Below are 57,671 nucleotides of genomic sequence, written 5' to 3' on the forward strand. Positions count from 1 at the left end.
AAGCTTCTCCTCTGCTTCTTTAAGCTGGGATTCCGCTTTCTTCAGTTTACCTTCGTTCTGCTCCACCGTATCAAGCAGGTCATTGATTTCGGCGAAACGACCCATAGCCACTTCCAACGCCGGCAGCAATTTGGATTCTTCGTAAGGCTTGGTGACATATGCCATAGCACCAGCACCGGTTGCCTGCTTTACCAAGTCGGATTGAGAGTATGCAGTCAGCATCACCACAGGCGCGATGTTCTCGTCACAAATGGTCCCTGCGGCAGTGATGCCATCCATGCGAGGCATCTTGACGTCCATGCACACCACATCAGGACGCTCTTTACGAGTCAGCTCAACGGCTTCCTCACCATTTGCCGCTTCGCCAACGACCTTGTAACCATTGTCTTCAAGCATGGCAACAAGATCCATACGATTGACGGATTCGTCTTCCGCCACGACGACAGTGCGCTGGCGCGGTTCAGCATCTTCAATCTTTTCTGCTTTTTCCCCGTTTGCGGTGGGCTCAACAAAATCGTTTGCCGCCGCTTTCAGCTCTTCATCGGTTAAAACCTGATCCATTGCCTCATCCATTATGCATTCACTTCCATATTGTTCGTCTTTGGGGCTTTTCAGTTTCTTGACAATTGTCGAGTATAGAGCACATTGATCGCATTATACGCAAGTTACAAAAGTGATAATCCACTAGAGTGCCCTTGGTGGGACTCGAACCCACACTGCACAGATTTTGAGGCTGTTTCCTCTACCAATTGGGATACAAGGGCTTGTATCTTGCCATGATTCCCTGAAATCAAGACCATATTAAGATATCACAATCAAGCGACGAAAGCATTCAGTTTCGTAATCAGCGTGTCTTTCCGATTTCAAGAAATCATCTTTCAGTTAGCGAAACAAGGGGCTGACCCCAGTGAAGTCATCACCGGAGTCAACCTCCCACTCTTATCCGATATTCATGTATTCACGAATTGCAGATACGCACAATCCGAAAATGCAACTTGGAAAATCAGTCAGCGTCGCAAGCACCCACGGTGTGGACGTAAATCGAATCCGTACGACCGGACTGCTGCTCACCCTGTGCGGAGCTAAGCACCACAATCTTGTCGCCGTCAACGACCTTGCCCGCATCGCGCAGAACCTTGTCAGTGAACTTCATAAGCTCGTGACGGTTCATGTTATGGTAATCCTCGGCGACGCAGAACGCCTCGGTGCCCCAGCTCAGAGCCAACCAATGATAGGTGTGCTCGTTGTTGGTGATGCCATAGATCGGAGCGGCAGGACGCTCGCGAGAAACACGATGTACCGTAGAACCGGTCTGGGTGAAAGCAACGATTGCCTTGGCATTGACCTTGTCAGCCAAGTCAACAGCCGCAGAAGAAACCGCGCCGGTACTCGACATATCCGGGTTCTTAAGAGTCGGGATACGATCGAATCCATGCTCTGTGGCATAACCAGAAATACGGGACATCGTGTTGACGGTCTGAGGTGCATACTTGCCGACAGCGGTCTCGTTCGACGTCATGGTTGCATCGGCACCATCGAGCACGGCGTTGGCGCAATCGGAGGCCTCAGCACGCGTCGGAATCGGCGAGCTGACCATCGAACCGAGCACCTCGGTAGCAACAATAACCGGCTTGGCGTATTCGCGGGCCAGTTCGATGCAACGCTTGGTGACCAGCGGCACCTCCTCGAACGGCATTTCGACTGCCATATCACCACGAGCGACCATGATGCCGTCAAATGCCTTCACGATGTCTTCGAGGTTCTCAACAGCTTGCGGCTTCTCGATTTTCGCGACGACTGGGATGCGGCGACCTTCTTCGTCCATAATCTCGTGCGCACGATCGATGTCAGAAGCGAAACGCACAAAGGACATGGCGACGATGTCCGCGCCGGTCTGGATGGCCCAACGCAAATCGCCCTCATCCTTTTCGGTCAGGGCAGGTAGGCTCACGGCAACGCCGGGAAGGTTGATGCCCTTGTGGCTGGAGACAGGACCTGCGACGATAACCTTGGTGTGAACGTTGTTACCCTCGACCTTGGTGACCTCAAGACGGACCTTGCCGTCATCTATGAGAATCGGGTCTCCGGGGTGGCAATCCCCAGGAAGTCCCTTGAAAGTGGTGGAAGTGATGTGCTCGTCACCTTCAATATCGTCGGTGGTGATAACGAATTCCTGGCCCTCTGTGAGCTGAACCTTGTCTTCACCCGCAGCATTCTTCTTGAACCAACCACAACGAATCTTCGGACCCTGCAAGTCAACCAAAGCGGCAACATTGCGGCCCGTGCTCTTGGAAGCCTCGCGTACGTTGTTGTAAACCTTCAGGTGATCTTCAGTGGTGCCGTGAGAACGATTGAGACGTGCGACATCCATACCGTTCTTGACCAGTTCGGTCAAATTTTCCAACGATTCACTGGCCGGTCCGATGGTGTCTACGATTTTTGCTTTCCTCATGAATACCTGTCCTAATCCATTTCTGACATATTGTTCGGCGGAGCCATGCCCGCTACATTTTCCAGTCTACTAGCATTTTCAAGTGTTCAAAACGGTTATGCTCAATTTTTTGTGAACGCTCACATAACCATCTCGAGTTTCACTTTGCTTTGGCTTTATCGAGCCTCATTTTGACCACGCTGGCGAGTGCCGCGACACCAATCGCAACGACGATTACACCCAGTGAAGCCCAAATTGGCACCTCCGGAATTTGCGTTACCGGATGCCCCCCATTGATGAACGGCAGCGAATTGCCATGCAGTGCCTCCATGATGAGCTTCACGCCGATGAAGCCTAGAACTACAGCCAATCCGTATGGCAAATACTCCAATTTATCAAGAAGTGCGCCAAGCAGGAAGTAAAGCTGCTGAAGACCCAAAAGGGCGAATACGTTCGAAGTAAAGACGATAAACGGATCTTTGGTCAACCCGAAGATCGCCGGTATGGAGTCAAACGCAAACATCACATCGGTGGTGCCGACGGTCAGGAAGACGAGGAGCATCGGGGTGAAGTACTTCTTCCCCCCATGGGTGGTGCGTAACTTTTCACCATCATATTCATCGGTAACGTTGACGACCTTGCGCAGTGCACGGATGATTGCGTTTTCATGGTATTCCTCATCCTCGTTGTCTCCAACAACGAGTTTCACTGCGGTGTAGACCAGGAAGATTCCGAAGATGAAAAACACCCAAGTGAAACGCTCGATCACGGCTGCGCCTACGAGGATGAAGAAACCACGCAAAATAAGTGCAATGGTGATGCCGACGCTCAACACATATTTCTGAAGTTGCTTAGGTACGGCAAAATTCGTCATAATGATCACGAAAACGAAAAGGTTGTCGATACTTAGCGAGTACTCGGTGAGCCAACCAGAATAGAACTCAAGCGCAGGTTGAGAACCTGAAACCCACCAGACCAATCCGCCGAAAATCAGTGCAGCCGCGACGAAGAAAACGATATGCTGCACACACTCCTTGGTGGAAGGCACATGCGGTTTTCTACCGATGACAAACAGATCGAAAACAAAGAAGACGGCCAGCACCACGAAAGTGACGACCATGAACGCTACAGGTGTTTCTGACATATTATCAGCCTACGAGATGCCGGTGACCTGCGTTATTTCTGAGCCTCGGTGATCTGACGCAACTCCTTTTTCAAATCGCGAATCTCGTCGCGCAGTCGCGCAGCAAGTTCGAACTGAAGCTGCTCTGCGGCTGTATGCATCTGCTCACTCATCTGACGAATAAGATCGGCCAAATCCTGCGCAGGAAGACCTGCGTTGACAATGTCGTTATGACGCTTCTGCAAATCCTTCTCGTCAAGACTGGTAAGAGCCACGCGTTTGTCACTACCCGCACGCTTCTCGTCACGGTATCCACCCGACAAAAGCGTTTCGGTATCGACATCTTCTTTTGCCAACATGTCGGTGACGTCGCTGATCTTCTTTATCAATGGCTTCGGGTCGATACCATGCTCTTCGTTGTATGCAATCTGTTTTTCACGACGACGATTGGTCTCATTGATGGCAGTTTCCATCGCATCGGTGATCTCGTCGGCATACATAATCACCGTACCTGATACATTACGAGCTGCACGACCGATGGTCTGAATAAGTGAACGATGCGAACGCAGGAAGCCTTCCTTGTCTGCATCAAGAATGGCGACCAGCGAAACTTCGGGCAAATCGAGCCCTTCTCGCAGCAGGTTGATGCCGACGATGACATCAATCTTGCCTTCGCGCAACTCGCGCAGTAATTCAACGCGGCGAAGCGTGTCGACATCCGAGTGCAGGTATTCGACCTTGATGTCACGTTCCAGCAGATAATCGGTAAGGTCTTCGGCCATCTTTTTGGTCAGCGTGGTCACCAAAACACGTTCTTGTCGAGCAATGCGCTCCTTGACTTCACCCAACAGGTCATCAATTTGCCCCTTAACAGGACGCACTTCAACCTTTGGATCCAACAGACCGGTTGGCCTGATGACCTGCTCCACCACCCCGTCAGAGAGCCCAAGCTCATAATCACCTGGAGTAGCCGAAAGATAGACCGTCTGACCTATCCTGTCTAGGAACTCCGGCCATTTGAGCGGCCGGTTATCCATTGCAGACGGCAAACGGAAACCGTTATCAACCAAAGTACGTTTGCGGCTTGCATCCCCTTCATACATTGCCCCGATCTGCGGAACCGTGACATGGGATTCATCGATGACCAAAAGGAAATCATCGGGGAAGAAGTCAAGCAATGTATGCGGGGCGCTGCCAGGCTCACGCTGATCAAAATGCCTGGAATAATTTTCAATGCCGGAGCAGAAACCAACCTGCTGGATCATCTCCAAATCGTAATTTGTACGCATTTCAAGACGTTGCGCTTCAAGTTCCTTTCCTTGTTTGCGCAGCTGCGTCGTACGTTCAATCAACTCGCCCTTGATGGTCTTTAACGCATGTTCGGTACGTTCAGGGCCAGCAATATAGTGCGAAGCAGGGAAAATATGGACCTGATCTTCATGAGCAATAACGTCACCGGTAAGCGGATGAAGCGTCGAAATGCGGTCGATCTCATCACCGAAGAACTCGATACGGATGGCCAGCTCCTCATAAACCGGAATGATTTCGACAGTATCGCCGCGCACCCTAAAAGTACCTCTGGTAAAGGCGACATCATTGCGCTTATACTGCATTGCAACGAATTGACGAAGCAACGAATCCCTGTCAACCTGCTCACCTTCATGCAGGAAAAGCATGCGACCCGCGTATTCCTCCGGAGTTCCGAGGCCGTAAATGCAGGAGACGGTGGCCACGACCACACAATCGTCCCTTGTCAACAGATTTGCGGTGGCCGCGTGACGAAGACGCTCCACATCATCATTGACGTTGGAGTCCTTTTCGATATACGTGTCGGTTTGCGGAATATAAGCCTCAGGCTGGTAATAGTCGTAATAAGAGACGAAATAGCTTACGGCATTGTCTGGCATCAGTTCGCGAAATTCGGCACATAACTGGGCGGCCAGCGTCTTGTTTGGCTCCAAAATCAGCGTGGGTCGCTGCAATCGCTCAATCAGCCACGCAGTTGTAGCAGTCTTTCCTGTACCTGTGGCACCCATCAGCACCACGTCGTTCTCGCCGTTTTCAACACGATGAGCAATTGCTTCGATGGCTTCCGGCTGATCTCCGGACGGCTTGTACGGTGCCTTCACCACGAACGGATGATGTGAACGCTCAATATTGAACCCCATGCCTGCCTCGATTCTCTGACCAATCCGGACTTCTCAACTCAACCTTGACGCGAAACGCATCATTCCATTGCTTCTCGACACCTAATTACGTTTAGCACTCAACCGACTCTCCGCCTTCACTGCATTTCGTATGCGGAAGTCTGAAAGCCATCGTGCGAATAGCATATCAAGACACTCGAACATTTGTTCGATTGGTTGAGTGGAATCAATGACCACATCCGCAATCGCCTCGCGCTGCTGGGAACTAGGCTGATGACGAATCCTGTCTTCCGCCTGTTCCCGACTCATCCCTCGTGTAGACATCATGCGTGCAATGCGAACCCTCTCGGGAGCCTCGATGGTGAGTATATGGTCAAATCGAAATGGAATCACCTCCATGACTTCAGCCAGCAACGGAACGTCATGAACGATAACACCACCAAGAGGAAAAGTGCCGCAGGGACCCCGATTGGGCGCTTGACCGATCTCATGTTCCATTTGGGTGGCACACCGAAAAATCAATGGATGCTCGATATCATCCAAGCGTTTTCGTGAATTCGGATCAGCTTCGAAGGAAAAAACATGTTCAGCCATCCACTGACGATTCAACGACCCATCAGACATCATTGCGTCGGGGCCAAATTCACGGACGATTGCTTGCATGCCTTCGCCATGGGGCTCGACCACTTCTCTGGCCAACTGATCGTAATCGATGAGATAAGCACCCATCTCCTTCAAGTGCTCGGCAACAGTGCTCTTGCCAGCCGCAATACCGCCGGTCAAACCAACTCTCATATTCTCTCCAACCTCAAACGATGTCGTTGGCAATCATCTCCGAAAACGATCAAAATACGACCTTTCCCACGAACAAACGGTCCATATCACCATAGCCACCAGTCCGCCAAAAACCGATCATCCGTATATTTCAGCCCAATAAGCCATGCAATATCAACAGCTCATGAGAGCTCAGCATGGACTACCTGTCAACGATCGCCTACAATCACAGTCACATCGTAGATACGCAAAGGTCCGAGGCAAGTCATCAACCTGCCCCGGACCCAAATGACACTCAGTCAGCTAAGAAACTCAGCTCACTTCTTTTCGTTGAGCAGCTGTTCACGGAGTGCAGCCAGCTTGTCGGAGTCAGCCAGCGTACCTTCGGAGTCATTCTCCGAGGAATACTTCGTGGATTCCTGCTGGGGAGCCTTTTCAGCCTGAGCCTCTTCGTTCTGACCGTCTTCGGCAGCAGATTCCTCTGCCTTGGCGAGTTCATTAACAACGAAGGTCTTATGCTGCTCCCACAGATCGTGAGCGGCCGCATACTGGCTCTCCCACTCCTCACGTTGCTTCTCGTAACCAGCAATCCATTCATTGGTCTGTGAGTCGAAGCCCTCAGGGTACTTGTAGTTGCCATCCTCGTCGTAATCGGCAGGCATGCCGTAGATTGCGGGATCGAAGTCCTCGCTGGCCGGATCGACGGAGTCGTTAGCCTGCTTGAGAGACAAGGAAATACGACGACGATCGAGATCGACATCGATGACCTTGACAAAGATCTCTTCGCCCTGCTTGACGACGGTCTCCGGGTTGTCGACATGACGATTGGCGAGCTCGGAGATGTGCACCAAGCCCTCGATGCCGTCTTCAACAGAAACGAACACACCGAACTGCACAATCTTGGTGACCTTGCCTTTGACAATCTGTCCGGGAACGTGAGTACGCGCGAAACGCTGCCACGGATCTTCTTGAGTCGCCTTGAGGGACAGCGAGATACGCTCGCGATCCAGATCGACATCGAGCACCTCGACAGTGACCTTGTCGCCAACCTTGACGACTTCGGACGGATGGTCGATGTGCTTCCAAGAAAGCTCGGAAACGTGAATGAGACCGTCCACGCCGCCCAGATCGACGAACGCGCCGAAGTTGACGATCGAGGAGACAGTGCCTTCGCGAATCTGGCCCTTCTTAAGCTGTGCCAAGAAGGTCTCGCGCACCTCGGACTGAGTCTCTTCGAGATACTGACGACGAGAAAGCACCACGTTGTTGCGGTTCTTGTCGAGCTCGAGAATCTTAGCCTTGATTTTCTGACCGATGTACGGCGAAAGATCGCGGACACGACGCATTTCGACGAGCGAAGCAGGCAGGAAGCCACGCAGACCGATGTCGACGATCAGGCCACCCTTGACAGCTTCGATGACGGTGCCTTCGACAATGCCGTCGTCGTTCTTGACCTTCTCGATATCGCCCCAAGCACGCTCGTACTGAGCACGCTTCTTGGAAAGAATCAGACGTCCTTCTTTGTCTTCCTTGGTGACGACAAGAGCCTCGACGGTATCGCCTACCTCAACGACCTCGTCAGGATTGACATCCTTCTTGATGGAAAGTTCGCGGGAGGGAATAACACCCTCGGTCTTGTAGCCGATGTCGAGCAACACTTCGTCATGATCGACCTTGACGACGGTGCCCTCTACCAGATCACCATCATCGAAGTTCTTGATAGTGGAATCGACTGCCTTGATGAAGTCTTCTTCAGTGCCGATATCGTTGATTGCGACCTTGCTGACTTCGTTATTGTTCTCTGCCATTAAACGTGGTTTCTTTGTTATTAGTGGATGGATATTATCGTTATTAAGTTATTTCGACGGTCTTTCAACCATGCGATTCAAAGATTACTAGTCGCCCTAGCCAAAGCATCACAGAAATTTCGGGCGTGTCGCAATCCGGTCAGAGCAGCAAACGCTCGGCCATTTCCACGACGTTGGCCAAAAGCATCGAACGGGTCATCGGCCCCACTCCCCCAGGATTCGGCGTACACGCGGAACTGCGCGGATAACATGACGGATCAACGTCACCGAGAACCCGGTACTTCCCGGCTTTGTCATCGTAGATTCGAGATACTCCGACATCAACCAACACCGCTCCAAGCTTCACATCCTCCGGTTGCACAAAGCCGGCACGTCCCACGGCGGCGATGATGACATCAGCCCGACGCAGGTGCTCAGCGATATCCGTCGTACCCGTATGGCACAACGTCACCGTCGCATTCACGTTCTTGGCGGTGAGCATAAGCCCCACGGTTCGCCCGACGGTAATCCCACGTCCGAGAACACACACGTCTTTACCGTTCAAATCAACGCCGTAATGCTCAAGCAGGGTGATGATGCCACGCGGCGTGCAAGGTTGCGGCGCCGGGTTCGCTCCATCAATGTGAGCGACGAGTTCGCCCAGATTGTCCGGATGCATACCGTCTGCGTCCTTGGTCGGATCTACGTGTGCAATGACCTTGTTGGCGCCTATCCCCTTTGGCAAAGGCAACTGAACGATATATCCGGTACATTTCGTATCCGCGTTGAGTCGCTCAACCTCATTGATAATCTCCTGTTCACTGGCATCCTCCGGCAATTCCACTGAAATTGAGCCAATACCGACTTCAGCGCAATCCCTGTGCTTGCCTGCGACATATTTGCGCGAACCGATGTCATCACCCACCAGGATGGTACCAAGTCCGGGCTGAACGCCCTTTTTCTTAAGGGCGTCGACACGACGTCGCAAATCCTCCTTAATTGCGGCAGCCGCGATCGTTCCGTCCAACCTGAGAGGCATCTGTTCCCCGTCTACCATATCCATTCCTTCGTATGCGTGCCTTATTCTTCACTTACCGATAACCGGATTGCGTACAACCGACTATCCTTACTCCATTGTACGGTTATACAAATAACGTGTCACCATGTAAGCACGGTTGTCGAGAAGGCACCTGACAGGCAGTTTGCAACACCGTCAAATACACTTCTTTATTCGATCAGGAATAAAACGATGGCTCACTGCAAGCCCAACTCGCTGATCACACTTCATTAAACATCCGCAACACGCAAAATCGGCAACCTATATACTGGGACAACAACCAGAACAACGAAGATAAATCAGAGGACAGCATGAAACCAATCAGAACAACCGCAAAAGCCTGCGCAGTGCTTGGCGCGCTGTGCATCACGTTCGCGTCGGCAGCATGCGGCGGCAGCAACTCACAATCCCAAGCCCACGATAACAGCAACACAGCCAACGGGCCGATCAATGTGGTCGCTTCCATCAACCAATGGGGAACGTTGGCCCAGCAAATTGGTGGAGACGATGTGAAAGTGACTTCTATAGTCAACACGGTTTCCGTGGATGCCCACGATTTCGAACCACAGGCAAGCGACATCGCTAAACTGCAAAGCGCACAGATTGTGCTGGTCAACGGCGCCGGATACGACAATTGGGCAAGCAAGTCGATTACGAAAGGCACCACTAGCGTCTCAGCCGCGGATGTGTCGGGGACCAAGACCGGCGACAACCCACATCTCTGGTTCTCCAAAGACGTGCGGAAGGCGACGGCAACCGCGCTTGAACAAGCTTTCGCCAAAGCAAAACCGTCGAAAGCCAAGCAATTCGAGAGCCGACTCAAAACATGGACAGACGACGAGTCCAAACTTGAAAGCTCAATGAACGAGTTTTCACAAAAGCATAAGAACGCCGCGTACGCAGCCACGGAACCGGTGGCCAAATATCTGATGAACGATCTTGGTTTCACCGACAAGACCCCTGAAGGTTATGCGAAGGCAATCGGTTCGGAGGGCGAACCAGCACCGAGTGATCTGCAGAAATTCGAGCTCCTGATTTCCAACCGTGAGATTTATCTGCTGATCAACAATACTCAAGAGGCCAGCAATACCACCAACCTTCTCACAGGAACGGCTGGACGAGCGCAAGTACCGATTGTGGACGTGAGCGAGCAGATGCCAGAGGACCAGAAAACGTTAACCGGTTGGATCACTACGCTCATGACCAGCATCGACAAGGCCGTGACGGATTTTGAAGCCAGCGCCGAAGAACATCAGAAGGTGGACACGCACAGCAACGCCGACAACCAATCCAAAGCGCAGCACAACCAACAATCACCTTCAACGACAGATCACGGATCGGTACCATCCAATGAAGGGCAGACAGACCCTGGAAAATAAGAACTCATCGGCAGGCAGCCATACAAGCGAGTGAAGCAAGGCGCTTGTTCTGGGATAGATTCGTGACGAATCGGTTTCAGGACAAGCGCCATGTCGTATCTGCTGCAACAACATTCGATGAATACCGCCATTCATCGACCAGAAGGGATATTACCAATCGGGAGACATGTACCAAGTGCAGTCTTCGACAAGCAAGCCCACTCTTGTCTGATCATATCAATTTCGCTTTGGGCATAATAAAACGTGAGTTGAAAATGATTCTCAATTTCATATATATGATGAGTACCAATGATTCTGCGGCGGCATGAGAACGTCTCCGACAAACAGAAAGCCAACCATGAACAGACAAACGGCACCCGCATCGCCACAGCGAGATGCAGCGGCACACAAGACACCGGCTTTGGCGTTCAGAAATGTAAGCATCAAACGAAGCGATCGCATCATCTGGCGACATGGCAACTTTACGATTCCATCGGGCTCCATCACTGCGATTGTGGGTGCAAACGGAGCCGGCAAGACCACCATGCTCAAGGCAGAGTTGGGGCTGATTCCCCTGAACAGCGGGAAAATAACTGTACTTGGCGGGTCTGCCGGTACCACTAATGGCCTTATCGGCTACGTTCCCCAGAATTACGCCGGAGACATCGAATCGAATCTCACCGCCGAGCAATCGGTGTTGCTCGGATTGACGGGCACAAAATTCGGCATTCACCCCACGACACGAGCGCAGCGTGCGCAAGCTCGAGAAGCGATGCGGTTCACCGGCGTCGACGACAAGCGCCATTACCGACTTTCCGAACTTTCCGGAGGATTGCGACAACGGGTCGCCATTGCTCAAGCGTTGGTGAGCGGGCCTCAGATCTTGATGCTTGACGAACCACTGGCCAATCTTGATTTGGCAGCACAACATGAAATAATCCACGTACTGGCCAAGCTCAACCATGAAATGGGCATGACCATCCAAGTGGTTTCCCATGATTTAAACATGCTTCTGCCCATCCTTGACGGAGCGGTGTACCTTTTAGACGGTCATCCCCATTATGCGCAGATGAACGAGGTCTTGGACGCCGACCTACTGACCCATCTCTACGGCACGAAAGTGCAGGTAATCACCACGCCGCAAGGCGAGATGTTCGTCACTCCGGGGCCAGAAGAGGCGGTGGACACCACACCCGATATCCACCGGACCACTGAACTGGCTCATTTGCATGACCATGACATCAGCGACCTGAACGCCAACTTTGAGCAGAACGAGACCACAGCGGAAAACGTGAGGTCAGGAAATCATGTCGACACGATTTCTCATATGGCTTCACAACCAAAACAGCAAGAGGAAGACAGCAAAACCGAAAATGGGCAGGAAGAGGCATGATCATGGGCAATGCACATTTTGGGTTCAATAGCGAGTGGATGACCATACTCTCCGCAGCGTTCATGCACAACGCGTTCATCGCAGGGGCATGCATCGCAATAGCAGCAGGCGTCATGGGATATTTCACCATCGCGCGCCACTCCACTTTCGCTGCACATGCCCTGGCCCACATTGGGCTGCCAGGCGCCACGGGAGCGGTGTTGCTGGGGTTGCCGGTATCGTTTGGCCTCGGTATCTTCGCGCTTGGAGGCGCACTTATCATCGGTGCACTGGGCAAGAAAGCCTCGCAACGCGAGATCGCCACAGGGACGGTTCTCGCCTTCGCGACAGGTCTCGGACTTTTCTTCTCCAGAATGTCAAGCTCGGCCTCGCAACAGATGCAGGCTATTCTTTTCGGTTCCATCCTTACCATTACAAGCGACCAAATATGGGGATTCGCGATTTTTGACGTGTTGCTGCTTGCAGTGGTAACCGTAGCCTATCGGCCACTATTGTTCAGTTCCTTAGATGAGCAAGTGGCACAGGCCAAGGGAGTACCGGTGGGCATAATGAACGTTCTATTCATGACCATAATGGCCGGTGTAATCACAGTCGCTGTACCAGCAGTGGGCACGTTACTTATATTCGCACTCGTGGTAACCCCTGCGGCGACTGCAAATATCCTCACCAGCACACCGTTGCGCTCCATGCTGCTCTCAAGCATCTTGTGTTTGGCCTCGATTTGGGGAGGACTCGTGATCTCTGCGATGTTTCCGGCTCCCCCGAGCTTCGTTATCGTTGCGATTTCGACGTTCTTCTGGCTTCTTGCAGAAGGCGTTGAAGCACTACGCCATCACTGAGACCAAATTTATAACCATATTTCTTGGGAAATAGCCAGATTTGCCGGATTCCGATTTCACATACGTGCGGAGAACTGCCGGAACCGACAGGAAAGCCTAAGCCTATAAAAGCGGGGCCCGTGCACCAATCGCACGGAAACCCCGATAGACATTCGCTTATTTCTAAGCCATCCGAATCCGGCAGCATAGACAGAAGCAAGGATTATCGCTTCTTCTTGCCTCCCTTTGATTCTTTGCTTTCAGCTTCAACCCTCGCCAAAGTCTGATCTGCCGGTTCTTCAGGAGCTTTGGAATGATGCTTGGCATCCTCAGCAGTCGGTTCGACATAACCCAGGTTGACATCCAGCAAATGCTGGGTCTCGTCTTCATCGATACCCTCAGAAAGCGCAATCTCAGAGGTGAGGATGCTGCGGGCCCGAGTAAGCATGCGCTTTTCCCCTGCGGAGAGTCCGTGCTCATCGACGTCGCGCTGAGCCAAATCACGCACAACTTCCGCGATCTTATTGACCTCTCCGGTGGCGATCTTCTCGACGTTGAGCTTGTAGCGACGCGACCAGTTCATTTTTTCGTCGTCAACAATCGGAGTACGCAGAATCTCGAAGACCTTGGAAACCTCCTTGCCATCGACGATGTTGCGAATACCGACCTTCTTGGCATTCTCGACAGGCACCTCGATGACCAGACCATCGCTGGAAAGCACGGAAAGCTGCAGATAATCGCGTGTCACACCCTTGACAGTACGCTCTTCAAAAGCCGTGACTTTCGCTGCACCATGGCGCGGGTAAACGACCACATCCCCAACTTTGTAATCCATGAAACCTCCGAGAACACTCACCTATAAAACTTGTCATAGTTTTTCATGCGCCAAGGACGTTTCATATCTGTCACAAAGGCCGGAACGAGGGCAAAACCGGCGAAAAATATAAATTGGGTGCGCCGGAACCTATAATGGGATGTTTGTAGTAGCTCTTTGAAAGACGGAGAATACATGCTCAGCACTTCGACACATCAGAAGACACCACACACCATCTTGGTGGTCGAGGATGAACCGGATCTCGCAACGGCCATCGCCCAACGCATCACAGCCAACGGATGGAGCGCACGAGTTGCCGGAGATGGGGCAAGCGCAGTACGAGCAGCCAGCCAGATCAAGCCCGATCTGGTGATTATGGACATCATGTTACCCGTTATGGATGGCATTGAGGCTGCCAAACGCATCATCGCCGAACGCCCGGTGCCGGTGCTCATGCTCACGGCACGCGATTCGGAAGCCGACAAGGTCATGGGTCTTTCCGCCGGTGCCGATGATTACATGACCAAGCCTTTCTCCCCCCGCGAGCTTATCGCCCGCTGTGAGGCACTGTTGCGTCGCGTCGAACGAGCGACCATGATTGCCAAGAACAACGAAAACGAGAAAGTGTTGAACTTCGGTTCACTCGTCGTTGATCCGCGACAGCGCATCGTTACTCAGGACGGCAAAGTGGTTCATCTAACACCCACCGAGTTTGATCTTCTTGCCACGCTCGCCCGCAAGCCGAAATCCGTCTTCAAGCGCGAAAAGCTTCTGGAAGAGGTATGGGACTGGCCCGATGCCTCCGGTACACGTACCGTCGATTCTCATGTCAAAGCACTGCGTCACAAGCTCGGTAGCGACCTGATCCGCACAGCACATGGCGTCGGCTATGCTTTCGAACCGCCGGAAGACGAAGGTATGAACGCATAAACACAAACCTGACAGGCCTTTATCACACCAGGACACCACCGGCATATACCTTGGAGAATCAACAGACGCACAGGAGAACACTGTGAGCGCACCGACCAAGAAGCAAACACGCAAGCAAGGAAAGAATCTGCTCGACAACGAGCGTCCGATAGGGTTATTTTCATCGCTTAAGGTCGAATTGAGCGTTATCATCGTCGTTGCAACGGCCATTGCCTTTGTAATGGCATGGTTCCTGATGAAAGTTAAACTAAGCGGTTGGATCGCCATGCCGCTGACGCTTGTTGTGGCATTGGGAATCACCTACTTTTTCTCGCGGGGACTAATCGCCCCTCTGCGCCAAATGCGAGATGCCGCCGAAGCCATGTCGGAAGGCGACTACACGGTACGCGTTAAAGTCGGCACGCAAAGCCACGACGAGGTGGGTCAGCTCGCCAGATCATTCAATGAAATGGTCGATGAGCTGCAACATGCGGACCAGATGCGACGTGACATGATAGCGAATGTTTCCCACGAACTTCGAACCCCCGTCTCCGCTTTGCAAGCGATGGTCGAGAACCTCGCCGACGGAGTGGTGGAACCCACTCCCGCCAACCTCGAAAGCATTCTGAGTCAAACACATCGACTTTCCGACCTCATCGCCTTCCTTCTGGATCTTTCACGCTTGGAAGCCGGAGCCGCAAGCCTGAACATTGAGCAGTTCAACTTTGCCGACTTCATCGACGAAACATTGGAACCTTTGGAAATTGCCGACGCAGGGCATGCGCACGACATCAACGTCCAAGTACCTGCATCCATCGAGCTTGAGGGCGACCAGGATCGACTTCGCCAGCTGTTCACGAACATCATCGCGAATGCCTTCAAGCATTCTCAGGACAATAGCACAGTGCTGATCGAAGCCCATGAAGACAACACCCATGGCACGATCGTCACCAACGTCGTTAATTTCGGGTCGCAGATTCCGCGTGAAGACCGCGCCAATATCTTCCGTAGATTTGTCAAAGGCGCGTCCGGTCACGGTACCGAATCCGGCGGAACCGGTCTCGGCCTGTCGATTGCCCGTTGGGCCGCGCAATTGCATGGCGGCAACATCAAAGTCGTCGACGACAACCGGGGTGCCGACTTCGAAATCACCTTGCCAAAGTTCCATATCGTAGCCGACGGACCACGAAACACCACAAACTTGTAAGGTTTTCATCATTAGAACATTCGTTCTATCATATTGCTGTCTACACTTTTCAGCATAATATATTCGAACAGTTGTTCGAATGATAGGATGGCAGATGATTACTTCGCAGACACTCGCAAACATGTCCGGCACCCGCAGACGAGATTGCAGAGCCACTACAGTTTTCCGTTCTGCACTTGCCCCCAGACCAATCCCTATAGCCATGGAGTCGGTTCATGCGGGCTTTCCATCTGTGGCCCAAGATTATTTCGCCGGAGATTTCAGCTTTGATGAACAAATCATTCGCAACCCCGACACCACTTTCATCATCACCGTAGCCGGGGATTCCATGGAAGGAGCCGGCATCTGGGATGGCGATCTACTGGTGGTGGACCGTTCGCTTGAACCACAGGCAGACGATGTCGTGGTAGCCGTTCTGGACGAAGAACTGACTGTCAAACGTCTGGTTATGCAAGGGTCAAGACCCATCCTCCATCCGGAAAATCCCCGATATCCTGATTTTTCGCCACAAAACGCACAAGACCTCGTGATATGGGGCGTGGTCGTTGGCAATTTCCATTCCCAGGCCCGTTCAACTCGATTCGGTTCGCCTCTGCCGGGAGTCACTCGTCCCGGCATGAGCAGACCGCAGACCTATCACCACAACGAAGCCAACAGTGTCATCGACGAAGCACAAAACAGCAGAAATTCTTCTGGAAGGGCTGCCATCTATCCCTTCCCCGATGCTGCCGACAGCAAAGGACTTCGATGACACAACCTCTTGTTGCACTAGCTGACGCTAACAGTTTCTTCGCATCTTGCGAACGCGTTTTCGACCCTTTGCTGGCAGATAAGCCGGTAGTGGTACTTTCCAACAATGACGGTTGTGTCGTGGCTCGAAGTGCCGAAGCAAAACGCCTTGGCATACGGGAAGGCGCACCTTGGTTCACCATTCGTGAAAAAGCATTGCGACAAGGCGTGACAGCGCGTAGCTCGAACTACGAGTTATACGCCAGTCTATCGGCACGGATGATGTCGGTAATGAACCGGTTCATGCCCGGGCAGGAAATCTATTCGATCGACGAGTGCTTCCTATCCCCCACAACGGACGTCCAAGAGACGATAGATACCGCAACAACCATGCGCAACGCTGTTCTTACCGGTGTCGGCATACCCGTAAGCGTGGGCATAGCACCAACCAAAACTTTGGCCAAAGTAGCTAACCATTGGGCTAAAAACCATCCTTCAAGCGGCGGAGTGAGCCTATGGAGCGACATCGAAGCAAAATATGGGGATACAGCTTTGGCGCAGATTCCGGTCGGCGACATCTGGGGTGTCGGTCGACGCCTAACCAAAAAATTACAGGCGATGGGCATCGTAACCGCCCTCGACTTGCAACACCAGAATCCAGCGTTGATGAGACATCGATTCTCCGTCACTTTGGAACGGACGATTTTGGAACTCAACGGCGTACCCTGCATAAAGGGAGATGCAAGCGCCAATGACGGCAAACGGAAAACAGAAATACTGTGCTCACGAATGTTTTCAACACCTATCACAGACCAGTTTGAGATGGAGCAGGCTCTAAGCGTTTACGCACAAAAAGCGTGTCGGAGGTTGCGCCGTCAGTCCAGCTTATGTTCACATGTTTCCGTGTTCTGCGCCACCAGCCCGTTCGGACCGGAAAACAGCTATGACTCGTTTCATGCAACCACAACACTGCGCGACCCAAGTGACGACCCCTTGGTCATCACGAAAGCGGCATGCAACGCCATACGCGGCAACCTTGACCCCCATGCCCGCTACGTCAGAGCGGGCGTGCTATTACTCGATCTGCAGGATACAAAGAATTTCAGCCCGTTGCCGGGCTTCGAAGCCACCCGCGACATTCATAACCTCGGAGAAGTGATCGACAAGGCCAACAGCAGGTTCGGCACCTCACATGTCGGTATCGGTTATGGCGGTATACGAGGACGAGGCCGCAACAATGAGGACAGCGGGGCTTCATGGATGATGCGTCGTGAGATGCTGTCCAACCGCTGCACCACACGATGGGACGAGATGGCCGTAGCCCACGCTGATTAATCCGTCTTCACATATGTCTGACGTCTCCCCTATCAGCCTCTGATTCAACACATGCAAGCGCAACCCCTATAACATGAACAGCACCGGCCTGATGTAACGAGGTTGCGCAGTGACCCATCGTCGTACCGGTCGTCACAATATCATCAACAATGATGAACAACGAGTCGTCATCGATGAAGGTCTCATCTACTCGCACATGTCCTGCGATTCGTTCTGAGCGTCCCGAAGCACCCGTCCTTTGAACAGATTTGCCCTTCACTCCCTCCAGATGCAAAACCGGCTTGACCTCGACCTGTAATCCATATCCACGCAAATCATGCTGCATCGCTTTGACCAAAGGCAACGTCTGCCAACGACCCCGACTGTGCATCGAAGAAACCGATGATGGTGCCGGAACCAATACGAGAGAAGATGCCGCAGTATCACGTGGCCGTGTAGCGCCAAGCACTGTCAGCACCAAACCGGCCAGGAATGAGGCAAAAACAGAATCACATTCCTCATCAGAATGATCCTTCCACGCCAATATCGCATGACGTACGAATCCCCGATACAACGAGCAGGCATAACAGCGATCAGCATGACTATCCGGCAATACACGGATGCACGGTTGGGAAAAGAGTGTACGACATGCCGGACAAAGCACCTCATCCGGAGCATCACAGCCAGCACAACCTCTTGGAAATAACAAGTCACGAACCGCGGCAAACCATGCGAAAAGCGTTCTCCAAATAAACAAAATCAAAGATTCCATGCCGGAATAGTAGCGCCGCCGTGCCGTCAGTCAGGCAAAAACGGTCAACTGTGGTCGAACGCTAAACGCAACACGAGTCATTTTGCACACCGACAATCGTCTTGCCTACGATAGAGACCTGATTACCTGATGAACGCCCATAAATCTCGACAATACCTCACGAAAGACCATATGGTCGACCATCCTCCCTAGCCCTGCCGCATTTCAGATCCATACACACCATACTTAATCATGTGACAGAGTAATGCCGATGACGCGAATCAGGACAATGCCGAGATAAGACGGTCACAAACCTCGAGCGTGTCCTGCGGACCGGCAACATGAATCGGGTGCGTGCCGATGATCGCCGCAGGATAATCGTTACCATCAGGATCCATACGGTCACCCACGAAAACGACCTGATCAACCCTACAATTGATGATGTTGCACAATTGGCGCACCGCATGGGCTTTATCGACCCCACGAGCAGAAATGTCAATACTTGTGGAACCGCCTGAACGAACCACCAGATCCGGCAAATCAGCGGCTACAGCCTCGGTCAGCCGATTCTTCTTCTCATTCGTCGGGTCCCAACGCTCCTTGTCTTCGACCGGAGCCTCCTGCCCCAATGCCGAAAAGGTGATTTGGCTTCCACGGTCTTCTATACGAGGGCCCCAGGTCGTATCGAACCAAATGCCCTGTTCACGGGCATGACGCTCAATGGAAGCAATTGCACTACTGCGGGAGACCTCGTCCAAATCATTGGAATAGATGCAACGCCAGCGCCCATCGCGCCAACGAAAATAACGAGTGCCGCTGGTCGGCATGATATGAATGCCTTCTCGTCGGGCATCCGACGTCAGAACGTCAAGTATTTGGCTTTCGACCAGCTCGAAACGACCACCGGTAATTACCGCGACATCAATCAAGGAAGACAGCCGTGAGAAAAGCACTGCCATATCTTCATGCATAGGTCGTTTGGATCGAGCCAAGGTATTGTCCAGATCGAAGGCAATCACTTTCGCCTTATGCGCAACATCGAAAAGGTCGCAGTCCCGCCACATCGGTATCACCAAATTCGTCTGTGCGCTCATCAATACCTCCATTCAAGCTCTCGTATGAGAATCAACCGCACGCTTTGTCTTCATGGTACGACGAACTTTGCCGAATATTCAACACGAATATACCTTTATGATATGCATTCAACACAAATATCCAATCTACGAATATAGTGCAGATGTGGAATCATCCAAATCATGTCATACACAATAATGCCCACGCCCAGCCTTACCATGAAGATATGTTGCGATCACCTTGGCAATCCCATACCTATCGTAATCGCCACGGCCGTGGCTCAAGAACGCCGATGTTCGGCACACGACTGCCTCGCTATCGTACCCGAAGCGGCATGTTCGACGATATGGTTTCATCTCAGATCCGTCGCCTTCTGGCAGCTTGGCCCGAACTAATACGACCAGTCCAGTTCGCGGTTGAAGACGTTCCTCCATCCACTCCTGCGCCGTGGGAATCCAGACCCAACGTGACCTCGCAATGCTATACGACAAGCCACGGTGTACCGGCCCGCATTGTACTCTATCGCTTGCCGATGCAAATGCACCATTCAACCAAGCAGGAGTTGGAATGGGCGATTCGCGATGCTTTAGTGGCACGAATCGCAGAGTTGTACGGCCGTCGACCCGAGGAAATCGACCCGGATTGGTCCGGCACTGAATCGTAACGCCTCATTAAAATTCCTTCTACGTACGATCCCCTCACTTAATGTACGATACCTGCATCCTGCTGAACCCACACCTTTCTGCTCTGCGGTTCAAGGCCCGAAGCGGACAGGTACGCAGTCGCAACAGAAGATAATTCATCGTCACCGGATTGAAGCTTAAGACGCATTCCCATGACGATACGCTTATCCCCCTTGAGGGTGTACATCACTGCGTCAGCACCAACATCCTTAGCATCTATGTTGAGTCCAGCATTGGCGGGGACATCGATGTCTTTGTCTCCGACTGGATTGCCAGACGCGTCGTATCCTCGCAACGCAGCCTTGGCGGACTCACTAGAGGTATTGAGCAAAGAAAGTGTCCCATCGGTGTGATCAGGCTGCACGATCGCCGACTCAGCAAAGGCGCCCGCGGAGTCCACGTAGGTGAAATCAGTATCTGATTGCGAGCTTCTGACAACCTTCGCCGCAACGTCAACGGATTCATCTGCCTCGGTCCGCAAGCCACTGACATTTTGAGGGGCCTTGCCCAACTCCACAATGCTCACTTTACCGGCATCAAGATGCTCGGTTTTCGCCCGAGCGTCTCCCTGGTCATCCACCCAGGAAAGAGTGAGATCCGTGGAACGTGCACTGCGAGCCATCAATTTCACTTCGTCATCAGCAGATATACCCGGAAGATATTGCCGTTTCGCTGACGGCATCAGAGGAGCTACATAATCGGAACCTTTTGCAGACAACCCGTCAAGTTCTATATTGCGCACAACAGCGGCGATCGGGGTCTCCTTGCTTTTGACTGTGACGAACAAAGCCTCGTTTCCAGGCGCTGCCGCAGACAGCTCTTGTGTGGCCTCCGCATGAGCGCCGACATTGAGCACATTACCTGTTGAAAGCTGCAATGGAGAGCCATGCTTAGTACTCCATATACGAATTTCCAATGATGTGGGTTTGCCGGAGAAATTGGCCACGGACAACTGTTGTGTGGATCCCGTGGTGGTGGGACCAAGCAGAAAGTCCTGTTCCAGGGACGGTGTCACACAAGTCGAAGCAGACAATCCCTTCAAATCGCCTACACTAGCCCAAGAGGCCACCGAAGCGGCCGCACCGGTACCGGATTTCGCCTTTAACAGACGCGCTTCGAAAGCGTTTGACCCTTTGTCTACAGAACCGGAATAAGTCTTGACACCAGCGCCGTTAACCGAATCATCCCCGGTCAACGTCTTGCTGTCGGCTTCGCTGCCAGCACCGACCGTACCCACCGTTGCCTGATAAACCGAACCAAATGCCGCAAACCTTGCCGACGAAGCAATATCACCCTCGCTTTGCTGGAAAGCACTGTCGCCATATTTTTCACTATCCGAAAGAGCCATTCGGGAGGGACAGTAATACGTCAAATCCGTCTGGCTGACCTGCCTTGAGGCAACGCCCAAACCTCCATTGGCAGGATCGGCCAGCCAACTTGGTATCGGGAGCAATAAGACCACCGCCATCAGGACAAGAAGCAGTATGGTAATCATGCCCAAAGCAGCACGAATCGCTAAACCAGGGTGGACGTTGGGTTCATCCAATGATTGCGAACCATCGACATTGTGTAATGCGTGTTTCCCTTGCTCTTTTACTACCTTGACAGAATTTCTTCCATTATCCACATCGGAAGGAACCGTTCGCCTCGCAGCTTCAGGATTCGGTGGAAGCGCAGGTCCGTTGTTGTTGCTTCCGATACCATCGTTCATAGTGTTTTGCATATCTTTCATGCCTGTTCCTGACTATACTTCCGTGTCCTAGGTATCGCCACCAACATATAAATCACGACAACAACGAACAAAGAGAACAGCCATGCCTTTCTCCAACCGCCGTTGCGGGCTTCTTCCTCTGCCTGACTCGAGACGCCCTGCTCGGATTCATCGATCTTCGTCAAACGGTAATAAGTGCCAGATGAGTTGGTAACCAGTGACTGGACACCGTCACTGGCATTGATGTTGCTGATCAGACGCAATGTGGAGTCCTTGTCCGCCATAGAAGAGTCGGTCGAGACGTAGATGCCACCAAACCCCAGCTTGGCTATAGAGTCTATGGCGTCGTCGCCACCGTTGGCCAACAACTCTGTACTTGCCTTTGCCAGCAAATCGGTTGCCACATCGTTGTTTCCCGAAACCTGCCGCGCTTTCCAAGACGGCGATGCATCGACCAGATCACCTCGGCGCGAACGCATCACCGAATACTCGATACTGTTCGGCGAGATGGCTTCAAGAGCAAGCACCCGACGATCGCCTTTGTTTTGCAGATAGTCCGTAGTCACCATCGGCAATCCACCTTCGCTGACACCGAGATTGTTGTCTCGATGTCTAATGCCAAAAGCACCCGCAACAACCGTAATGAGAGCCAAAAGCACAACCAAGGCCGCTCGGCCGGTTTTCACCGCTGCGCCGCGCATTTTGGAACCATTTTTGGTCTCATCTTCCGAAAGTTCTTCGTCACTTGCCGAGACACGCAAAGGAACGAAACGTTTTACAGCGCCACCTGCCACGATACAAGAGCAAGCAAGCAACGCCATAAAAGCCAAAGCAATGCCGGGAAGCACCGACCCTGCATAGGTCGTCGTGCCCTGGACGGCGACACCGATGCGGCAAGCAGCCAAAGCGGACACGAAGCCGACAAGAGCGACGACCCACATAATCCTTGACGCCCGAAGCGCGAAGGGCAGCAGCAAGGAGACTACTGCAAACACCGCCAATGTGCCAAACACAATCAGCACCGCTATAAGCTCAGGACCCCACTGCCCGAAGGACTGCATCGCCATATCCGATTCTTTCGGAAGACCAAAAGCTCGAAGCATCACTTGCAAGAACGAAAGCGAAGATACAGTCGAAGACGATTGCGGAACAAGCACGTCCGCGAATAGTTGCCGCCACACCCCTTGCGTGCCGCAACGAACCGCATCGACGATTGTCGGGGCAAGGACAGCGAGACTGGGCAGCGGAATAAGCAAGAGCATCGTACGATGAGAACGCACCACAAACAGGAAAAATATCAGGCAGACCATCAAGGCAAGCAGCAACTGCGGTTCGCAAGCCGTGACGATGGCGAAGCACAGAGCGGCACATGCAACCGCCTGAACAGAAGAATGCGGCCGAACCAAATCCTCCGTGTTGTACAACCCCAAAGCCCTGAACGTGAAGGCGAACGCCGCTGGGAGGAATACCATAACCATCAGCATGGGAAGATTGGCATCACCGAACACACCAAACGCCAATCCCACGGCCACCCACAACAGACCGACGACAACACGAACGGGATCGGAACGGGTGAATACGCCCGCCAATGCCCAGAATGCTAAAGCCATTGCGGGTGCAGCCAAGAAAAACATCATGGACAAGGCAACCACAGGGTGTCCTAGAGTAAGCACCGATGCCGCCAACCAGACCATCAACCACGGCGCCGGTGGGGCGGCCACACCGACACCGATACCAAAAGCCCAGGGAGTGGTAGCCGACGAGAGCAGCGTTGTAAAATCTACTGCGCTCGGTAGCAGCAGCGATGAATAAATGCTTGCCCCTCCCCACACCTTACCGAACGCTCGCCAATTAAGAGCCACAACCACAGCGAAAGCAACCACCGCCATAAGCGCTGCTGCTCCAAAACGACGAACGGCACGCGAGCGCAGATGGCTTTTCGCCAGGGGCCCAAGCAAAACAGTGTTTCTTTGGCTTTCGAAAGCATTGCACCGCTTATGCCATTGAGCAATCTGTGCACGATCAGCGACAATCGTATTCCATGCCGCGCCTCGCCGTGAATGCTGCCGGGAACGGGCACGAACCATTTGAGGAAAATCGGAAAGTGCCCGCCAGGGCAGACACAGTGCGCACCAGGCACGCCATGGATCCTTGGATATCAGGGCACCAACGGCATCCCATAGTGCACGAAACAGACTGGCCAACCAAATCAGAGGCCAGAAGGGCACTCTCGTATCCGTGTAATAGTATTTCTGCCCCGCATCGAGGACCGGAGCGACGACATCCATGGGGGTTTCTTCATCCACCGGCTCACCGCCTCTTGTCCTCACACCCTCAAAACGAGCTCTACGGTGTGCGATACGTGCCTGCGGCACTACGATGACGCGTCCGCCGGACTGCGAGATGCGCCGCGAAAAATCTGCCCCTTCAGAAAACGTGCCAAACCACTTATTAACGTTGCCGATTTCCTTAATGGTTTGCAATGGGAGCAACGCACCGGCCAGCGAAACCGCAAAGACATCCCCGCGACCGTCATACTGCTCCTGATCGGGCTCGCCGTCGACGACAAGGGTTTCCAAACGATGCCTGCCGGCATAAGCGCCCACACTATGCAAGGCGGAACCGGACCAATCCAGTTGCTTGGCGCCTATAAGAGAAACAGTAGGAGTGTTGCGCCATGCTTCGACCAGTGTTTCCAAGCAGTTGCTCCCCACGGGGCGCGAATCATCATGCAACAGCCACAGCGCACGCACTGACGCTGGAAGGCTGGCATATTCCAGAGCTTTATCCACGGCATCAGAAAAAGAAGCCGCCCCAGAGGCACGGACCAACTGGACATCAACGCGTTCGGACGCTTCCTGCGTGACACGACCAACCTCAACCGTCACCGACTCAGAGGAACGAGAAACAGGAAAACCGGTACGCATAGGTTGAGAGGTGCCGCCAGTACAATCCGCGATCACGATCGTGCCGGGCAACAGTTTCTGCGCCAGCAAAGAACGAAGAGTAGCGGAAAAGAAACGGACGTCCTTTTCCACACTGATGATTGCGGCTATGGTTCGATCTATGGTTTGCTGGGCCTGACGGGGTCTTCTACTTACCTCACCGGCCACGATACGCTGAATATCGACACTCGCGTTGGAACTCATGTTCACCAGTGTAGACGAAGGTCTCGCTAGCCGGACTATAGACGTACTTTCCTGACTTGGCATAAAGCGAAAGGTCAAAACCCGTCTGCTATCTTCGACACAGGAATAATTCAGCCATAGGGCATACAATGCCTCTTAGAAAACTGATGGCAATCTTGCGGCAATCCGACTCGTCGCTCAGATAAGCAGAAAGGCTGGATATGGCTTCTCACCGTATCAAGGACCGCCCTATACCCAATTTCGGTGGGCTGAATGCTCCCAGACCCTTGCACGGCAGTGCCTTTACTGCGAGCCATAAGCTTCGCAGCGCCATCGTCATGATTATAATCGGCATTTTCACTTTCGTTTCTACGGCTGTCGGTGCAGGCACGTACGCATTAATACAAGCTCCCAAAATCATCGATGTCATTACTCAGCCCGGCGGCGAAAAAGAGAAGATTGTCGACCCCAACGAAGGCAAGCCTATTCAGTTTTTGGTTCTGGGACAAGACACCCGCGACGGCAAAAGCAACGCCGCCCTCGGCGGGACTTCCGACAAGGGAGAGCACAACGCCGACACCACCATGGTGGTGCAGATCAGCGCTGACCGTTCCTACATCAATATAGTCTCCATCCCACGAGATTCTTTGGTGGATGCGCCCAGTTGCCAAACCACCAAAGGAACCGTGCCTGCACGTCACAATGTGATGTTCAACTCCATCTTTGCCACAGGCTGGAATGTCGGTGGTGATCTCTCAAGCGCGGCAAGCTGCACCATGAACGCCGTCAATGCCTTGACCGGGCTTAAGCTCGAGCATTTCATCGTGGTCGATTTCCAAGGGCTTCAAGGCATGATCAACGCCATTGGTGGCGTCAATGTATGCCTGCCGACCGATGTGAAGGATGGATACACTGGCCTTGACCTCAAACAGGGCCTCCAGCATCTCGATGGCACCCAGGCCACCGAATACGCACGTATGCGTCATGGCATCGGCACCGACGGCAGCGATATGATGAGGGCTGCGCGTCAACAGTATCTGGTCAAGCAAATAATGACCGAGACGTTGTCGAAAAATCTTCTGACCGACAGCCCTAAGCTGTATCGATTGGCCGATGCAGCGCTCAAATCACTCAACATTTCCTCCGGCCTTGCAAGCGCAACCACTCTGGTGGGACTTGCCGTAAGTCTGCACGGCATCAAGAGCGACCATATGTATGCACGCACCATTTCAGTCGTTCCCGCACCGAGCGATCCTCAGAACCGTGTGGTATGGGACAGCAGCGCTCATGAAACGTGGGATACATTGCGCGAGTACAGGCCTCTGACCCAGGAAGACATGTCTGAGCAGAACAACTCCAGCGAAAAGCAAGGCTCGAATTCGAACAGCCAGAATCCGAACAGCCAGAATTCGAACAGCCAGAATCCGACGCAGAGCCAAGGTACCGGCGAGAACAACAGCCAGCAAGGCACACCCGATCCGAACACCGGTCTTATCACTACTGCAAACGGCACTCTGATCGATCCAGTGAGCGGCGGAACCGTTGATAAGAAGAACGGAATGATCCGCGATCCCAAGACAGGGCAGTATACGGGTGTGGCCAACCAGTACCTCAATGCCACAGTATGTGCGGTTCCTGCGCAGAAGTAGGGTGAGCGTCCCTCTGGAGTGCAATCTCACGTGTAAAACGTACTAGAGAATCGAGCGAGCAGGGGGAATACATGGCCAAGCAGTCGGAAGAATACGACACCCAAGGCAATCCGCCAAGCTTCGTGCCCTCCGGGGAACGCAAACGTCCGGACACCGGAGTTATGCCCACCGCCAAAAGGTCACAGCAACAAATACCACCGACATTCCCAACAAGCCGTACTCGCGTGCGTACAACAACAGGACAACCACAACCGATTCAATCGGCTGTACCTGCAAATCAAATGCGCACGCCTCGTCAGTCCGGTGGCTCATCACGAATTGCCTCACCTGCACAAGCGCCTTCCTCATCACGCACGCAAGCGAACCACATCGCGAAACCTGTGGTTAGCGCCTCTGGACGTGGCGACAATTCCCGGTCCGGCAATTCAAGCAGCAAAACGCACCCCAAACGTCATTGGGCTCGCACCGTCTTAATGGCTATTCTCATGGTTATCATCCTGACACTGTTCGGATGCTGGAACTGGGCCAATTCACAGTTGGATAAAGCTGACTGGTTGACCGACAAAACCTCCACCGACGGTACATCGTGGCTGATTCTAGGTTCGGATGAACGTGACGATTCCGGCATAGGGGGCACCACTCAGGACACCCCTGGGGCCCGCACAGACACAATCCTGGTCCTGACCAAACCAGCCCACGGCAGTTCTTCCCTCATCTCGATTCCACGAGATTCACTCATTAAGATGGGCAACGTAAATATGAAAATTAACGCAGTGGCTCAGATGCAAGGGAAAAAAGCTCTCACTCGCGAGGTAGAGGGAATAACCGGTAAAAAAATCAATCACGTTGCCGAAATCAAGTTCAATGGTCTGACCAAAGTGGTCGATGCCCTTGGCGGAGTCAATCTTTGCTACGATAACAATGTGAACGACTGGCGATCGGGCCTCAACTGGCAGTCTGGCTGCCATACCGTTGACGGAGACACTGCACTCGCATTCTCACGCATGCGCTACTCAGACCCCAAGGGCGATTTTGGCCGCGCTGAACGCCAACGCCAGGTCATCGGAGCTATCATGAGCAAAGCGGGTTCAGCAGATACACTCAAAAAACCGAGCTCTGTTCAAAAAGTTGCCAAAGCTGCCCTTTCCTCGATTGAAGTCGACAATAAAACAAATCCGGCGACATTGCTTTCCATGGCAACTGCATTCAAAAATGCCACCGGAAAGCAGGGCATCTCCGGATCAGTCTATTGGAGCGACCCCAACCACCTTGTTCGCGGAGTCGGGTCCACTGTGCTTCTGGACGACTCGAAGAACCTCGAATTGTTTAACCAACTGGCTGCAGGCACACATAAACCCGGATCGGTCGGCACACTTTCGGAATCTGTTTCGCAATAGTTCCATTCAACCAGACTCTACAGAATATGTATCAAGCCAAAATAACCAGCATCAATCGACAATAAGCAAAACTGTGTATCGAAGACAAAGATTTTTCTGTTTTTCTGCTAAAAGGCTTGAAAAAAGAACTATTTCGTGGTTATCTAGGGATGGGAATTTAGTGCTAACAACAGGAAGGTCGTTTGCTTCTATGAGTAATGCTTTTGATTGGCGAGCCAAGGCAGCCTGCCGTGACAAGGATCCGGAACTTTTCTTCCCCGTGGGGAATACTGGTGCCGCTTACCAACAAATTGAGGAAGCCAAAGCCATCTGCCGGACATGCCAAGCCATCGATGCCTGCCTGAAATGTGCTCTTGACACCAATCAGGACTATGGGGTGTGGGGCGGACTGAGCGAGGATGAGCGCCGTGCTCTTAAGCGTCGCGCCATGCGTGCACGCCGCTCTCAAAACATGCAGATGCAAGTCTGAAGAAACTGCGCTTTGAGGAATCGAATAACCGTTCCTCATCATGAAATTACTTATTGACGACGAATGCCCTTTCCGGATTTGACAGTCGGGAAGGGCATTCGCTTTTCCATCAGTAAGCATCTGGTCCCAGAACGAATCGGATGCCTAATTAACTTGCACTTTCTATGCCGCACGCAGATTGATGTCGAGAATGACCTTGGTGCCTCCCCCGCGACGATCTTTCCAACGTACGGTTCCGTTGAAGTCATTGGTAACGAACGTATTGATAATCTGGGTGCCCAAACCAGAACCCGATGAACGCGCCATGCCGTTGTCCTCTTCATCGGCAAGTCCTGAACCGTCATCCTCAACCACCACGTTCAAACGAGTACCACTACGACCGACGGAAATAGTGATGTTGCCTTCCTTGCACCCCGTGAAACCATGCTCGACAGCATTGGTAATCAGCTCCGTCAACACCAAGGAAAGCGGAGTGGCATCCTGTGCCGGCATCATACCGAACTTACCGATATAACGAATATTGATATGCTGGTCTTCCAAAGTCGCCAAATCCACGCTCATTTTGAGCAGGCTGGAAATAACGGCGTCAAAGTCAACAATTTCATCGACGGTCTGGCTCAGTCCTTCATGAACAGTGGCGATGGTCTGAATACGACGCTGTGCCTCTTTAAGCTCGGTCTTGACCTCCTGCGATTTGGTCTTACGTGTCTGCAAACGAAGCAATGCCGATACCGTTTGCAAATTGTTCTTCACCCTGTGATGGATTTCGGAAATCGTGGCATCCTTGGTCTGCAATTCCTGCTCACGACGACGCAATTCAGTCACATCACGGCACAGCACGATAGCGCCGATCCGACTCGTCTCGTCATATAGAGGCAATGCACGCATGGAAATCATGGAATTATTGGCATCGAGCTCGCAGTCGGCCGCTGCCTTGCCACTGAGCACCAAGGGCAAGCCATCGGCAACCGGATCCTTAGGATGGAGCAGCTGAGTCCCTATCTCGCTGAGATAATGCCCTTCCATCACCGTTATGGCGCCCAACCTACGGAAACAACTAATCGCATTGGGAGCTGCATACTGCACGATGCCATCGGCGCCTAGATTGATGAAGCCGTCGGAGACCCTGGCGTTGTGCCGCTGGCTCATAATCACCTCATCATACGGAAACTGGCCACGGGGAATCATTTCAAAGAGCTTCTTACCTGCATTGATGCTTTCGGATTCATAGCGACCATTCGATTCCCTGGTGGTCATATTGGTCTCGCGCACCACCACACCAAGCGTTTTGTTACCACAACGTACCGGCGCATAGACATTGCACACATTCAATTTACCAATTTTATGTAACCTTGTTGTATGCAGCACTCCTTCGGAGTGCATAGCGGCATCAATCTCATCAACCAGGTTTTCAGGCATTTCATCGCCAACCGCATCATCGCTGCGCATCGTCATTACCGTCGAGGGACGGCATTGTTCGGCAACGATATATTTGCCATCATCGCGACGAAGCACCAACAGAAGGTCCGCAAAACTCAAATCTGCAATGACCTGCCAGTCCGCCACCAGTAAATGCAACCATTCACGGTCGCATGCATCGAAATCGGATTGCGCCTCAAGAATACCATCAAAATCAGCCATGCCCCAATGATACTATGAGTCATTCCAGAGGAGTGTCGAGCTGTAATCCCAGCGTGTGAGACAAGCCACAAAGGCTCTTAAACCCGTGAGACACCGTTCCTTGACGTTGAGTCGCATCTGCAGGACAACGAATAACATAAGAGAGTGAACCCTGCAAATGTTAGCACTTCGAACAATCACCCTCGCAATCGTTGCCCGAGCCACGTTGACTTTCGTGTTCTTCTACCGCAAAAAATGGGCCCGAATCCTGCAAATACCTGGATTCAGACCCTTTTAACATCCATAAGCTAAAGACAACCGCTGAATGACCTATTGCAACGGCTCGGCTGCTTTGATCTTCACGGTAATCTCAGCACCACTGGGAACCGTGTAGGAGACTTCATCTCCGCTCTTGGCTCCCATGATGGCCGCGCCAATGGGCGATTCCGGGCTGATAACGTCATAATCGGTCGCAACGGCGATGTCACGCGAGCCAAGCACATACTGGACTTCCTCGCCGTCAAGCTCCACAGTTACCAAGGAACCGTTACCTACGGTTCCCGCTGCAGGAGCCTTCAAAATCTTCGCATTGCGCAGCTTAACTGTGAGCTCGTTGATGCGACCCTCATTTTTGCCTTGCTCTTCACGGGCAGCCTGATATCCGCCATTCTCGGAAAGGTCGCCTTCAGCACGTGCAGTCGCAATACGCTGGATAATCTCTTCACGGTAGCTTCCTTGTCGATATTCCAGCTCGCTCTGGAGTTTGTCGTACGCTTCCTGCGTCAGCAGAACAGCCTTCTCTTCCTCTGCCATAGTTGTCTCCTTATTCTTGCATGATTGCCCTTGACTTCAGCAACCATGCATAACTAGCAAACCGACGCAAAGCCGGCTGCATGATCTGATATCCGAACCTCAATGTGTCGAAATGATGTCAACCACAAACACAAGGGTATCATCGCCACCGATACCGGCTTGCGGCATTCCACCACGACCATATCCGTATTCCGGAGGGATGGAAATCACCAGACGCGATCCAACATTATGACCCGGAACCGTTCGATCCCAACCTTTAATGACTTGTCCAACACCAATACCGAAACTGGCAGGCTGATGACGATCGAAACTGGAATCGAACGGCTCATCCTTACCCCATATCACGCCATGATAATTAACCGTGACGGTATCGCCTGCGCGAACCATAGGACCGTCGCCCTCAATCAATTCGACCGCTTTAAGTCCGGATGGAGCTGGGGTATCAGGGAATTCAATAACAGGTTTTGCCCCAAATTCAACATTTACCTCGGGCATATTCGTAGTCATGCGTACGCCTCCTTGTTTTTGCAACTTCTCTAGGATATCACCGATACAGCCTGAACGGCTAGGGATAATCGGAGCAAACGAAATCCACGTCGAAAATCGATTTCAACATAAAATCCCGCAACTCTTTAGATTTTCATCTTCAGGATGAGTCGTCAGCATTCCACGACGTTAACCGCCAGGCCACCTTCGGAAGTCTCTTTGTACTTCGACATCATGTCAGCGCCCGTCTCTTTCATAGTCTTGATGACCTGATCGAGACTGACCATGTGCTGACCATTGCCGAGCAAGGCCATGCGAACCGCATTGACCGCAGTGTTGGCGGCCATCGCATTGCGTTCGATACAAGGAATCTGTACAAGCCCTGCCACCGGGTCGCAGGTCAAGCCTAGGTGATGTTCCATCGCCACTTCCGCCGCGTTCTCTACCTGTCGTGGACTACCTTGCATAACCTCACACAGACCTGCTGCCGCCATGGAAGCCGCAGAGCCAACTTCTCCCTGACAGCCTACCTCAGCACCGGATATAGACGCATTTCGCTTGATCAGATAACCGACAGCGCCAGCAGCTAAAAGGAATCGGACAATTCCGTCCTCGTCAGCTGAACCAGCAAAATGCCAATAATATTCAAGCACCGCGGGGATAACACCGGCAGAACCGTTGGTTGGAGCAGTCACGATGCGTCCTCCCCCGGCATTTTCCTCATTCACTGCAAGCGCAAAGAGATCAACCCAAGTGCACTCCGAAGACTCGAGGATGGATGCAGGACGACGCGTGTCGCGTGAAAAAATGTCGGAGTTGCCCGAAAGCTCGCGATAGATTTTCGGTGCACGCCGTGGCACTTCCAGTCCGCCAGGCAACGTGGTCTGAGTACTTGTGCAGCCGTTCTTCACACATTCATCCATGCGACGCCAGGTCTCGAGAAGCCTCTCCCTAACCTCCTGAGGTGAGCGTATGGCGGTTTCATTCGCCCATGCTATCTCGTAAATGCTCTTACCTTCACGTTCGCATATTTCCAGCAATTCGCTACCGCTAGAAAATGGATACGGTGCCTCTGGCGGAAAATCGTCGCCGTCGTCAGTCTTGGTCTCTCCGGCAAACGTACTGACTTCGGGCGCCTTTTCATGAATGCCGATCATCAGATCTTCAGAATGCCCTTGGCGAACAAACCCGCCACCTACGGAATACCAGACTTGCTCGTCTATTTCCTCGTCATTGTCATCGAATACTTCAAAGCGCATGCCGTTAGGATGTGCCGCAAGCATCTTCCACTGGTCAAAGATTACATCTCGGCCGTAGTCAAACTGAATCGTGTGTTTGCCTCCGAGACTCAAGGTCCCCCTGTTCTCACATTCCTGCTTGATGTTGGACAGGTAATCGGTATTGACCGTTGCGGGGTTGTTGCCTTCCAATCCCGCAACCGTGGCACGATCGGTACCATGCCCCAAACCGGTCATCGACAGAGAACCATACAAGGTGCTCTTCACTCGTGATACTCGGTCTAAAAGCCCACGTTCATCCAAGGAAGTAACGAAATTGGACGCCGCTACCATCGGTCCCACCGTATGCGAGGAACTGGGCCCCACACCGACCTTGAACATATCGAGAATGCTGAACATGTCTCTATTCTATCCGGTTTGATGAAACACATTTCATGGTGCGAGAACATCCGCGAGCACACTACAAACCGGCACCTCAAGCAACGACGGTTCTCACACTCATTTGTTGACTTCCAGCAAAGATCATAGAACGTAACATGGCTCGGACCCGGAAACAACACCGTCTACAATAAGGTTGTGGCCAGGTGACGCACTAACGTCCCGGGCCACAACCTATCCTTAACCGATTATGAAGGCCGCGATGCCTCCGTCACACTACTTCGTGGCAGCCTGAGACTTCGGCTTGACAAAGAGAACGACCACAGCACACAACAACGTCATCAAAGCAAGGAACATGAAGGCGCTGGTGAAAGAACCGCCGGAGGCCTTGACCATGTTTCCGAGAATGGTGGGAGCAAGGAAGCCGCCGATGGTGCCGCCGGTGTTGATGACCGCAATGGAAGAACCGATAATCTTTGGGTTCATGATCTTGTGCGGCCAGGTGAAGATTCCGGTGAAAGCAAACATGGCGACAAGGCTCATCAACGCCAGCAAAATCATGGAGAGCACGAGACTGTTCTTGCCGAACAGGGTGAAAGCCACAATAATCACAGAGGTAAGCAACGAAGCGCCAATAATGGCTATACGCTCACGACCCAGGAACAGCTTAGAGAGCAAAGAACCGGAGAAGATGGTAGAAAGCATGGTGAAGATGGAATTGAATGCCAAAAGCAAGCCGGTCTGCGAAGTAGACAGTTGGAACGTGTTCTTGATATAGGTCGGCATCCAAGACATCTGACCGTAAAGCATGATGTTGATGAACACCATTGCGATGAACAAAACAACGACATTGCGGTTCTTCAGGACATCCTTGAAGCCTACCTTGGGAGCGTCCGCTGCGGCCGCAAGGTCTCCGGCAGCAGCCCCAGCCTCTACCTTCTGCTGCGATTGGGCGTTTCCACCATGAGAGGGAACGAAGAACCAGATGAGAATGACCGCAACCAGATACAGAGATCCCAACACTGCGTAGGCCATACGCCAGTTCATGTCGATCAGTGCACCACCAAGAGTAAAAGCGAGGATACCGCCGATACCTGAAGTGGAAAGAATCAGGGATTGAACGAAGGTACGCTTCTTTTGCGGGAAATTCTCAGCAATCGACTTGGTGACGCTTGGCGGATAGCCGCCGTGCCCAAAACCCATAAAGAATCGCATAGCGATGAACAGGACAAGGCCCCCCATCGCGCCGAAGAAAAAAGCAAAAACGGCGATAAAGGCAAGAGAACCAACCAGTACTTTCTTGGCGCCGATTTTATCGGCCAGCCAGCCGCAAGGAATCTGCATGAGCGCATATCCCAGGAAGAAGAACGACATAATCAAACCGGTTTGAACTGTGTTGAAGCCAAACTGTTTACCGATGGGCATGATAGCCAGCGAAATCATGCTCTTGTCCATGTAAACGATAGAGTAGCCGGCCATCAGGGAAACAACAATCATCGCACCACCGCGAGTCGTCGCTCCCCGCACCGGTTTGGGTTGGGGTTTTTCAGCCATTCGTATACCGCCTTTGCATTGGGATGAATCAGCACCATTGTACTGAAAGAGTGCAACTTTCTTACTACAATCACCAAGTTTTGAACTGATTCAGGCTTATTCACGACAATCTCCATCGATTGCACAACAGCACGGCAGCCATGCTAAACGCAGAAAACCAATGATCAGTATGACCTTACCCCAATGCCAATAAGGTTTGTAAAATTGCAGAAAGTACCCCCGGTGGGACTCGAACCCACAAGCCAATGGCGGCTGATTTTAAGTCAGCTGCGTCTACCAATTCCGCCACAGGGGCATATCGGCAAATACCGACAGCCGATATTATGTCACACCGGCTCTACTTGATGACCTGATGAGAGGTGACCGAGACCGTGCCGGCACAGCATTCACGGTTGCAGCAACCTCTTGCCGTAATCAAGAACAATACCATCCAAAAGGCCGTGGTCACTGGAAACGTACGAGTCGATAATCTGACCGTGGTCTTCTTGCACCTCGTGGGAAATACGTGCGAGGACGCGGTTCCAGATAAGCGCCCCTCCGCCGACCACATCGACACGGCCAGGATGAATGATTTTGTACGCGGTCCGTTCGGCACGGGTCATGTTGAGGAAACGATCGTCAACCTCGAAAACATCATGATATGCGACACGCACACCGTCAACCGAACGATGATCGTATTCCTTAAGGCCTAGAACCAGTGCGGTCATTGTTGTGACACTTCCTGACACACCGATGATCGTGCGGGCACGTCCAACGCGAACGTGTTCCAACGCTTCGTCTAGATAACGATCAATATCTTTGCTGGCTTCGGCGATTTCGTCTAGGGTCGGCGGATCGTGACGCAAATGGCGTTCCGTCATGCGCACCGAGCCGATATCCATCGAGTATGCCGCCTGCACTGCGGTTATGGGTGCAGATTCCCCGTCTCCGCCCAGTACGAGTTCAGTCGAACCTCCACCCAAATCAATTACGATATACGGCGCCTCAAGTCCTGCACGGGAGACGCTGCCGGTGGCGCCCAAAAAGCTCAAAGCGGCTTCTTCGGTACCTGCGATAACCTCGGGGCGTACTGAAAGTATCGATTCAATGTTGTCTTCGAATTCCTTACGATTTTCGGCATCCCTGGTAGCCGAAGTCGCAACGAAACGTATGCCGTCAACCGGATGTTCCTTCAGTATCTTCGCGAAATCGTGCGCTGCCGCATACGCACGTTCAAGCGCCTCATCAGCGAAACGATGGGTCTTGTCAACGTCCTGGCCAAGTCTGATGACACGCAGCATGCGCGGTACGACATCTTCAACGGTACCGTCGGCACGAACTTTGGAGATCTTTAGCCGGATGGAATTGGTGCCGCAGTCGATTCCGGCAATCGTCACTTCGTTCTTGTTTGCCTCACTCATAACAACACCATCCAGCATCCATTCATTGTGTTCCAGCTCTGGGATTATTCCATTTCAGTGGTACAACGACAGACCAACGGATCAAACTCTTTTGAGATGCGATCCATCACCATGTCGCCTATCGGGTTCACTCCTTCGCCCATCACCAACGTTTGCGCGATAAGGGCGTGCAAACATTTGACGCGCACAGGCATGCCGCCGGCACTGGTGCCCTCTATGTGTTCTTCACTATCACCCAGTCGAGTAGCCAGTTCATGACGAAACGCGAGATAGAGCTGATGCGCATAGTTGTATCGTTCATGAATCGGCTCATCATGCTCGACCAAATCTGTATAGTCTTTCATCGAACCGTCCGCTTCCACCCGAGAAGCGGCTTTGACAGCCTCTGGGCTGGTGAGATAACAGGTCGTCGGGAATGGGGTGCCGTCGGGCAGCAGGGGGCGAGTCACCACGGCCAGCGGCCTGCCGCACACACATCTCGCGCCGACAGCGACCATACCGCGAGGGAACCGCCCAAGCTGCCGGGTCACCATCAACTCATCATCATCGTGTAATTTGTCTGCCAAAACTCGATCGACCAGTTGCTTGGCCCCAGCCGTAAGATCAGCATCTATGCCCTGCGGCACCTTCCTCAAGTATTCACCACTGCCGACGCATAGCCGTTGTTGTTCCAAAGAAAGCCCGTTCAGGGATTTCAACGATTGCTCTTGGTCCACATTCATTCCTTGTCACTGGTCATGTCGATTACCCATCGTTGTTGTTCACAGCTTCATTGACAGCATCAGCGCCGATTCTCATTGCCTCGCAACACAGGCATACTAGCGTTTGGCTTCATTCATACCAAATTGGAACCACTGGGGACGATATTGCCGCCAGTCGAACTCCGTGTGGTTTCACCATCTGACGTATTTTGATTGGTTTTTACCGAATCTCTCTGCCTACCATCGCCCGACTGCACACCCAAAGCACTGGGTGTGACAACCGTTGCCCCTGCATCCTTGGGTTGTCTAACCGGTTTATCGGCTTTCTTGAATCCATATGCAAGTTCGCTGTACCACGGAAGAGTTTTTTTGTCGGAATTTGCCTTGTTTCGCTTGCCCTGATCCGAATCGGGCTTGACCCCCGTGACGGCCTCCGGATGTTCGACATGGATGGCCTGTTCACCAGGAAAAACGAAGCCCAACCGTTCACGGGCCTGTGCCGTGACATAAGCGTCGTCATTCCACCGGGAAATGTCGTTTTCAAGATTTTGCTTCTTGGCGATGAGTGCGGCTTCCTGCCTTTTGAGCCCGTTGAGCTGAGCGAGATTGAGGGCATAGCTGTGAAAGGTCGCCACCAATTGAATCGTACCAAGCGCAACAATGAAAAGAGCAAGAAAGAACGCAACCGGTCCTGAACCACGTCGCTTGGTCTTGTTTTTACTTGTGGTTTTGCTCTCGGTTTTCGCTGTGCCCATAAAGACGAAAATACCCGTCACATTCGACTTCACAGAATGAACGCGACGGGTAGAGCTTATAGCGAAATACGCTTAAAAGACTATGAGAAGACTACTTCGTGTACTTCTTGCATGCCTTGAAAGCGGAATAGCCGGCGTACTGAGCGGTAGAGCCAAGCTCCTCCTCGATCTCGAGCAAGCGATTGTACTTCGCGATACGCTCGCCGCGGGCAGGAGCACCAGTCTTGATCTGGCGGGTATTCTTAGCAACCGCGAGATCAGAGATGGTGGTGTCCGGGGTCTCGCCGGAGCGATGGGAAACCATGGAGGTGAAGCCATTCGCAGTAGCGAGCTCGATGGCGTCGAGCGTCTCAGTAACGGTACCGATCTGGTTGAGCTTGACCAGGAGGCTGTTGGCAGCATGAAGGTCGATGCCCTTCTGCAGACGCTTCGGGTTGGTCACAAGCAGATCGTCGCCGACGAACTGAAGCTGATCGCCCAATTCAGCAGTGATCTTCTGCCATGCAGGCCAATCCTCTTCGGAGAACGGATCTTCAATAGAGACCAGCGGATACTTGGAGATGAGCTCCTTGTAGTAATTCAGCATGTAATCGGCATCGCGGTCCTCACCATCGAAGTGATAGGTGTTGGTGTCCTTGTTGTAGAACTCGGAAGACGCGACATCAAGGCACAGACCAATCTGACGGCCAGGCTCATAACCTGCAGCCTCGATGGCCTTCACGATGTACTTAAGGGAATCCTCGTTGTCCTTCATCTTCGGAGCGAAACCGCCCTCGTCGCCAAGGCCGGTGTCATGACCGTCCTTCTTCAAGATGCCCTTAAGGGTGTGATAGACCTCTGTGCCTGCACGCAGCGCTTCGTTGTAAGTATCGAAGCCATAAGGAGAAATCATATATTCCTGAATGTCAGTGGCGAAATCAGCGTGCGCGCCACCGTTCATGATGTTCATGTTCGGGACCGGCAGAATGTGGCCATTGGTGCCGCCGATGTAACGGTAGAGCGGCAATTCCGCGGACTCTGCAGCGGCGTACATGGCGGCGAGAGAAACACCGAGGATGGCGTTTGCACCAAGCTTGCCCTTGTTGGCGGTGCCGTCAAGCTCGATCATGGTCTCATCGAGGGCACGCTGATCGGTGGCATCCATGCCGATGACCTTAGGGGCGATGATCTCGTTAACAGCCTTGACTGCCTCAAGAACACCCTTGCCCATGTAACGGGACTTGTCGCCATCACGACGCTCCCAAGCCTCGGCCTCACCGGTCGAAGCGCCGGAGGGAACTAAGCCGATGCCTTCGGCACCATCGACCGTGTCGAGTACTACCTTGACGGTCGGGTTTCCGCGGGAATCGAGAATTTCACTGGCATATACGCTTTCAATTACTGCCACAATTACTCCTTAAAGCTGGACTTATCACTAACAGTCCTAAGATTAGTGCCTTTGATGGACGTAGCAAGAGGGAACCCGACGATAATTGTTAGCGTGCACATACCTCGTTTTTCAAACAAAATAGCCCATCGCGGCACTCTTTGCACCCTTCGACCACCAAATCCTTGCAAACTACGAACGAAACACCACGACTGGACCGACGCCTCAATGAAACTCAACCTTATCGGGGTTGATTGCGCCATGCCAAATCTTCGAGCAGTTGATCAGTCCAGCTCATGACCTCGGTGCTACTCATCGACTTTCCACCGAAGGAGCCACCGAAAGGTGCAGGAATCAAGAGGGTATGCGTCACTAAACGGTACTGCGCGCCGCGATAAATCCGAGAAATACGCATTTGCAGCGACTCCGGAAGATCGATTTTCGCGATGCGAACACGATTGCCTTGCGTAACAATTTCGGAAATCCCCAGCGCACGGGCCCTGCCCCGCAGACGGGCAACATCAAACAGCGTACCGAACTCTTCCGGCAACGGACCATAACGATCGGTAAGCTCCTCACGCAAATCGGTGAGGTCCTGCTCACTGCGAGCGGCTGACAACTTGCGATAGACATCCAAACGCAATTTGTCCGAATCGATGTAATCGACCGGAATCGAGGCTTCTACGGGCAGATCTATGGTGACCGAAACCGATTCCTTTCGTTCGGGCTGCTTGTATTGCTCAACAGCCTGAGAGACCATGCGCACATACAGATCGAAACCCACGCCTTCGATATGACCGCTCTGTTCTCCTCCAAGCAGATTGCCAGTGCCTCGCAGTTCCAAATCCTTCATGGCGACGTCGAAACCTGAACCGAGCGCCGTGCTCTGGGCTATGGTGGCCAACCGATCATGCGACTGCTGGGTCATAGGCTTGGCAGGATCATAAAGGAAGTAGGCATAAGCACGTTCACGGCCGCGGCCGACTCGACCTCGCAACTGATGGAGCTGGCTCAGGCCGAAGCGCTCAGCCCGATCGACGATCAGCGTATTGGCATTGCTGATATCAAGACCTGTTTCGATAATCGTGGTGCACACGAGTACATCGATATCACGACGCCAAAAGTCCTGGATGATGTTGTCGAGCTGCTTCTCCCCCATCTTGCCGTGAGCTACGCCGATTCTCGCCTCTGGCACCAATTCTTTAATTTGCGAGGAAACCTTATCGATATCGTCGACACGGTTGTGCACGTAAAAGACCTGTCCGCCACGCAGCAGCTCGCGGCGAATTGCAGCTGTCACCTGCGCGTTTTCATATGCACCCGCATAAGTGAGCACTGGCAGGCGATCCTCGGGAGGGGTGGCGAGAGTTGACATCTCACGGATACCGGTGACAGCCATCTCAAGGGTACGAGGAATGGGAGTGGCCGAAAGCGAAAGCACATCGATATTGGTACGTAAGGCCTTCAACGTTTCCTTGTGTTCAACACCGAAACGTTGTTCCTCATCAATGATCAGCAGACCAAGGTCCTTGAATTTGATTTTCGGGTTCAACAGTTTGTGCGTACCAATAACCACATCGACTTTGCCGGACTCAAGCCCTTGATGGGTCTCGTCGATTTCTTTCTTTGTCTGGAAACGACTTACTGCAGCCACATCGACAGGGAACCCTTGGTAACGTTCGGTAAATGTCTCGTAGTGCTGTTGAACCAACAGCGTGGTGGGCGCAAGGACGGCAACTTGTTTACCGTCCTGCACGGCCTTGAACGCCGCACGCACCGCGATTTCGGTTTTACCAAAACCGACGTCGCCGCAAATCAGACGATCCATCGGCACGGGCTTTTCCATGTCATCTTTCACCTCATCGATGGCAGTGAGCTGATCGGTAGTTTCCTGATACGGGAACGCATCCTCCAATTCCTTCTGCCACGGGGTATCGGGACTGAAGGCAAAGCCCTTGGCCTGCTGGCGAGCGGAATACAGTTTTACCAGATCGTCGGCGATTTCATGGACATGTTTGCGTGCTTTGGCCTTAGTTTGAGCCCAATCCGAACCACCGAGTTTGTTGAGCTTCGGCTTGTCGGCTCCGATGTATTTCGAAACTTGATCGAGTTGATCGGTCGGAATGAAAAGTCTGTCCGGCGATGCGTTGCGTTTGGACGGGGCATACTCGATAACCAGATATTCACGCGTGGCACGATTGGCACCAACACCGGTGGTGCGCTGACGCATCTCCACGAATTGGCCGATGCCATGCTGCTCATGAACGATGTAATCGCCGGTCTTCAGTTCCATGAGATCGATGGCTTTATGGCGGCGCCGCGCACGCTTCCGCGTACTCGCAGCACTGGTCCTGCCGGTCAGATCACGTTCGGTAAGCAATGCGAATTTGGCGTATGCATCAACAAAACCATTCATGGCTTGGGATTGCAGAGTGTCAAAACGAGTCACGCCCGTCTGAGCCAACGCACGCCTTAATCGAGTGAGCGTGCTTTCCGAAGCAGCGGTAACAGTAACTTCAAAGCCATCATCGATAAGTCCTTCAAGGCCACTCGTCGCACGCTGTTCATCACCGCGATATTCCTCCGGTGCCTTCGCATGAAGTTGGACGTTTCCGGGAGCATTCGTATCCACACCAAAGCTGGAAAGCCGCCAGACCTCATGATTTGAGAATTCCAGAGAACGAATGGTCTCATCGAAGTCAAGAAAGCTTGCCTGATCGAAACTAATGGGGGCCCCTGCCCCATGACCACTTGCGGCCACATGCCAGCTCGCGGCCAGAAACTCGTTGGCGGTTTTGGCAAGGTCCGCAGCGGAACGACGCAGCTTTTCCGGATCGGAAAGCATGATAACGGCATCTTTGGGGATCATCGAAGCCACGGGCCGCATATTGTCGACCAACGCGGGAATCAAGGATTCCATGCCTTCCACAGGAATGGAATCGGCTATGGATTGCAGCATGTCATCGGCATTGGGAATTTGCCCGACAAGTGTTTTGGCGCGGTCGCGAACCTCTGCAGTCAATTGAAGCTCACGGCACGGCGTGGCCCAAACAGTGTCGATGACATCACCGTAGGTACGCTGATCGGAAGCATGGAACTGCTTGATTGTTTCAATTTCGTCGCCGAAGAATTCAACACGTACCGGATGAGGCAGAGTAGGTGGAAACACATCGACGATACCGCCTCGCACCGCGAACTCGCCGCGGTTTACCACAAGATCGACACGAGTGTACGCGCTCTCAACCAGACGTGTGGAGATCTCGTCCAGCGTGATCTCACTGCCAACCTCGAACATTAACGGTTCAACTTCACCTAAACCATCCACAACGGGCTGGATAAGCGACCGAACCGGCATGACCAAGATGCGAATGGGACCAAACATCGCACTGCCCTCTTGAGGGTGACACAGCCTGCGAAAAACAGCCATGCGTCCCGCAACGGTATCTGCACGCGGCGAAAGGCGCTCATGCGGAAGGGTCTCCCAAGCTTCAAGCTGGCACACCTCATTGGAACCCGCACCATACCAGGAACGGATGGAATTGACGGTCTCCTCGGCCTCCCTGCTCGAGGGAACGATCACAACCACAGACGAATACTTCGCACGTGCAGCGGCTAATGCCGGACGAATCCCATCGGGGGCGCCAATGTTCAATGCCCGATCGCTAGGACCTTCCGGTGGTTCAATTTCTCCCGCAAGCAAATCACGAAACGTTTCATCGTCATCAAGACGTGCCAAAAACCCGGAAAGCGAACCGGACATGTCCTGTACTTCATCGGCCATTAAACCGCTCCTGCGCCGCACTAAGACCATCGAACATTACCGCCTCCACCACATCGGCGCCATCGGCAAGAAAATCAGCCAACTCCTTGCGCTGCTGGCCTGAGAAACCGCCAAGCACCCAATTGATCGTATTCTCGTGGGCACGCGGTCCTCGTTCTGCATGACCGACACCCATCCTTACCCGCGAATATTTGTTGGTGCCGAGCGATTTGTCGATTGAACGAATACCGTTATGCCCGCCTGCAGAGCCTCCGGCCTTGGCCTTGATACGCCCGAAATCAAGATCCATATCGTCATGGATGACGATGATATGGGCGGGATCAATGTCGTAGTAGGCAGCGATGGACGAAACCGCACTACCGGAATCATTCATAAACGTCAACGGTTTAGCAAGGAAAAACTTAAGTGTTTTGCCGCCCAGATTCATCGAACCTTTACCCAACTGAGCTAGCCCCTTATGGTCACCCAAACTCACGGACCAGCGTTCCTGCAACACGTCTGTCACCATGAATCCCATGTTGTGTCGCGTTCCCTCATACTTTTTTCCCGGGTTGCCCAGTCCTACGATCAACCAGAATTGTGATGACATCCTTTGCCCTTCCACTTCTCCGTTCACTCGGCAAGCTGCCGTTTTCATACGTGCCTTGTCTTCAAAGTGCCGACATTCGGGCATGCCGAAATATACCGAACTGCGGCTACCTGCTTGTCCATCATATAGAAGTCAACAGACGCAAGACCGACCTACCAATATCAAGTTTTGCAAGAGTCTTACCTGTTGACTTCCATCACAAATCGAGGTACCAGTATGAAACATCTGAAAAATTTCGTCCATCCCAGCAAGCCTGCGGAAAGACACCATAACACGTAAAGCCGAAATGATTCACCAAAGCTACGGAACCGGAGTTCTTGGCAAAAATCACTGCGACGACCTTACGATTGCCAAGTTTTCTGGCTTTCGCAATTAGCGATGAAACCATTTCGGTTCCGCGCCCACGGTGCCTCTCGGAGGTGGTGATGTAATAGCTCAGTTCCACCACACCGTCATAACCGGCACGAGAATGAAAACGAGAAAGAGAACCAAAACCAATTACTTTCCCATTTTCGTTTTCCATAACAACCACAGGGAAATCATGGCGCGGCTCATGCGCCTCGACCCATTTTCGACGTTGCTCAAGAGTGCACGCAGTCAGATCGGCGGTCGACCCACCCGCGATCACAGCCTCGTTATAAATGTCAGTAATCGCCTGCAAATCAGCATCCAGCGCCACTCTGATCATCACTACCCCACCATCTTAAGAACGCTTTTACTGGACCCATTAAACGTGTTGCATAAAACGCAATGGCGTCATATGAGAGACACACAAATACCTCCGACACATGACGCCATTATCTTGCCATAACTTACTTTTGCTACCCCTCAAGCTGCAAGGCACGATTCAGCTGATCGTTAAGCTCCTGTTGCGCCTTACCGTAAGCGGACCAATCACCATTCTTCATGGCGGTATCAGAGTCCTTCATCGCCTGACTGGCCTTGTTCAATGCATCCTTCAAATCAGCGCCGCCGAGGCCATTTGCAGATTGACCGGCAGCCCCCTGCTTGTTGTTGTCCTTAGCTGAATCATTTGAGACCAAACCGTTGGAAGCGGCACCGTCCTTGTTTTCGGCATCACCGGCAGACGCACCAGAATCACCGCCGAAAACTTGATCAAGCGCCTCATCCAAAGTATCCGCAAAGCCTACCTGATCCCCAAAAGCAACGAGCACCTTCTTCAACAGTGGGAAACTGGTGGCTCCACTGGATTTGACGTAGACCGGCTCAATATAGACTAAGCCGCCACCGAGCGGTAGCGTAAGCAAGTTTCCGCGCACCACCTTTGTTGAACCAGATTCAAGCAGATTGAGCTCTTTGGAGACATCAGCGTTGGAATTGAAATTGTTCTGCGCCTGGCCTGGTCCAGGAACATTGGCATCCTTGGGCAATTCCTGCAATCGCAACGTTCCATAGTTGGGGCCTATCTTGCCCTTGGTACTGCCGGCATCGGAATCCACGGACAGGAATCCGGTGAGGATCTCACGCGTTGACTTCGAATTTCCAGCCGGAATGAAAGTCGAAGTCAACGAGAAGAGCGGCCGATCGGAACCTCCCGTTTTTAGCGTTAGGTAGTAGGGCGGTTGCAAAACATCTTTGTTTTGCGCGTCTGGGGACTCGGTCGGATCGACCGGCGTTTGCCAGAAGTCCTCGCCTGAGAAGAACTGACCTGCCCTGGTGACGTGATACTTGGTGAGCAACTGACGCTGTACTTTGAACAGGCTTTCCGGGTAACGCATGTGACTCATCAGCTGACCGGAAATATCCGAAATCGGATGATATTGCCCCGGGAAGATCTCCTGCCATGCTTTGATAATCGGATCGCCGGTGTCCCAAGTATAGAGATCCACCGAACCGTCGTAGGCATCGACCGTAGCCTTGACTGAATTACGAATGTAATTAGCCGGTTGAGAATTAAGTCCTTGAATGGTGTTCGAGGAGACAGTTGTCGAATCCTGAGTAGCCATGCCAAGATCAGTGGTTTGCGAATAAGGATACGCGGCGGAAGTCGTATAGCCGTCAACAATCCATTTCACACGTCCGTCGACCACCGCCGGATAAACTCGCCCATCAAGCGTAAGATACGGGGCAACCTTGGCGACGCGTTCACGGGGACTGCGATCATAGAGAATCTGCGAATCGGACGTAACACGATCGGAGAAGAAGATCTGGTCGCTGCCGAAGCGAATCGCGTAAAGGAGACGGGTGAGCATATTGCCGATCTTGGGCCCGCCGTCGCCACTAAAGGTATTCGACGCCCCTGTGGAACCTTGAGGATAATCGAACTCCCAAGGCGAGGTGCCTTTCGGAGAGCCTACAATCGAATATTCCGGGGAGTTGGGCGAGAAATAGATGCGGGGCTCATAATGCTGGGTATCGGTGAGCTTACCTTGCGTCGGGATGCCGGATTCAAAGAATTCCGGATTGCCATCGTTGGTCACCTTGTTGCCGTATGCAGCGACAACACCGTAACCATGTGTATAGACCGTATGGTCGTTGACCCAATTTCGGTTGTCGTTGCCTTCCAGATTGAGCTCACGCGCCGCAATCACAGTATCCTGGCTTTGACCGTTGATTTCATACTTGTCTACGGCCAGAGAATCCGCGAAAGTGTAATACTGCTTGGATTGCTGCAGTTGCTTGAACGTTGGCGAGGTAATCAGTGGATCCAACAGACGAATCTGCGCAGTCGTCTCCGGATCATTGGCCAGAGCACCAGATTTACCTTCGGTTGTGGCGTTGTATTCGCCAGTCTTGACCTTATCAAGCCCATAAGCTTCCTGAGTGGCCTTGATGTTGCGGGAGATATAGTCCGATTCCATCTCCTGCTCGTTAGGGCTGACTTTGAACCGCTGCAACAGAATGGGCCATAACCCCCCAAGAACGATGGCCACCACAATCACGGCAGCAGTCGAAACCATCGGCACACGCCACGCCCTGACTGCGGCGACCACACGAACACCTGGGGTTGCAGGGCCGTCAAAGGAGTGCGAGTTCATAAGCCAAATACCCAACAGAAGACCCAGAAGTGCGGTCAGTGCAGCAAGGATGATGGTCACAGGAACCTGAGCATGCACTGTTGTGTAGTCCGCTCCGGTGAAACGTCCGTTTCCCTCGGTCAGCGTGTTGAACACACCCATGATCTGTCGGGAGGACCATGCAAGCATGTTGAGGATAAACCAAACGCTGATCTGACGACGTGCATATTTGGTCATGGTCATAATGCCACGGCCACGAACGGGCATGGTAATCCGGATGCCGCCCATGGCGAAATGGGTGACCACACTGAACAGCAGACCAAAACCGAGCAACATTCCCAAAGCCGAAAGCATCAGATTAACACCGGGGAGAATGAAAACATAAAAACCGTTGTCGATACCGAACTGAGGATCACGCACTCCGAATGGCTGGGCATGCAGCATGAGCAAAATCTCCGACCAGTTCGAGTTGAACCGAAAACCGAAAACCAAGCCGACAACAAGAGAAATCACGACTGCAACGCGTCGAGCAGTCTTGGAGCTAACCGATTTGCCGACTTCAATGACGTCTCCCTTGACACGAATTGTTGAACCATCAGCCGAATCGGGACGCTTGCGTATGGCCATGGTTGCGGCAAGATAGCTTACCAACGCCATGAGAGCGGCAAAAGCCAACCATAGACCGATTTTGGCCCACAGTTGCGTCCAGACCACCGATTGAAATCCGAGCTGATCGAACCACATCAAATCAGTGACAAAACGGTCAAGGCCGAAAAGCAGCGCAAGGATAATAGCGGCCACTGCGGCCACACCCATAAAGATTTTTGTTCCTTTTGAAGTGCCCTTTGACGCCTGATGTGGCTGCCTGGTCAGGCGCGGGTTGGCACCAACCGATGAACGGAAGCCCCTGAAGCCGGAACGCGACGACGTCGAGCCCGTCTGATCATCGTCGCCATCCGTCTGCACATGCAAAATCGTCGGATCATCGTCATCGTCTGTTCGACCGAACGGATGGCCGTCATTATTCGGATCCGGAAACCCGCCAAAAAAATCAAAGATAGACATGTACCAATTGTAGCGAATGGTGTCGTCCGCAACAATCTGATGCACGACGTATGCCACAATATATTCCTCATATCACCGATACACCATCGTCGTACCTGCACCAAGCAAAGAAACTTGTCAATATAACCGTCAATAACGCAGCTCCACTACGAATAATAGGCAGTGCATTATGCATCCGAAGACAGCACAATAACCGATCTATGGGCTGTTACAAGCACAACACGCACCATAAAAACAGCTAGGGATCAAGCAATAAATTCATCAGGCAAAATAACAACCGTAGCCAAACCTCATTCTTGCTGTATAGTGGGCGTCGTCCGCATAAGTCACATGTGGTATCCAATGAGAAGTCCAGGAGCAGATATGTCAGGAACCGCAGCCCCAGAAACCGAGCCGCAAGCAAGCATTGATTCGCAAAACACGGCGCAACAATCAAAATCGATGAAACTTTCGGGTAAGTACCGACTGGCAACCGCCTTTACCTTTTTCTCGATGTTTTTCGGGGCAGGAAATCTCATTTTCCCGCCTCTTATGGGTGCACAGGCACAATCCGCCGCACTGCCGGCCACCATCGGTTTTATCGTGTCGGCCGTCGGTCTGCCGATTCTCGGCGTCCTTGCTGTGGCATCGGCGGGTGGTTTCGAGCATCTCGCATCACGGGTCTCCCCCAAGTTCGCCACAATCTTGGCCTTTGTTATCATCATGGCCATTGGTCCATGTTTCGCCATCCCGCGTACAGCCACGACCTCCTATGAAATGGCCATCACCCCGTTCATCGGCGAAAACAACCGTTTGGCATTGTTGATCTATTCCGTTGTGTTCTTTACACTCTCGTTTTTGCTAAGCCAACACCCGGAACAGCTTTCCAAGTCGCTGGGGCGCATCATGGGACCGTTGCTACTGGTACTCATCGTCGTCATGTTCGTGGCCTGCGTGTTCGTCAACCATGGGCCGCTGGGCAAACCAGTCGGCGATTACAGTCAAGGATCTCTGATCACAGGCTTTATCAACGGCTACCAAACGATGGATCTACTCGCTGCCTTGTACTTCGGCATCGTCATCTCCGCCAATGTTTCGAATTTCGGTGTCACTGAAACAAACGCTAACCGTCGCGAAACCGGCATCGCTGGAACCGGCGCGGGAATCCTGCTTATCCTGATTTACGCAGCCCTCTCCTTCATCGGAGCTGTCAGCGGAAGCATCAAGCCAGCCAACAGTAAGACAGACACAGGCGCTACTGTGTTGACCAACCTGACCACCACGGCATTCGGCTCAATCGGCACAGCGTTCGTCGGGCTGATTTTCGTACTTGCGTGTTTCAACGTGTGTACCGGTCTTATTTCGACTTGCGCCACCTATTTCGAAGAGCACTTCACCACGGTCTTCGACCATCCAGTCTCCTATCGCGAGTGGAGCATGGTCTTTTCGGTGTTCAGTTTCATCGTTTCGAACGCCGGACTGAGTGCCATCATTACAGTTTCACTTCCGGTACTCGGGGCACTGTATCCAATCTCGATCGTGCTTATACTGCTCAGTCTTGTGCAAAAGTCGTTCTCTTCCAAATTCCCTAAGGTTTACTTCTGGACCGTTTTGCTGGTATCGGTTTTCTCCATTTTTGACTGCCTGGTTAAGCTCCTGGACGTTTTCGGTCTTTCGCTGGCATCAATAAGCAATGCATTGGAGTCCCTGCCGCTTTACGGCGCCCAACTGACATGGCTTATCCCCGCTGTGATTGGCATCATCATCGGCATTCTCGACAGCCTTATCCGTCGAAAGTGACGAACAGACTCCACTAAGCACTACCAGGATCAACTTGCCCAAAGAATATGGCCTGTTTCACCAGCGGTCATACGATTCAATCGTTAATTCACTCTTCGAGAACATTGAATTTATCATCATCGAGCGGTTCCACCAAGATGAAACCGCTCGATGATTGATAAACCAGGACACATTGCGGCCCAAGAGAGACAGGGTCACATTTCTGTGATGCGTTCACCAAATTCTCCCCAGTGCAAACTGAAACCTTCGTCATTCCGCACGCGTACGCAAAAGGGGCCGACCACGCAAACGGTCGACCCCTGAACACTTGCAAAACGATTCATCCCTTAGCTGCACCGGAAGTTACGCCCTCCACCACATAACGTTGCAGGATTGACGAACGGCGAGACCGCTTAACGAAACGTTTGCTTTGCAGACGACATCACGCATTCCAATCATATTCAGCTTCCGCCCTTCCATCACCACGATAGCGACATTGAAATTACATTCAATCGTGCAATGCTGCACACACTTTGGAAACGATTCCGAAACTAGTTGCGATCGATACGAATATCAGAAACCGTGAGATCCTCTTCACATACAAGATTACGCACAATCACTTCGGCAAGGTCACCGGCCCGCATAAACGAATGCTGTTTTTCCAAAGAAACATAGTCGCGGCTTTCCTTATAGAAATCGGTATCGATACCGCCTGGATAGACACCCACTATCTTTACGCTGGATCCTTTATAAGCAGCTTTAAGACTTTCTGTATAGCCCTTTTCACCCCATTTAGCAGCACAATAGACAGATTCTTCGGCATTACCCCTTGTTGCTGCGGTGCTCATGACATTGGCTATCTTGATATCATCCTCGCCATCTTCCTTCAATGCAGCCACGCAACAAAGCACCATACCCTTCAAGCCTTTAAGGCACTTGTCGATATCCTCGCCATGATATGCAATCGGCGTTTTGAAGGAAGGCTGACCAGCATTATTGATAAGCAAATCAATATGACCCATCGCTGCGATGCATGCAAATGTTGCATTGATGAAATTCTCATCCGAGATGTCTCCGACATAGCCTCGATAAGAATCAGAATCAAACCGCTGGTTCAATTCATCCATGCGTTCGCCGTCGATATCGATCACATGAACCATCCACCCTTGAGCAATAAGGCGTTGAACCATTTCAAACCCGAGCCCAGCAGCTCCGCCGGTGACCACTGCGTTTTTCTTGTTCATCCTTGAACCCCTTATACACAACGGATTAGCCGTTCATCGATAACTTCACTGAAAAAAACGCTTCGACTTTATCAAACGTGTTCGATATATGGAGCAGCTTGCAACATCGCTTTTATTCACATCGCGTATCACGATCAGCACCAAGAGCCGGCCATACTTCCATACGAGCCCAGATGCATGGTGCCGGAGACGAAACATCGCCATCCGGCACTATCAGGCATTACCACTATGCAAAGGAGGCTATTTCAGCATCGCTACCTTCATCGCTCATCATTATCATCTTCAACAATGGCACCGGTGGCGCGGCCGATGGCGCGTAAACCGTGATACATCAGCAGCACTGCGACGGTGCCAATAGCGATACCGTTGAACTTGACCCCGGAAACCGCGAAGCCGAAATCAGCGATGCCTATGATCATGGTAACGGCTGCGGTCATGTTGTTCAGAGGCTTGCCGAAATCGACATGATTGTCGACCCAGATGCGCACACCGACCATACCGATCATGCCGTAGAGCAGGGTGGTGACTCCACCGAGTACGCCAGCGGGAATCGTATTGATGATGGCACCGAACTTCGGGCACAGGCTAAGGACCAGCGCGAAGCCCGCAGCACACCAGTAGGCAGCGGTCGAATAGACACGGGTAGCGGCCATTACACCGATGTTCTCGCCATAGGTGGTCGTGCCGGAGCCGCCACCGAAACCTGCGATTGCGGTTCCCAGACCGTCAGCCAAGAGCGCATCACCGATATTGTCGTCATAGTTGCGGCCGGTCATCTGAGCGACGGACTTGACGTGGCCCACATTTTCGGCGATAAGCACCATGACCACCGGAATAAACATCGGCAGCACTGAGAAATCGGCCTGTGGCAGGTGGAAGTGAGGGAAACCAATCCATGCTGCTTTGCCGACCGCGGCAAAATCAACCTGGCCGCGGAAGCAGGCGTAGGCATAACCGACAAGCACGCCGAGCAGAATGTTTAGTCGACCGAGCAATCCCTTGAACAGGACGGCAACAAGCAAAACGGCAAGCAGCGTAACCGCTGCCGTGTCGGGAGCCTTCTGGAAGTTGTTCCACACCGACGGTGCAAGGTTGAAACCGATAATGGCGACAATAGCACCGTTGACCACCGGAGGCATGATGATGTCAATCCACTTGGCACCGGCGAAATGGACCAGAAGACCGATCAAAGCCAAAAGCAGACCGGTGACCATGATGCCAAAGCTTGCCACAGCAAGACCCTTGTTCGCGGTGGTAACCGCAACAATCGGCGCTATAAAACCAAATGAGCTACCTAAATAACTAGGTAGCTCATTCTTATTGATCAACAGGAACAACGCGGTAGACATCGCCGTGAAGAACAATGTCGTCGACGGATCGAAGCCTGTGAGGATCGGAACCAGGAAGGTCGCGCCGAACATCGCGACGACGTGCTGGGCGCCAATACCTGCTGTCCTTCCCCATGTCATGCGTTCATCCGGCTCGACGACTTCACCGGGACTCAGCGTTTTGCCGTCACCATGCATTTTCCAAGTGAACATATTGCCCATCCTTGGCTCCTTTTTGGCATACTTCCGCCACGAATTGAGGAATAGAGGATTAACCGCGCAACTTTAATCCAGCCACGCGCCTTGGGACATTTTAGCGACCATCTTGACAAACGGCGTGTCGTCTCTTTACAAATGAGGAGAAACCGATTGGACCACATCCACCAAGTCACCGTTGGAAAGAAGCGGGCGCTGAAACTCACGCCACGGGTCGACCTTTACCGTCCACCGGCCCGTATCGTTGTCATAGACAGGACGAGCGGTCTGCTCATAGCGGATGCGTTCGTCCGTGCGACCGGTATTGGGATCGCGACGCGAATAGTGCAGGCAAGTGCAATTGGTGATTTTCCAACTGTCGCTGTCAGCACGGCGCAAAAACTCCTCATCCGAAAGATCTTCGAGCGTGAGCATCAACGAAAGCATGAAATCCCCATGAGTCACCGCGATTACGGACTGGGCTTCCGCTTTTCGATTCAACGAAGTAAGCAGATTATGAACGCGATTCTCCGAAACATCGGCAATGGATTCACCGGCCGGTGGACGCCAATACAGCGGGTCGGTTTTCTTGAACAACCAGTTGCGTTCGTAGTTGTTTCTAAAGACATCCTGCGTCACTGTGCTGATTTCGCCCCACGAACGCTCGCGAAGCACGCGTGTTTCCTCCCATTTGGCTTTGGGCAATGCCATCGTGGCGGCAGTCTCACGGGTGCGAACGTATGGAGAGACCAAGTAACGATCAAAAAGCTGCTGTTGCTCCACCAGCCAGCGACCGATACAATAGGCCTGCTTGCGCCCCGTAGCCGTAAGCCTCCACGAACGGTCGGGCACCGTGACATTGTCTTGCTTATACAGAGAATTGTCGCCGTGCTCCCCCGCCTTGACAATGACGTTTGCCTCCGATTCGCCGTGTCTGATCACATACAAATCCATTGGCATGCCCATAAGCCGACCTCGTTCTCCCTACTTCACTCGCCACATTCGTGGCTCTTGAATCATTATCGCACAACAATGACTTGTATGGAACGACGAGTGTGGCAATGCGGATCAAAGCAGGTAAGAATGACGACCGGCGAAGCGGCACGACATGACCGAACAACGAAGCGCTTTGTCCACATAGGGCAACAAGCCGGCGCAACAAAAACGCCTCCCGTCTCCTGCGTGATACATCGGCAGGAAACAGGAAAGCGCTTTAGCGGTTCTCAAGTCTGTGCGAGCAATGAGTTGAACGAACCATCAGTCTCCAATGGCAATCTGATGCTTGGCTTCGACCTTGGGCTGCGGCTGCACCTTCGCAATCTCAAGGCTCAGCGTGCCATCTTTGTAACCAGCATGCACATCGGATTCCTTGACCTGATCGCCGACATAGAAGCTGCGGGAGCAGGTACCGGCGTAGCGCTCGCGACGTAGCCAACGGCCTTCATCGTCCTTTTGATCGTGGTTCTCGTCGCGCTTGGCGGAAACAGTCAGATAGCCGTCATGCAATTCAAGGGAAATATCGTCCTTCTTGAAACCGGGCATATCGATAGAAACGTCATAAGCACTGGCAGTCTCACGCACATCGGTCTTCATCATGTTGGATGAAACAATCGGGCTGCTCATGCGGCTGCCCGAATCGCCCCAACCTGCGAAGAACGGATCATCGAACATATCAGAGAACGCATCATGCATCAAAGCAGGAAACATAGCCATAATCAATACTCCTCGTAATGAGGCAAGCCGTGACGTCCTCGGCTGACGGGTTAACCGGCCGGGCGGCGACAAGCTCCGGAACCTCTCGGCTCCAAGTCCTTTTCTTGTCACTTTGCTCAACCGGTATTCCCGCTTCGGCTTCCCGAATTTAACCCGTAGTGAACAAAACTTGACCCAATGAGACTCAAGTTTTGGAATACATCTAATTGCATATCGGATCAATATGCCCCAACAAAGACAACAACGATCAATCTTCAACCGACCTAGACGAAAATTCCTCTAACGTTACCTATGCTTATCGTCCGAAAGCTTTACTCGCCTTCGTAAAGGTAGTCATAACGTCTTTGGGCCCGCAATTCATGAACCAGCCCCATCTTGTTCTGACGATTGAACCCCACAGCGGGAACATCGTCGAAATCTTAGGGCCTCTCACACCAACATCGTAAGCCACGCATGTCCAAAATAGGGTGATGGAAGGCCGTCTTTCTCTTCCACGGGCGTGAGTGAATTGGTGATCTTCCAAGTCAAGACGATTCGACGCTCAATCGCATCATCTATCCTACGATGAATCCTGTTGCGGTTTTCATAGATGCGACCATCGGTTTCCCCGTAGACGCAATCGGACGCAAATACCGCATCGGGCTTGTCGAAACCTCGCGTCATCCACACATTGAAGTACTGGGTAACGGCACACTCACGCTCCCGTGTTCACGGAATTGATAACGTCACTGTTGCCACAGCATTGTTACACCTTAGGCGAATGGCCGTCGGGATTGCCTCTCGACATTCAAGAAGACGTGAACGAAAACCTAGCGGCAGGCTATGGATTCATTCAATCTGCCGCACCAGATAATCGCGCAGTACAATCGCGTGATTATGCTCCTGATCCTTGGCGCCGTAAAGCAATGTGATCTTGGGATGCTCACGGCACATATTGGTCAGAGCTTCAACGGCTTCAACATTGGCATCCAATTCATCACGGTACCGTTCGGCGAATTCCTCGAATTTGGACGGGTCATGACCGAACCACTTGCGCAACGGTGTCGAAGGTGCAATGTCTTTGAGCCATAAATCTACTTTGCCGTCCGATTTGGCAACACCACGCGGCCACAGCCTGTCAACCAGAACACGATATCCATCCCTGCCTTCAACCCCTTCATACACCCGTTTCAACGCAACCGTCATAGCTCCGCTCCTTGTCGTCTGTTTTCACACCATAAGACCACAATACGGCAAAAACCGATGGAAACGATGACAGGACGAAAATACGACTGTTAGAGCAAAAGCACCATCACACACAAGGTATGGCATGGCGCTTCCTGCTGTTTTACATTTGTTCAGGCGATGAGGCTCAGACAAGTACCTCGTCGATGAGGTTGTCCCCATCATAAAAGACGACCGTCTTACGCTTAGCCACTCCGGCTGTAATCACACGGGCGATGACCGCAGCCACGTTACCGTGCGAGGTGACACGCTGCTCGGGAGTCACCGGCTCGCCACTGTCGACGTTCGCATGTTCCATATCGAACACCACCGGGTTCGCGCCGGCCTCGCGTACATCATCGGCCTGTGAAGGGTTACGGATAACCGCATCAATCGCGAACCCCGCTTTCTTCAACTTCGATTCGGTAAGCAAAGCAACCTTGCCGTGCCCACCCAGAATTACCACTCGTTGTCCATCAGCCATATCGGCCTCTTCACATTTCAAACCCCATAACCTCGTTCGACAGGGGATGCCTCCCATTATCCCATCCGAAACGTCTTCGCCGTTGAATCAATGTGTTAATTGCGTCACCAACAACCAGCCTGTTGATAACGCACCAGAAAACCGCACCAACACTAAACATGACTGCACCCGCTCAGCCTCATACGCTTGTAACACTAGCCACAAAACCTGCCTGCCGCCACGTCCTCGAGAGTCACAATAAAAAACAACAACCACAGGACGAGGCTAGATGACCTGCTGCTCGTCACCCTCCACTTCCAGCGCCTGCCCATCATTGAGCAGAAGGAGCGGATAGTCGTCACCGTACTTTTCGATGGTCTGCGAAATGATGTCAGCGGAATACGGCCCGGTACCTTGTGCATGCGGCACGATGTACTTGTCGATAAGCCCGAGCGCGGTGTAGTCATGAAGATCGGGGGCGAGATCCGGAGAATCCATCACACTGATGGGGTCTATACTCGGGCCAGTGACAACCGAGCCGGCGGACGAACTGACATACGGCATTCCTGCGCACACCTTGTCGACGATCAGCCGATCGGCTCCGGACGTTTTCAGCGCGTTGAGCAAGTCAAAGGTTTCACCGCTGGCCATATAGATGCTGTCCGCATGATCCAGAACGTCGACAATCTGCTCCTTGGGTGTCGTCGCAAGCATGAGATCAACCATCTCGAAACCACATTCTTCGACCTGCCGATGCTCCGATTGCGCATGTTCACGGAGTTTCGGACTTTCCAAAAGGATACGCGCCGCATCCTGGATATAGACGACTCTACCGGTCAGCACTTCACGCATCTTCGGATGAAGCATGGAAGTCAATAGCAGATGCATAACAACACTCCTTATGTATAGATTCAACGGACCTTGCAACAACGCAACAAACCGAGCTGAAAAGAAGCTGCGGTTCCATCCTATACGCGTATCACACTCGGTTCAACACCCTACCCACATGCCGATTGCCCACCAGATCCGGACGCGCATAACGGTACAACATCGCTTCAAAACCACTATGAATCGTATGAAACCACTCCTCGTGTATTCAAGATGCCTGATATCAACGAATGTCTTTGATAAGTTTGCGCAATTCGCCGAATTTGGCTTCCGCGAAAACACGGCGGGCGTGCTATGAGGAGATGGTTATAATACGGAACCCCTCAACCCATCAAGAAATCAAGGATGTTCATGCCGGCACTGGTCTCAGCACGATACAGCTCGGTATAGCCGCATTGCGTGCAGCTGATGGTGATGAACTTCTTGTTCTGCACATTGAAAAGCTTCGCGAACTCACCACCGGTCGCCTGGAATTGGTCGGAAGTATAATGCTGGCAACCGCACTTGTCACATACGTACTGTTTCTGCTGCAACATCAAGCCCTTCTCTTCATCAGAAAACGACATCTACATCATCATTCAACCATCAAGGCAAAAAAACGGCCCGATGTTGATTCAATATCGAGCCGCTCCTATCTAGTGTCGGCGGAAAACAAGGTCAGACGTTGAACTTGAATTCTACGATGTCACCGTCCTGCATCACATAGTCACGGCCTTCCTGGCGCAACTTGCCGGCTTCCTTGATCTCATTCATGCTGCCCTTGGCGGCGACGAAATCATCGTATGAGACGATGTCGGCCTTGATGAAGCCACGCTCGAAATCACTGTGAATGGCACCGGCGGCCTGCGGCGCAGTCCAGCCCTGATGGATCTGCCAGGCACGCACTTCCTTGACACCGGCGGTCAGGAAGGTCTGCAGACCCAGCACATCGAAGCCGACGCGCGCCAGCTGGTCAAGACCAGATTCCTTCAGACCCGCCTCGGCAAGCATCTCGCGGGCATCATCCTCATCCAGCTCGGTGAGATCGGATTCGAACTGAGCGTTGAGGAAAATAGCCTGCGCCGGGGCAACGGAATCGGCGAGCTGCTTCTGGAAGTCCTTGTCGTCAAGCTCGGTGTCATCGACGTTGAACACGTAGATGAACGGCTTGGCGGTAAGCAGATGCAGATCGTAAATGTCGGCTTTGTCGATCTTACCGGCCGCTGCCGCATGATCGATCGTTTCGCCATCCTCAAGAATGGTTTTCGCATTGTTGACCGCATCGACATATTCCTGCGTGACCTTCTTGCCCCGCAGCTCCTTCTCGAGCTTCGGCAGCGCATTCTCAATGGTCTGCAGGTCGGCGAGCATAAGCTCGGTGTTGATCGTCTCGATGTCATCGGAAGGACCGACCTTGCCATTGACATGAACGATATCGTCATCCTTAAAGGCG

At 52.5% G+C, this 57,671-nt stretch carries 47 protein-coding genes and 2 tRNA genes (2 of these 49 cut by a window edge); 12 read left to right on the top strand and 37 right to left on the bottom strand.

From position 1 onward, the window contains the following. From GA0061077_RS02925 to GA0061077_RS02960, 8 genes are all read right to left on the bottom strand, one after another. Positions 1-561 carry the 5' portion of an ANTAR domain-containing response regulator gene (locus tag GA0061077_RS02925; RefSeq protein WP_375773969.1) on the bottom strand. It extends 204 nt beyond the left edge of the window, so the window shows 561 of its 765 coding nt (coding positions 1-561); its start codon is at positions 559-561; its stop codon lies beyond the left edge, outside the window. A 129-nt stretch (positions 562-690) separates the two neighbouring features. Then, positions 691-764 (bottom strand) — tRNA-Leu (locus tag GA0061077_RS02930). A gap of 239 nt (positions 765-1,003) precedes the next feature. Then, positions 1,004-2,452, bottom strand: coding sequence for a pyruvate kinase (pyk, locus tag GA0061077_RS02935; protein ID WP_091847393.1), 1,449 nt, complete (start codon positions 2,450-2,452; stop codon positions 1,004-1,006). 139 nt (positions 2,453-2,591) lie between these two features. Then, positions 2,592-3,575, bottom strand: coding sequence for a TerC family protein (locus GA0061077_RS02940; RefSeq protein ID WP_091847394.1), 984 nt, complete (start codon positions 3,573-3,575; stop codon positions 2,592-2,594). Positions 3,576-3,607: 32 nt separating this feature from the next. Further along, positions 3,608-5,722, bottom strand: coding sequence for an excinuclease ABC subunit UvrB (uvrB, locus tag GA0061077_RS02945; RefSeq protein WP_091847395.1), 2,115 nt, complete (start codon positions 5,720-5,722; stop codon positions 3,608-3,610). A gap of 81 nt (positions 5,723-5,803) precedes the next feature. Then, positions 5,804-6,496, bottom strand: coding sequence for a dephospho-CoA kinase (gene coaE / locus GA0061077_RS02950; protein ID WP_091847396.1), 693 nt, complete (start codon positions 6,494-6,496; stop codon positions 5,804-5,806). A gap of 296 nt (positions 6,497-6,792) precedes the next feature. Beyond that, positions 6,793-8,283, bottom strand: a complete 1,491-nt coding sequence (gene rpsA / locus GA0061077_RS02955; RefSeq protein ID WP_091847397.1) for a 30S ribosomal protein S1 — start codon at positions 8,281-8,283, stop codon at positions 6,793-6,795. A 139-nt stretch (positions 8,284-8,422) separates the two neighbouring features. After that, complete coding sequence (locus GA0061077_RS02960) at positions 8,423-9,301, bottom strand: bifunctional methylenetetrahydrofolate dehydrogenase/methenyltetrahydrofolate cyclohydrolase (RefSeq protein WP_091847627.1); 879 nt, start codon at positions 9,299-9,301, stop codon at positions 8,423-8,425. Positions 9,302-9,630: 329 nt separating this feature from the next. Between GA0061077_RS02960 and GA0061077_RS02965 the strand changes: the two genes are divergently transcribed. The 3 genes from GA0061077_RS02965 to GA0061077_RS02975 all read left to right on the top strand — a co-directional run bounded on the left by GA0061077_RS02965 (position 9,631) and on the right by GA0061077_RS02975 (position 12,909). Continuing rightward, the gene (locus tag GA0061077_RS02965; protein ID WP_091847398.1) at positions 9,631-10,698 is read left to right on the top strand and encodes a metal ABC transporter solute-binding protein, Zn/Mn family; all 1,068 of its coding nucleotides are present in this window, start codon (positions 9,631-9,633) and stop codon (positions 10,696-10,698) included. A gap of 337 nt (positions 10,699-11,035) precedes the next feature. Continuing rightward, complete coding sequence (locus tag GA0061077_RS02970; RefSeq protein WP_091847399.1) at positions 11,036-12,070, top strand: metal ABC transporter ATP-binding protein; 1,035 nt, start codon at positions 11,036-11,038, stop codon at positions 12,068-12,070. A gap of 2 nt (positions 12,071-12,072) precedes the next feature. Then, entirely contained in the window at positions 12,073-12,909 is an 837-nt protein-coding gene (locus tag GA0061077_RS02975) for a metal ABC transporter permease (RefSeq protein WP_091847628.1), read from the top strand. A gap of 202 nt (positions 12,910-13,111) precedes the next feature. Here the strand turns inward: GA0061077_RS02975 and GA0061077_RS02980 are convergent, their stop codons facing one another. Continuing rightward, complete coding sequence (locus tag GA0061077_RS02980; RefSeq protein WP_091847629.1) at positions 13,112-13,723, bottom strand: CarD family transcriptional regulator; 612 nt, start codon at positions 13,721-13,723, stop codon at positions 13,112-13,114. 174 nt (positions 13,724-13,897) lie between these two features. On the opposite strand from GA0061077_RS02980, the gene GA0061077_RS02985 reads away from it, so the two are divergent. The 4 genes from GA0061077_RS02985 (at position 13,898) to GA0061077_RS03000 (ending at position 17,882) form a co-directional block, all read left to right on the top strand. Then, positions 13,898-14,632 (top strand): response regulator transcription factor, encoded by a 735-nt coding sequence (locus GA0061077_RS02985; RefSeq protein ID WP_091847400.1) that lies wholly within the window; start codon positions 13,898-13,900, stop codon positions 14,630-14,632. A gap of 82 nt (positions 14,633-14,714) precedes the next feature. Beyond that, positions 14,715-15,818, top strand: a complete 1,104-nt coding sequence (locus GA0061077_RS02990; RefSeq protein WP_091847401.1) for a sensor histidine kinase — start codon at positions 14,715-14,717, stop codon at positions 15,816-15,818. A 79-nt stretch (positions 15,819-15,897) separates the two neighbouring features. Continuing rightward, a complete protein-coding gene (locus tag GA0061077_RS02995) occupies positions 15,898-16,569 on the top strand; it encodes a LexA family protein (protein ID WP_234696473.1) in 672 nt (223 codons plus the stop codon). Further along, positions 16,566-17,882, top strand: coding sequence for a Y-family DNA polymerase (locus tag GA0061077_RS03000; protein WP_091847402.1), 1,317 nt, complete (start codon positions 16,566-16,568; stop codon positions 17,880-17,882). Before GA0061077_RS02995 ends, GA0061077_RS03000 begins: the two co-directional genes overlap by 4 nt. A gap of 7 nt (positions 17,883-17,889) precedes the next feature. Here GA0061077_RS03000 and GA0061077_RS03005 read toward each other — a convergent pair whose 3' ends face one another. Continuing rightward, the gene (locus tag GA0061077_RS03005; RefSeq protein ID WP_200754438.1) at positions 17,890-18,435 is read right to left on the bottom strand and encodes a ComF family protein; all 546 of its coding nucleotides are present in this window, start codon (positions 18,433-18,435) and stop codon (positions 17,890-17,892) included. 458 nt (positions 18,436-18,893) lie between these two features. Continuing rightward, the gene (locus tag GA0061077_RS03010) at positions 18,894-19,706 is read right to left on the bottom strand and encodes an HAD-IIB family hydrolase (protein ID WP_091847404.1); all 813 of its coding nucleotides are present in this window, start codon (positions 19,704-19,706) and stop codon (positions 18,894-18,896) included. Positions 19,707-19,912: 206 nt separating this feature from the next. Here GA0061077_RS03010 and GA0061077_RS03015 point away from each other — a divergent pair, with 206 nt between their 5' ends. Beyond that, on the top strand, positions 19,913-20,350 hold the full coding sequence (locus GA0061077_RS03015; protein ID WP_091847405.1) for a metallopeptidase family protein: 438 nt from the start codon (positions 19,913-19,915) through the stop codon (positions 20,348-20,350). Positions 20,351-20,388: 38 nt separating this feature from the next. Here the strand turns inward: GA0061077_RS03015 and GA0061077_RS03020 are convergent, their stop codons facing one another. Continuing rightward, positions 20,389-22,101, bottom strand: a complete 1,713-nt coding sequence (locus tag GA0061077_RS03020) for a DUF5719 family protein (RefSeq protein ID WP_143249591.1) — start codon at positions 22,099-22,101, stop codon at positions 20,389-20,391. Beyond that, positions 22,098-25,229 carry a glycosyltransferase family 2 protein gene (locus tag GA0061077_RS03025; protein ID WP_091847407.1) on the bottom strand — a complete coding sequence of 1,044 codons (3,132 nt, stop codon included), beginning with the start codon at positions 25,227-25,229 and terminating at the stop codon, positions 22,098-22,100. The genes GA0061077_RS03020 and GA0061077_RS03025 overlap by 4 nt, the downstream gene beginning before the upstream one ends. Positions 25,230-25,429: 200 nt before the next feature. Here GA0061077_RS03025 and GA0061077_RS03030 point away from each other — a divergent pair, with 200 nt between their 5' ends. From GA0061077_RS03030 to GA0061077_RS03040, 3 genes are all read left to right on the top strand, one after another. Then, entirely contained in the window at positions 25,430-26,857 is a 1,428-nt protein-coding gene (locus GA0061077_RS03030; protein WP_091847408.1) for an LCP family protein, read from the top strand. A gap of 71 nt (positions 26,858-26,928) precedes the next feature. After that, on the top strand, positions 26,929-28,254 hold the full coding sequence (locus GA0061077_RS03035; protein ID WP_091847409.1) for an LCP family protein: 1,326 nt from the start codon (positions 26,929-26,931) through the stop codon (positions 28,252-28,254). 190 nt (positions 28,255-28,444) lie between these two features. Then, the gene (locus tag GA0061077_RS03040; protein WP_091847410.1) at positions 28,445-28,723 is read left to right on the top strand and encodes a WhiB family transcriptional regulator; all 279 of its coding nucleotides are present in this window, start codon (positions 28,445-28,447) and stop codon (positions 28,721-28,723) included. Between the two features lie 162 nt (positions 28,724-28,885). Here GA0061077_RS03040 and GA0061077_RS03045 read toward each other — a convergent pair whose 3' ends face one another. The 14 genes from GA0061077_RS03045 to GA0061077_RS03110 form a co-directional block, all read right to left on the bottom strand. Next, complete coding sequence (locus tag GA0061077_RS03045; RefSeq protein ID WP_091847411.1) at positions 28,886-30,364, bottom strand: sensor histidine kinase; 1,479 nt, start codon at positions 30,362-30,364, stop codon at positions 28,886-28,888. 309 nt (positions 30,365-30,673) lie between these two features. Continuing rightward, complete coding sequence (locus GA0061077_RS03050; RefSeq protein ID WP_091847412.1) at positions 30,674-31,156, bottom strand: GreA/GreB family elongation factor; 483 nt, start codon at positions 31,154-31,156, stop codon at positions 30,674-30,676. Between the two features lie 99 nt (positions 31,157-31,255). Beyond that, on the bottom strand, positions 31,256-31,663 hold the full coding sequence (locus GA0061077_RS03055) for an FKBP-type peptidyl-prolyl cis-trans isomerase (RefSeq protein WP_091847413.1): 408 nt from the start codon (positions 31,661-31,663) through the stop codon (positions 31,256-31,258). 152 nt (positions 31,664-31,815) lie between these two features. Continuing rightward, positions 31,816-33,279 (bottom strand): L-serine ammonia-lyase, encoded by a 1,464-nt coding sequence (locus tag GA0061077_RS03060; protein WP_091847414.1) that lies wholly within the window; start codon positions 33,277-33,279, stop codon positions 31,816-31,818. Positions 33,280-33,534: 255 nt separating this feature from the next. Next, positions 33,535-34,812, bottom strand: a complete 1,278-nt coding sequence (locus GA0061077_RS03065; protein ID WP_234696474.1) for an MFS transporter — start codon at positions 34,810-34,812, stop codon at positions 33,535-33,537. 214 nt (positions 34,813-35,026) lie between these two features. After that, positions 35,027-35,107 (bottom strand) — tRNA-Leu (locus GA0061077_RS03070). 91 nt (positions 35,108-35,198) lie between these two features. Further along, a complete protein-coding gene (locus GA0061077_RS03075; RefSeq protein WP_091847632.1) occupies positions 35,199-36,212 on the bottom strand; it encodes a Ppx/GppA phosphatase family protein in 1,014 nt (337 codons plus the stop codon). Positions 36,213-36,256: 44 nt separating this feature from the next. Next, on the bottom strand, positions 36,257-36,826 hold the full coding sequence (locus tag GA0061077_RS03080) for a DUF501 domain-containing protein (protein ID WP_183193125.1): 570 nt from the start codon (positions 36,824-36,826) through the stop codon (positions 36,257-36,259). Between the two features lie 221 nt (positions 36,827-37,047). Beyond that, on the bottom strand, positions 37,048-37,668 hold the full coding sequence (locus tag GA0061077_RS03085) for an FtsB family cell division protein (RefSeq protein WP_091847416.1): 621 nt from the start codon (positions 37,666-37,668) through the stop codon (positions 37,048-37,050). A gap of 91 nt (positions 37,669-37,759) precedes the next feature. Beyond that, complete coding sequence (eno, locus tag GA0061077_RS03090) at positions 37,760-39,055, bottom strand: phosphopyruvate hydratase (RefSeq protein WP_091847417.1); 1,296 nt, start codon at positions 39,053-39,055, stop codon at positions 37,760-37,762. A gap of 220 nt (positions 39,056-39,275) precedes the next feature. Then, complete coding sequence (gene mfd, locus GA0061077_RS03095; RefSeq protein ID WP_091847633.1) at positions 39,276-42,794, bottom strand: transcription-repair coupling factor; 3,519 nt, start codon at positions 42,792-42,794, stop codon at positions 39,276-39,278. Positions 42,795-42,804: 10 nt separating this feature from the next. Then, positions 42,805-43,404, bottom strand: coding sequence for an aminoacyl-tRNA hydrolase (gene pth, locus GA0061077_RS03100; RefSeq protein ID WP_091847418.1), 600 nt, complete (start codon positions 43,402-43,404; stop codon positions 42,805-42,807). Positions 43,405-43,600: 196 nt separating this feature from the next. After that, positions 43,601-44,092, bottom strand: a complete 492-nt coding sequence (locus tag GA0061077_RS03105) for a GNAT family N-acetyltransferase (RefSeq protein WP_091847419.1) — start codon at positions 44,090-44,092, stop codon at positions 43,601-43,603. 133 nt (positions 44,093-44,225) lie between these two features. Beyond that, positions 44,226-47,447 carry a UPF0182 family membrane protein gene (locus tag GA0061077_RS03110; RefSeq protein WP_091847634.1) on the bottom strand — a complete coding sequence of 1,074 codons (3,222 nt, stop codon included), beginning with the start codon at positions 47,445-47,447 and terminating at the stop codon, positions 44,226-44,228. A gap of 441 nt (positions 47,448-47,888) precedes the next feature. On the opposite strand from GA0061077_RS03110, the gene brnQ reads away from it, so the two are divergent. Then, positions 47,889-49,226, top strand: coding sequence for a branched-chain amino acid transport system II carrier protein (gene brnQ / locus GA0061077_RS03115; protein WP_091847635.1), 1,338 nt, complete (start codon positions 47,889-47,891; stop codon positions 49,224-49,226). A gap of 530 nt (positions 49,227-49,756) precedes the next feature. Here brnQ and GA0061077_RS03120 read toward each other — a convergent pair. From GA0061077_RS03120 to ychF, 10 genes are all read right to left on the bottom strand, one after another. Beyond that, positions 49,757-50,449, bottom strand: coding sequence for an SDR family NAD(P)-dependent oxidoreductase (locus GA0061077_RS03120; protein WP_091847420.1), 693 nt, complete (start codon positions 50,447-50,449; stop codon positions 49,757-49,759). Positions 50,450-50,709: 260 nt separating this feature from the next. Then, positions 50,710-51,999: a uracil-xanthine permease family protein gene (locus GA0061077_RS03125; RefSeq protein WP_091847421.1), complete on the bottom strand. Its 1,290-nt coding sequence runs from the start codon at positions 51,997-51,999 to the stop codon at positions 50,710-50,712. A 126-nt stretch (positions 52,000-52,125) separates the two neighbouring features. Further along, positions 52,126-52,938, bottom strand: coding sequence for a histidine phosphatase family protein (locus GA0061077_RS03130; RefSeq protein WP_091847422.1), 813 nt, complete (start codon positions 52,936-52,938; stop codon positions 52,126-52,128). A 291-nt stretch (positions 52,939-53,229) separates the two neighbouring features. Continuing rightward, positions 53,230-53,685 (bottom strand): Hsp20/alpha crystallin family protein, encoded by a 456-nt coding sequence (locus GA0061077_RS03135; protein WP_091847423.1) that lies wholly within the window; start codon positions 53,683-53,685, stop codon positions 53,230-53,232. Positions 53,686-54,114: 429 nt separating this feature from the next. Next, complete coding sequence (locus GA0061077_RS03140) at positions 54,115-54,348, bottom strand: hypothetical protein (RefSeq protein ID WP_091847424.1); 234 nt, start codon at positions 54,346-54,348, stop codon at positions 54,115-54,117. A gap of 165 nt (positions 54,349-54,513) precedes the next feature. Next, positions 54,514-54,870: a DUF488 domain-containing protein gene (locus GA0061077_RS03145; protein WP_091847425.1), complete on the bottom strand. Its 357-nt coding sequence runs from the start codon at positions 54,868-54,870 to the stop codon at positions 54,514-54,516. 166 nt (positions 54,871-55,036) lie between these two features. Next, on the bottom strand, positions 55,037-55,393 hold the full coding sequence (locus tag GA0061077_RS03150) for a Rossmann-fold NAD(P)-binding domain-containing protein (protein ID WP_200754439.1): 357 nt from the start codon (positions 55,391-55,393) through the stop codon (positions 55,037-55,039). Positions 55,394-55,636: 243 nt separating this feature from the next. Next, positions 55,637-56,239 carry a Type 1 glutamine amidotransferase-like domain-containing protein gene (locus GA0061077_RS03155; protein WP_091847427.1) on the bottom strand — a complete coding sequence of 201 codons (603 nt, stop codon included), beginning with the start codon at positions 56,237-56,239 and terminating at the stop codon, positions 55,637-55,639. 323 nt (positions 56,240-56,562) lie between these two features. Continuing rightward, a complete protein-coding gene (locus GA0061077_RS03160) occupies positions 56,563-56,805 on the bottom strand; it encodes a zinc ribbon domain-containing protein (RefSeq protein ID WP_234696476.1) in 243 nt (80 codons plus the stop codon). A 91-nt stretch (positions 56,806-56,896) separates the two neighbouring features. Then, a protein-coding gene (gene ychF / locus GA0061077_RS03165) for a redox-regulated ATPase YchF (RefSeq protein WP_091847428.1) crosses the window boundary here: on the bottom strand, positions 56,897-57,671 show its 3' portion. 314 nt of this gene lie beyond the right edge of the window; only the last 775 of its 1,089 coding nucleotides appear in the window; its start codon lies off the right edge, out of view; its stop codon occupies positions 56,897-56,899.

This window comes from Bifidobacterium commune, assembly GCF_900094885.1.
Lineage (GTDB): Bacteria > Actinomycetota > Actinomycetes > Actinomycetales > Bifidobacteriaceae > Bifidobacterium > Bifidobacterium commune.

What these genes read in the sequence shown, in the direction of transcription:
- GA0061077_RS03015 (WP_091847405.1), top strand. Translation starts at nt 19,913, where the DNA reads ATGTTGCGATCACCTTGGCAATCCCATACCTATCGTAATCGCCACGGC.
- pyk (WP_091847393.1), bottom strand. Translation starts at nt 2,452, where the DNA reads ATGAGGAAAGCAAAAATCGTAGACACCATCGGACCGGCCAGTGAATCG.
- GA0061077_RS03000 (WP_091847402.1), top strand. Translation starts at nt 16,566, where the DNA reads ATGACACAACCTCTTGTTGCACTAGCTGACGCTAACAGTTTCTTCGCA.
- GA0061077_RS02980 (WP_091847629.1), bottom strand. Translation starts at nt 13,723, where the DNA reads ATGGATTACAAAGTTGGGGATGTGGTCGTTTACCCGCGCCATGGTGCA.
- GA0061077_RS03045 (WP_091847411.1), bottom strand. Translation starts at nt 30,364, where the DNA reads ATGGCTGATTTTGATGGTATTCTTGAGGCGCAATCCGATTTCGATGCA.
- GA0061077_RS03065 (WP_234696474.1), bottom strand. Translation starts at nt 34,812, where the DNA reads ATGGCTGAAAAACCCCAACCCAAACCGGTGCGGGGAGCGACGACTCGC.
- GA0061077_RS03135 (WP_091847423.1), bottom strand. Translation starts at nt 53,685, where the DNA reads ATGGCTATGTTTCCTGCTTTGATGCATGATGCGTTCTCTGATATGTTC.
- GA0061077_RS03025 (WP_091847407.1), bottom strand. Translation starts at nt 25,229, where the DNA reads ATGAGTTCCAACGCGAGTGTCGATATTCAGCGTATCGTGGCCGGTGAG.
- GA0061077_RS03050 (WP_091847412.1), bottom strand. Translation starts at nt 31,156, where the DNA reads ATGGCAGAGGAAGAGAAGGCTGTTCTGCTGACGCAGGAAGCGTACGAC.
- uvrB (WP_091847395.1), bottom strand. Translation starts at nt 5,722, where the DNA reads ATGGGGTTCAATATTGAGCGTTCACATCATCCGTTCGTGGTGAAGGCA.
- GA0061077_RS03075 (WP_091847632.1), bottom strand. Translation starts at nt 36,212, where the DNA reads ATGAGTGAGGCAAACAAGAACGAAGTGACGATTGCCGGAATCGACTGC.
- GA0061077_RS02985 (WP_091847400.1), top strand. Translation starts at nt 13,898, where the DNA reads ATGCTCAGCACTTCGACACATCAGAAGACACCACACACCATCTTGGTG.
- rpsA (WP_091847397.1), bottom strand. Translation starts at nt 8,283, where the DNA reads ATGGCAGAGAACAATAACGAAGTCAGCAAGGTCGCAATCAACGATATC.
- GA0061077_RS03110 (WP_091847634.1), bottom strand. Translation starts at nt 47,447, where the DNA reads ATGTCTATCTTTGATTTTTTTGGCGGGTTTCCGGATCCGAATAATGAC.
- pth (WP_091847418.1), bottom strand. Translation starts at nt 43,404, where the DNA reads ATGTCATCACAATTCTGGTTGATCGTAGGACTGGGCAACCCGGGAAAA.
- GA0061077_RS02965 (WP_091847398.1), top strand. Translation starts at nt 9,631, where the DNA reads ATGAAACCAATCAGAACAACCGCAAAAGCCTGCGCAGTGCTTGGCGCG.
- GA0061077_RS03010 (WP_091847404.1), bottom strand. Translation starts at nt 19,706, where the DNA reads ATGAGCGCACAGACGAATTTGGTGATACCGATGTGGCGGGACTGCGAC.
- GA0061077_RS03055 (WP_091847413.1), bottom strand. Translation starts at nt 31,663, where the DNA reads ATGACTACGAATATGCCCGAGGTAAATGTTGAATTTGGGGCAAAACCT.
- GA0061077_RS03145 (WP_091847425.1), bottom strand. Translation starts at nt 54,870, where the DNA reads ATGACGGTTGCGTTGAAACGGGTGTATGAAGGGGTTGAAGGCAGGGAT.
- GA0061077_RS03085 (WP_091847416.1), bottom strand. Translation starts at nt 37,668, where the DNA reads ATGGGCACAGCGAAAACCGAGAGCAAAACCACAAGTAAAAACAAGACC.
- GA0061077_RS03125 (WP_091847421.1), bottom strand. Translation starts at nt 51,999, where the DNA reads ATGGGCAATATGTTCACTTGGAAAATGCATGGTGACGGCAAAACGCTG.
- GA0061077_RS03040 (WP_091847410.1), top strand. Translation starts at nt 28,445, where the DNA reads ATGAGTAATGCTTTTGATTGGCGAGCCAAGGCAGCCTGCCGTGACAAG.
- brnQ (WP_091847635.1), top strand. Translation starts at nt 47,889, where the DNA reads ATGAAACTTTCGGGTAAGTACCGACTGGCAACCGCCTTTACCTTTTTC.
- GA0061077_RS02940 (WP_091847394.1), bottom strand. Translation starts at nt 3,575, where the DNA reads ATGTCAGAAACACCTGTAGCGTTCATGGTCGTCACTTTCGTGGTGCTG.
- GA0061077_RS02960 (WP_091847627.1), bottom strand. Translation starts at nt 9,301, where the DNA reads ATGCCTCTCAGGTTGGACGGAACGATCGCGGCTGCCGCAATTAAGGAG.
- GA0061077_RS02975 (WP_091847628.1), top strand. Translation starts at nt 12,073, where the DNA reads ATGGGCAATGCACATTTTGGGTTCAATAGCGAGTGGATGACCATACTC.
- GA0061077_RS03155 (WP_091847427.1), bottom strand. Translation starts at nt 56,239, where the DNA reads ATGCATCTGCTATTGACTTCCATGCTTCATCCGAAGATGCGTGAAGTG.
- GA0061077_RS03035 (WP_091847409.1), top strand. Translation starts at nt 26,929, where the DNA reads ATGGCCAAGCAGTCGGAAGAATACGACACCCAAGGCAATCCGCCAAGC.
- GA0061077_RS03140 (WP_091847424.1), bottom strand. Translation starts at nt 54,348, where the DNA reads ATGACGCGAGGTTTCGACAAGCCCGATGCGGTATTTGCGTCCGATTGC.
- GA0061077_RS03105 (WP_091847419.1), bottom strand. Translation starts at nt 44,092, where the DNA reads ATGATCAGAGTGGCGCTGGATGCTGATTTGCAGGCGATTACTGACATT.
- GA0061077_RS02995 (WP_234696473.1), top strand. Translation starts at nt 15,898, where the DNA reads ATGATAGGATGGCAGATGATTACTTCGCAGACACTCGCAAACATGTCC.
- GA0061077_RS03130 (WP_091847422.1), bottom strand. Translation starts at nt 52,938, where the DNA reads ATGGGCATGCCAATGGATTTGTATGTGATCAGACACGGCGAATCGGAG.
- GA0061077_RS03060 (WP_091847414.1), bottom strand. Translation starts at nt 33,279, where the DNA reads ATGTTCAGCATTCTCGATATGTTCAAGGTCGGTGTGGGGCCCAGTTCC.
- mfd (WP_091847633.1), bottom strand. Translation starts at nt 42,794, where the DNA reads ATGTCCGGTTCGCTTTCCGGGTTTTTGGCACGTCTTGATGACGATGAA.
- coaE (WP_091847396.1), bottom strand. Translation starts at nt 6,496, where the DNA reads ATGAGAGTTGGTTTGACCGGCGGTATTGCGGCTGGCAAGAGCACTGTT.
- GA0061077_RS02970 (WP_091847399.1), top strand. Translation starts at nt 11,036, where the DNA reads ATGAACAGACAAACGGCACCCGCATCGCCACAGCGAGATGCAGCGGCA.
- GA0061077_RS03030 (WP_091847408.1), top strand. Translation starts at nt 25,430, where the DNA reads ATGGCTTCTCACCGTATCAAGGACCGCCCTATACCCAATTTCGGTGGG.
- GA0061077_RS03160 (WP_234696476.1), bottom strand. Translation starts at nt 56,805, where the DNA reads ATGTCGTTTTCTGATGAAGAGAAGGGCTTGATGTTGCAGCAGAAACAG.
- GA0061077_RS03120 (WP_091847420.1), bottom strand. Translation starts at nt 50,449, where the DNA reads ATGAACAAGAAAAACGCAGTGGTCACCGGCGGAGCTGCTGGGCTCGGG.
- GA0061077_RS03020 (WP_143249591.1), bottom strand. Translation starts at nt 22,101, where the DNA reads ATGAAAGATATGCAAAACACTATGAACGATGGTATCGGAAGCAACAAC.